General features: G+C 63.2%; 52 protein-coding genes and 1 pseudogene (2 of these 53 running past the window's edge). 41 read left to right on the plus strand and 12 right to left on the minus strand.

The genetic code is table 11. The features are described 5' to 3' along the window. On the plus strand, positions 1-4,079 hold the 3' portion of the coding sequence (locus tag ASE26_RS18935) for an ATP-binding protein (protein WP_055923596.1). The gene continues 46 nt to the left of window position 1, outside the view; 4,079 of the gene's 4,125 nt are visible here — the last part of the coding sequence; its start codon lies off the left edge, out of view; it ends in the stop codon at positions 4,077-4,079. Further along, entirely contained in the window at positions 4,061-4,984 is a 924-nt protein-coding gene (locus ASE26_RS18940; RefSeq protein ID WP_055923593.1) for a diguanylate cyclase domain-containing protein, read from the plus strand. Before ASE26_RS18935 ends, ASE26_RS18940 begins: the two co-directional genes overlap by 19 nt. Here the strand turns inward: ASE26_RS18940 and ASE26_RS18945 are convergent. Further along, complete coding sequence (locus ASE26_RS18945) at positions 4,965-5,954, minus strand: diguanylate cyclase (RefSeq protein ID WP_082507079.1); 990 nt, start codon at positions 5,952-5,954, stop codon at positions 4,965-4,967. The genes ASE26_RS18940 and ASE26_RS18945 overlap by 20 nt on opposite strands. 143 nt (positions 5,955-6,097) lie before the next feature. Here ASE26_RS18945 and queE point away from each other — a divergent pair, with 143 nt between their 5' ends. From queE to ASE26_RS19005, 12 genes are all read left to right on the plus strand, one after another. Further along, the gene (gene queE / locus ASE26_RS18950) at positions 6,098-6,730 is read left to right on the plus strand and encodes a 7-carboxy-7-deazaguanine synthase (RefSeq protein WP_055923587.1); all 633 of its coding nucleotides are present in this window, start codon (positions 6,098-6,100) and stop codon (positions 6,728-6,730) included. A gap of 14 nt (positions 6,731-6,744) precedes the next feature. Next, positions 6,745-7,188 (plus strand): 6-carboxytetrahydropterin synthase QueD, encoded by a 444-nt coding sequence (gene queD / locus ASE26_RS18955; RefSeq protein ID WP_055923584.1) that lies wholly within the window; start codon positions 6,745-6,747, stop codon positions 7,186-7,188. Positions 7,189-7,195: 7 nt separating this feature from the next. After that, positions 7,196-7,648: a tRNA adenosine(34) deaminase TadA gene (gene tadA / locus ASE26_RS18960; protein WP_055923581.1), complete on the plus strand. Its 453-nt coding sequence runs from the start codon at positions 7,196-7,198 to the stop codon at positions 7,646-7,648. Between the two features lie 40 nt (positions 7,649-7,688). After that, the gene (locus tag ASE26_RS18965) at positions 7,689-8,585 is read left to right on the plus strand and encodes an alpha/beta fold hydrolase (protein ID WP_057246734.1); all 897 of its coding nucleotides are present in this window, start codon (positions 7,689-7,691) and stop codon (positions 8,583-8,585) included. Next, positions 8,582-9,481, plus strand: coding sequence for a muramoyltetrapeptide carboxypeptidase (gene ldcA, locus ASE26_RS18970; RefSeq protein ID WP_057246735.1), 900 nt, complete (start codon positions 8,582-8,584; stop codon positions 9,479-9,481). The genes ASE26_RS18965 and ldcA overlap by 4 nt, the downstream gene beginning before the upstream one ends. Continuing rightward, positions 9,481-10,764, plus strand: coding sequence for an FAD-binding oxidoreductase (locus ASE26_RS18975; RefSeq protein WP_055923572.1), 1,284 nt, complete (start codon positions 9,481-9,483; stop codon positions 10,762-10,764). The genes ldcA and ASE26_RS18975 overlap by 1 nt, the downstream gene beginning before the upstream one ends. A 459-nt stretch (positions 10,765-11,223) precedes the next feature. Then, positions 11,224-12,825, plus strand: coding sequence for an ABC-F family ATPase (locus ASE26_RS18980; protein WP_055923569.1), 1,602 nt, complete (start codon positions 11,224-11,226; stop codon positions 12,823-12,825). Beyond that, complete coding sequence (gene nadA, locus ASE26_RS18985) at positions 12,826-13,965, plus strand: quinolinate synthase NadA (RefSeq protein WP_055923565.1); 1,140 nt, start codon at positions 12,826-12,828, stop codon at positions 13,963-13,965. It begins immediately after the preceding gene. Beyond that, the gene (nadC, locus tag ASE26_RS18990) at positions 13,962-14,828 is read left to right on the plus strand and encodes a carboxylating nicotinate-nucleotide diphosphorylase (protein ID WP_055923562.1); all 867 of its coding nucleotides are present in this window, start codon (positions 13,962-13,964) and stop codon (positions 14,826-14,828) included. The genes nadA and nadC overlap by 4 nt, the downstream gene beginning before the upstream one ends. Before the next feature lie 171 nt (positions 14,829-14,999). Continuing rightward, positions 15,000-16,067: a hypothetical protein gene (locus ASE26_RS18995; RefSeq protein WP_057246736.1), complete on the plus strand. Its 1,068-nt coding sequence runs from the start codon at positions 15,000-15,002 to the stop codon at positions 16,065-16,067. Next, positions 16,068-17,204: a hypothetical protein gene (locus ASE26_RS19000; RefSeq protein WP_057246737.1), complete on the plus strand. Its 1,137-nt coding sequence runs from the start codon at positions 16,068-16,070 to the stop codon at positions 17,202-17,204. It abuts the gene before it with no gap. 175 nt (positions 17,205-17,379) lie between these two features. Next, a complete protein-coding gene (locus ASE26_RS19005) occupies positions 17,380-17,886 on the plus strand; it encodes a hypothetical protein (protein ID WP_055923559.1) in 507 nt (168 codons plus the stop codon). 49 nt (positions 17,887-17,935) lie between these two features. Here ASE26_RS19005 and ASE26_RS19010 read toward each other — a convergent pair whose 3' ends face one another. Continuing rightward, on the minus strand, positions 17,936-19,639 hold the full coding sequence (locus ASE26_RS19010; protein ID WP_055923556.1) for an MFS transporter: 1,704 nt from the start codon (positions 19,637-19,639) through the stop codon (positions 17,936-17,938). Positions 19,640-19,824: 185 nt separating this feature from the next. On the opposite strand from ASE26_RS19010, the gene ASE26_RS19015 reads away from it, so the two are divergent. The 8 genes from ASE26_RS19015 to ASE26_RS19050 are packed head-to-tail and all read left to right on the plus strand — an operon-like array spanning position 19,825 to position 26,539. After that, the gene (locus tag ASE26_RS19015) at positions 19,825-21,003 is read left to right on the plus strand and encodes an acetyl-CoA C-acyltransferase (protein WP_055923553.1); all 1,179 of its coding nucleotides are present in this window, start codon (positions 19,825-19,827) and stop codon (positions 21,001-21,003) included. Then, positions 21,003-22,826 carry an acyl-CoA dehydrogenase gene (locus ASE26_RS19020; RefSeq protein ID WP_055923550.1) on the plus strand — a complete coding sequence of 608 codons (1,824 nt, stop codon included), beginning with the start codon at positions 21,003-21,005 and terminating at the stop codon, positions 22,824-22,826. Before ASE26_RS19015 ends, ASE26_RS19020 begins: the two co-directional genes overlap by 1 nt. 10 nt (positions 22,827-22,836) lie before the next feature. Continuing rightward, the gene (locus tag ASE26_RS19025; protein WP_055923546.1) at positions 22,837-23,139 is read left to right on the plus strand and encodes a Dabb family protein; all 303 of its coding nucleotides are present in this window, start codon (positions 22,837-22,839) and stop codon (positions 23,137-23,139) included. A 10-nt stretch (positions 23,140-23,149) separates the two neighbouring features. Further along, positions 23,150-23,935: an SDR family oxidoreductase gene (locus tag ASE26_RS19030; protein ID WP_055923543.1), complete on the plus strand. Its 786-nt coding sequence runs from the start codon at positions 23,150-23,152 to the stop codon at positions 23,933-23,935. 9 nt (positions 23,936-23,944) lie between these two features. Further along, positions 23,945-24,943, plus strand: a complete 999-nt coding sequence (locus ASE26_RS19035; protein ID WP_055923539.1) for an NADP-dependent oxidoreductase — start codon at positions 23,945-23,947, stop codon at positions 24,941-24,943. Next, on the plus strand, positions 24,940-25,836 hold the full coding sequence (locus tag ASE26_RS19040) for an SDR family oxidoreductase (protein WP_057246738.1): 897 nt from the start codon (positions 24,940-24,942) through the stop codon (positions 25,834-25,836). Before ASE26_RS19035 ends, ASE26_RS19040 begins: the two co-directional genes overlap by 4 nt. 13 nt (positions 25,837-25,849) lie before the next feature. Further along, entirely contained in the window at positions 25,850-26,272 is a 423-nt protein-coding gene (locus ASE26_RS19045; RefSeq protein WP_055925144.1) for a GNAT family N-acetyltransferase, read from the plus strand. A 9-nt stretch (positions 26,273-26,281) separates the two neighbouring features. After that, positions 26,282-26,539 carry a hypothetical protein gene (locus tag ASE26_RS19050; protein WP_055923533.1) on the plus strand — a complete coding sequence of 86 codons (258 nt, stop codon included), beginning with the start codon at positions 26,282-26,284 and terminating at the stop codon, positions 26,537-26,539. Here the strand turns inward: ASE26_RS19050 and ASE26_RS19055 are convergent. Genes ASE26_RS19055 through ASE26_RS19065 form a run of 3 tightly spaced genes read right to left on the minus strand, consistent with a single transcriptional unit; the run spans position 26,536 to position 28,645 of the window. Next, on the minus strand, positions 26,536-27,354 hold the full coding sequence (locus ASE26_RS19055; RefSeq protein WP_055923531.1) for an NRDE family protein: 819 nt from the start codon (positions 27,352-27,354) through the stop codon (positions 26,536-26,538). The two genes, ASE26_RS19050 and ASE26_RS19055, sit on opposite strands and share 4 nt — an antisense overlap. Continuing rightward, positions 27,345-27,635, minus strand: a complete 291-nt coding sequence (locus tag ASE26_RS19060) for a DUF4936 family protein (protein WP_055923529.1) — start codon at positions 27,633-27,635, stop codon at positions 27,345-27,347. The genes ASE26_RS19055 and ASE26_RS19060 overlap by 10 nt, the downstream gene beginning before the upstream one ends. 2 nt (positions 27,636-27,637) lie before the next feature. Beyond that, positions 27,638-28,645, minus strand: coding sequence for a folate-binding protein YgfZ (locus ASE26_RS19065; RefSeq protein ID WP_055923525.1), 1,008 nt, complete (start codon positions 28,643-28,645; stop codon positions 27,638-27,640). Positions 28,646-28,788: 143 nt separating this feature from the next. Here ASE26_RS19065 and mltG point away from each other — a divergent pair, with 143 nt between their 5' ends. From mltG to ASE26_RS19090, 5 genes are read left to right on the plus strand one after another with little or no spacing between them, the layout of a single operon-like run. After that, entirely contained in the window at positions 28,789-29,778 is a 990-nt protein-coding gene (gene mltG, locus ASE26_RS19070; protein ID WP_055925141.1) for an endolytic transglycosylase MltG, read from the plus strand. Then, positions 29,779-30,393, plus strand: coding sequence for a dTMP kinase (gene tmk / locus ASE26_RS19075; protein ID WP_055923521.1), 615 nt, complete (start codon positions 29,779-29,781; stop codon positions 30,391-30,393). After that, positions 30,390-31,409: a DNA polymerase III subunit delta' gene (locus ASE26_RS19080; RefSeq protein ID WP_057246739.1), complete on the plus strand. Its 1,020-nt coding sequence runs from the start codon at positions 30,390-30,392 to the stop codon at positions 31,407-31,409. The genes tmk and ASE26_RS19080 overlap by 4 nt, the downstream gene beginning before the upstream one ends. Positions 31,410-31,421: 12 nt before the next feature. Beyond that, positions 31,422-31,799, plus strand: coding sequence for a PilZ domain-containing protein (locus tag ASE26_RS19085; RefSeq protein WP_055923515.1), 378 nt, complete (start codon positions 31,422-31,424; stop codon positions 31,797-31,799). Between the two features lie 3 nt (positions 31,800-31,802). After that, positions 31,803-32,324: a GNAT family N-acetyltransferase gene (locus tag ASE26_RS19090; protein ID WP_057246740.1), complete on the plus strand. Its 522-nt coding sequence runs from the start codon at positions 31,803-31,805 to the stop codon at positions 32,322-32,324. Positions 32,325-32,351: 27 nt separating this feature from the next. Here the strand turns inward: ASE26_RS19090 and ASE26_RS19095 are convergent, their stop codons facing one another. After that, complete coding sequence (locus ASE26_RS19095) at positions 32,352-33,056, minus strand: hypothetical protein (protein WP_055923510.1); 705 nt, start codon at positions 33,054-33,056, stop codon at positions 32,352-32,354. 111 nt (positions 33,057-33,167) lie between these two features. On the opposite strand from ASE26_RS19095, the gene ASE26_RS19100 reads away from it, so the two are divergent. The 8 genes from ASE26_RS19100 to fusA all read left to right on the plus strand — a co-directional run bounded on the left by ASE26_RS19100 (position 33,168) and on the right by fusA (position 40,559). After that, entirely contained in the window at positions 33,168-33,947 is a 780-nt protein-coding gene (locus ASE26_RS19100) for a TatD family hydrolase (protein WP_055923508.1), read from the plus strand. Then, positions 33,947-34,633, plus strand: a complete 687-nt coding sequence (locus ASE26_RS19105; RefSeq protein ID WP_055923505.1) for an ankyrin repeat domain-containing protein — start codon at positions 33,947-33,949, stop codon at positions 34,631-34,633. The genes ASE26_RS19100 and ASE26_RS19105 overlap by 1 nt, the downstream gene beginning before the upstream one ends. Before the next feature lie 94 nt (positions 34,634-34,727). Next, positions 34,728-35,639 (plus strand): methyltransferase domain-containing protein, encoded by a 912-nt coding sequence (locus ASE26_RS19110; RefSeq protein WP_055925138.1) that lies wholly within the window; start codon positions 34,728-34,730, stop codon positions 35,637-35,639. 108 nt (positions 35,640-35,747) lie between these two features. Continuing rightward, entirely contained in the window at positions 35,748-35,945 is a 198-nt protein-coding gene (locus ASE26_RS19115; protein ID WP_055923502.1) for a hypothetical protein, read from the plus strand. 244 nt (positions 35,946-36,189) lie between these two features. After that, positions 36,190-36,807, plus strand: a complete 618-nt coding sequence (locus ASE26_RS19120; RefSeq protein ID WP_057246741.1) for a 2-dehydro-3-deoxy-6-phosphogalactonate aldolase — start codon at positions 36,190-36,192, stop codon at positions 36,805-36,807. Then, positions 36,804-37,730, plus strand: a complete 927-nt coding sequence (locus ASE26_RS19125) for an aldose epimerase family protein (protein WP_057246742.1) — start codon at positions 36,804-36,806, stop codon at positions 37,728-37,730. The genes ASE26_RS19120 and ASE26_RS19125 overlap by 4 nt, the downstream gene beginning before the upstream one ends. 39 nt (positions 37,731-37,769) lie before the next feature. Further along, on the plus strand, positions 37,770-38,360 hold the full coding sequence (locus tag ASE26_RS19130) for a flavin reductase family protein (protein WP_055923493.1): 591 nt from the start codon (positions 37,770-37,772) through the stop codon (positions 38,358-38,360). Positions 38,361-38,444: 84 nt separating this feature from the next. After that, complete coding sequence (gene fusA / locus ASE26_RS19135; protein ID WP_055923490.1) at positions 38,445-40,559, plus strand: elongation factor G; 2,115 nt, start codon at positions 38,445-38,447, stop codon at positions 40,557-40,559. A 20-nt stretch (positions 40,560-40,579) separates the two neighbouring features. On the opposite strand, the gene ASE26_RS19140 is transcribed toward fusA, so the two are convergent. The 3 genes from ASE26_RS19140 to ASE26_RS19150 all read right to left on the minus strand — a co-directional run bounded on the left by ASE26_RS19140 (position 40,580) and on the right by ASE26_RS19150 (position 47,167). Continuing rightward, entirely contained in the window at positions 40,580-42,829 is a 2,250-nt protein-coding gene (locus ASE26_RS19140) for an EAL domain-containing protein (RefSeq protein ID WP_156409965.1), read from the minus strand. Positions 42,830-42,834: 5 nt separating this feature from the next. Then, positions 42,835-43,314: a hypothetical protein gene (locus tag ASE26_RS19145; protein WP_055923484.1), complete on the minus strand. Its 480-nt coding sequence runs from the start codon at positions 43,312-43,314 to the stop codon at positions 42,835-42,837. Positions 43,315-43,375: 61 nt separating this feature from the next. Further along, entirely contained in the window at positions 43,376-47,167 is a 3,792-nt protein-coding gene (locus ASE26_RS19150; protein WP_055923481.1) for a CHASE domain-containing protein, read from the minus strand. A gap of 118 nt (positions 47,168-47,285) precedes the next feature. On the opposite strand from ASE26_RS19150, the gene ASE26_RS19155 reads away from it, so the two are divergent. Then, positions 47,286-47,753: a hypothetical protein gene (locus ASE26_RS19155; protein ID WP_057246744.1), complete on the plus strand. Its 468-nt coding sequence runs from the start codon at positions 47,286-47,288 to the stop codon at positions 47,751-47,753. On the opposite strand, the gene ASE26_RS19160 is transcribed toward ASE26_RS19155, so the two are convergent. After that, on the minus strand, positions 47,750-49,717 hold the full coding sequence (locus ASE26_RS19160; RefSeq protein WP_057246745.1) for a U32 family peptidase: 1,968 nt from the start codon (positions 49,715-49,717) through the stop codon (positions 47,750-47,752). The genes ASE26_RS19155 and ASE26_RS19160 overlap by 4 nt on opposite strands. Before the next feature lie 33 nt (positions 49,718-49,750). Continuing rightward, complete coding sequence (locus ASE26_RS19165) at positions 49,751-50,659, minus strand: LysR family transcriptional regulator (protein ID WP_055923472.1); 909 nt, start codon at positions 50,657-50,659, stop codon at positions 49,751-49,753. A 182-nt stretch (positions 50,660-50,841) separates the two neighbouring features. Between ASE26_RS19165 and dkgB the strand changes: the two are divergent. Then, a pseudogene (gene dkgB, locus ASE26_RS30095) lies at positions 50,842-51,064 on the plus strand (2,5-didehydrogluconate reductase DkgB); the annotation flags it as partial. Positions 51,065-51,152: 88 nt separating this feature from the next. After that, positions 51,153-51,428 carry a hypothetical protein gene (locus ASE26_RS19170; protein ID WP_156397794.1) on the plus strand — a complete coding sequence of 92 codons (276 nt, stop codon included), beginning with the start codon at positions 51,153-51,155 and terminating at the stop codon, positions 51,426-51,428. Here the strand turns inward: ASE26_RS19170 and ASE26_RS19175 are convergent, their stop codons facing one another. Continuing rightward, positions 51,429-54,602 carry a di-heme oxidoredictase family protein gene (locus ASE26_RS19175; protein WP_055923466.1) on the minus strand — a complete coding sequence of 1,058 codons (3,174 nt, stop codon included), beginning with the start codon at positions 54,600-54,602 and terminating at the stop codon, positions 51,429-51,431. It abuts the gene before it with no gap. A 29-nt stretch (positions 54,603-54,631) separates the two neighbouring features. Between ASE26_RS19175 and ASE26_RS30745 the strand changes: the two genes are divergently transcribed. The 3 genes in view from ASE26_RS30745 to ASE26_RS19185 are tightly spaced (at most 12 nt apart) and all read left to right on the plus strand, a layout consistent with a single transcriptional unit that may run on beyond the window. Then, positions 54,632-54,916 carry a hypothetical protein gene (locus ASE26_RS30745; RefSeq protein WP_156409966.1) on the plus strand — a complete coding sequence of 95 codons (285 nt, stop codon included), beginning with the start codon at positions 54,632-54,634 and terminating at the stop codon, positions 54,914-54,916. Further along, entirely contained in the window at positions 54,913-56,682 is a 1,770-nt protein-coding gene (locus ASE26_RS19180; protein WP_057246746.1) for an AI-2E family transporter, read from the plus strand. The genes ASE26_RS30745 and ASE26_RS19180 overlap by 4 nt, the downstream gene beginning before the upstream one ends. A gap of 12 nt (positions 56,683-56,694) precedes the next feature. Then, positions 56,695-57,391, plus strand: the 5' end (the start) of a protein-coding gene (locus tag ASE26_RS19185; protein WP_082591411.1) for a sensor histidine kinase. Its footprint extends 2,264 nt past the window's final position; 697 of the gene's 2,961 nt are visible here — the first part of the coding sequence; the start codon lies at positions 56,695-56,697; the stop codon falls past the right edge of the window.

Raw genomic sequence — 57,391 nt, forward strand, 5'->3', positions numbered from 1 at the left:
TTGGCCCGGCGGGCCTGGGGACGGTGCTGGCCGGACTGATGGCAATCTCGGTCCTGCTGCTGGCCTTACTGGCGGCGGCCCTGCTGGGCTGGCGCACTGCCGGCGAACTCAAACACAGCATCGGCCAGGGCCTGGCGCAGCGTGCCGGCGACAGCGCCGACCAGCTCGACGCCGCCATGTTCGAGCGCTATCGCGAAATACAGCTGCTGGCGCGGCGCGCCGGTGCGCTGGCAGAGCAGCACACGCCGGCGCAGCGGCGCCACCTGCTGGAAGACCTGCAGCGCACCTATCCCCTGTATGCCTGGATCGGCCTGGCCGATGCGGCAGGCAAAGTCAGCGCCGCCACCGGCGGCGTGCTGGAAGGCGCCGACGTTTCGAAACAGCCTTGGTGGGCCGAGGCGCCCAGCGGAGTGTATGTGCACGATGTGCATGCCGATCCGCTGCTGGGACGCCTGCTGCCGTCCAACGGTGGCCGCCCCCTGCGCGTGCTGGACCTGGCCTTCCCTTACTACGACGGCGCCAGCCGCCCGGCGGGCGTGCTGGGGGTGCAATTGCACTGGAACTGGGCGCGCGAACTGCTGGCGGAAAACACCATGGTGGTGGCGCGCGAGGGCAAGGTGCTGGCGGGCCCGGACGGCTTGCTCGAGCAGACCCTGCCAAGCAGCGCGCTGGCGCAGGCGCGCTTGCAGCATTCCGGCTATGTGGAAGAACGCTGGGCCGATGGGCGCAGCTACCTGGTCGGCTATGGGCGCACGCGCGGCTACGACGGCTATCCGGGGCTCGGCTGGACGGTGCTGGTGCGCCAGGATACGGCCAGCGCACTGGCGCCGGTGCGCCGCCTGCAGGCCGCCCTGGCACTGGGCGGGATGGTACTGGCGCTGCTGTTTGCACTGCTGGGCTGGCGCACCGCGCGCGCCTTGTTGCGGCCGCTGCAGCAGGCCACGGCGGCGCTGCACGCGGTGGAGCAGGGCACGGCGCGCGAAGTGGCGCCGCTGGCGGGCAGCTTCGGCGAAATGGAAAGCCTGCGCCTGGCGTGCAACGGCGCGCTGCTGCGCCAGCGCGATCTGCTGCAGCAACTCGAGCGCGACAAGGGCGCACTGCAACTGCAGCTGGAGGAGCGCAGTGCAGAACTGGCGCTGGCGCAGGGCGACGGGCGGGCCCTGGCAGCGCGCATGCATGCCATGCTCGATGGGACGCAGGAAGCGTTTATCGGGCTGAGCGAAGCCGGCATCGTCAGCGACTGGAACGGGCGTGCCAGCGAAATCTTTGGCTGGCAGCGCGCGCAAGCGTTGGGCAAGCCGGTCGACCAGCTGTTGCAGGCCAGCGCCGGCCTGCTGGCCGGCCTGGGCGACGGCAGCGTCGGCCAGCCGGTGGCCCTGACGGGCTGGCGCCGCGACGGTACGCGCTTCGACGCCGAACTGACGCTGCGGCGCCATGCGCTCGATGGCGCGCAAGCGTATGCGGTGTTTGTGACCGACGCCACGCAAAGCCGGCGCAGCGAAGAGGCGGCGGCAGAACAGCTGTCGGCGCTGGCCAGTGCCCAGCTGGAGCTGGCGGACAAGGAGCGCTTCCTGCGCACGGTGGCCGACCATAATCCGGCCGCCATCGGCTACGTCGACCAGGACGAGGTGTTCCGCTTCGCCAACCGCAGCTACCAGACCCTGCTCGGGATCGATCCGGCCGCCATGATCGGGCGCAGCATGAAGGAAGTACTGGGCGAGCAGCTGTACCGGCAGATCGAGCCGCAGGCGGCGGCGGCGCTGCGCGGCGAGCGGGTGCACTTCGAGACCGATACCGAGCGCGCCGGCTGGCAGCGCCACTTCATGACCGACTACATCCCCGACACCGATGTGCAGGGCGAGGTGTGCGGCTTCCATATCGTGGCGCTGGACATCACGGCGCGCAAGAAGGCCGAACTGCAGCAGCAGGAAGCCAGCCGCGCCAAGAGCGCCTTCCTGGCCAATATGAGCCACGAGATCCGCACCCCGATGAACGCGGTGCTGGGCATCGGGCAACTGCTCGAGCGCACGCCTCTCAGCGCCGAACAGCAGGAATACGTGCGCCTGATCCGCGCCTCCGGCAGTGCGCTGTTGGCCCTGGTCAACGACATCCTCGACCTGTCCAAGATCGAAGCGGGCAAGCTGGCCGTGGTGGCCGCGCCGTTCCAGGTCGACGAGCTGGCCGAAGCGGTGGCGGCGGCGATGCAGTCGGCCAGCGTGGGCAAGCGCCTCGACCTGCTGCTGACGCTGGATGCGGACCTGCCGCCCAGCCTGGTGGGCGACTTGCAGCGCCTGCGCCAGGTGGCGCTCAACCTGGTGGGCAATGCCATCAAGTTCACTGCCGAAGGCGAGGTGCGGGTGCATATCGGCAGCAGTGCGCCGGGCAGTTCGATGGAAATCCTGCAGCTGGTGGTGAGCGACAGCGGCATTGGCATGAGCGGCGAGCAGCTGGGGCGCCTGTTCAATCCTTTCGAACAGGCCGACAGTTCGACTGCACGGCGCTTCGGCGGCACCGGGCTGGGACTGTCGATTTCGCAGCAGCTGGTGCAGCTGATGGGCGGCACCATCACGGTCAGCAGCGAAGCGGGTCGCGGCAGCGAGTTCGTGGTGTCCGTGCCGCTGCAAGTGGCGCGCCGCCAGCGCCTGGAAGGTTGCGCAGACGGCGCGCTGGCCGGCCTGCGCGTGCTGCTGGTGGATGACCATGTGCCGACGCTGCATTACCTGGAGGCGCAATTGCGGGGCTGGGGCTGCGTGGTGGAGGCGCATGCGGCGGCGCCGGCCGCCGATGCCGCCAACTGGGACGTGGCGCTGGTCGACTCGGTACTGCTGGACGCGCAGGGCACGGCGCCGTTTGACGGCCTCTGCCTGGTAGCGCTGAACCGCAGCCTGGACCGTCATTCGCTGGCGGGCGAAGCGGCAGCGCTGGCCAAACCGGTCATGCCCGGCGCCCTGCGCCTGCTGCTGCAGGGCTTGCGCCAGCGCGGCGCCGTGCCGCAACTGGCGCCGGAGGCGGCGCAGGCAGCCTATGCCAGCGTGCTGCGCGGCGCGCGCATCCTGCTGGTGGAAGACAACCTGACCAACCAGGTGGTGGCGCGCGGCGTGCTGGAGCCGACCGGCGCGCTGGTGACGGTGGCCGAGCATGGCCAGCAGGCGGTGGACATGCTGCGCGCCGAGCCGGCGGCGTTCGACCTGGTGTTGATGGATGTGCAGATGCCGGTGATGGACGGTTTCGAGGCGACCCGCATCCTGCGCGCGCAAATGGGCTTGCGCCTGCCGATCCTGGCGATGAGCGCGGGTGTGCTGGATACCGAGCAGGCCAGGTGCCAGGAATGCGGCATGGACGGCTTCATTCCCAAGCCGGTCGAGTACACGCAGATGCTGGCCACGATTGCGGCCCACCTGGGCGGCGCCGCGGCGCGGGCGCCGTCGCCACCGCCGCCGGCCCTGCTGCAGCAGGCGGCAGCAGCGCCGGCGGCGCACAGCGACGCCGAGCAGCAACCCGGCGTGTTCGCCATCCGCAAGCTGCTGGCGGTGATCGGGCACGGCCCGCAGCGGCAGAACATTGTTTCACTGGTGGAGCGCGTGGTACGCCAGTCGCAAGGGGAACTGGACGCGGCCCGGGCGCACTGGCAGGATGGCGATGCGGTGGCCGCTGCGGCGGGCCTGCATGCGCTGCGCGGCGGTGTGGGCAGCCTGGGCGCGCGCAACTTCGCCGACGCCACACTGGCGGCCGAGGCGGCCCTGCGCAACGGCGATGGGGCCGAGGCCGGGCGCCAGTTCGAACTGGCGCAGATGGCGCTGTCGGCGACGCTGCAGGCCGGCGCGCGCTGGCTGCAGCTTGAACAGCCGGCGCGCGCGGCCGGCGTGCAGCAGGATTTGCACGCGGCCATGCATACCCTGGCCGAAATGCTGCGCCGGCAGGACCTGGATGCACTGGAGCAGTTCCGCCAGCTGCGGCCGCAACTGGCCAGCGAGCGCGGCGACGACGCTGCGGCGCAATTGGAAACGGCGATCGAGGCGCTGGACTTCGGTACCGCGCTTGATGTGTTGAGTGAGGAAGCATGGAAAGCACCATCCTGATCATCGACGACAACCCCGACACCATCCGCCTGATGAGCGCCATGCTGCGCGAGCAGGCGCGGGTGCTGTTTGCCACCAACGGCATGGCGGGGCTGGAAATCGCACGGGCCCAGCGCCCGCAACTGATCCTGCTCGACCTGCAGATGAAGAGCATGGACGGTTTTGCCGTATGCGACCGCATCATGGCCGATCCCGACCTGCGGCATTGCCCGGTGATTTTCGTGACCGCCAGCAGCGGCGTGGAAAACGAGATCGCCTGCCTTGATGCCGGCGCGGTGGACTTCATCACCAAGCCGCTCAGCGGGCCGGTGGTGCAGGCGCGCGTGCGCACCCATTTGCGCTTGCAGGCGGCGCTGGCCAGCCTCGATACGCTGGCGCACAAAGATGGCCTGACCGGCCTGCACAACCGGCGCTATTTCGACGAACAGTTCACGGTCGAAGTGGCGCGGCACCGGCGCCAGGGCGCGGCACTGGGCGTGGCGCTGGTCGACGTCGACCATTTCAAGCTGTACAACGACCACTATGGCCACCAGGTGGGCGATGAGTGCCTGCGCACGGTGGCGCAGGCACTGGCCCAGTGCACGCGCCGGCCGGGCGAACTGGTGGCGCGCTACGGCGGCGAAGAGTTCGTGGTGCTGCTGCCCAACAGCTGCGAGGAAGAGGTGCAGCGCTACGGCACATGGATCTGCGAGCACGTGGCGGGACTGCATCTGCCGCACGCCGCTTCGCTGGTGGCGCCGCATGTGAGCATCAGCGTCGGCCTGTGCTCGCTGCCCCCCGACACCGACGACACGCCGGCCAGCTTGCTGGAGGCGGCCGACAAGGCGCTGTATGAAGCCAAGCGCTCCGGCCGCAACCGCGCCATGCTGGGCGGAGCGCAGCGCGCTAAGTGCCGGGCAGGCTGATCCGGTTGCGGCCCATATGCTTGGCGCGGTACAGCGCCGCGTCGGCCGTGGCCACCAGCTGCGCCGGCTGCTGCTCGTGCGAGGCGATCGCGGTCGCGGCACCGATGCTGACCGTGACGTAGCGCTGGGACGCGCCGCTGTTGGGCAGGCGCAGCGCTTCGATGCGGCAGCGGATCCGCTCGGCGACGATGGCGGCGCCTTTCAGCGACTGGTTGGGCAGGATCACGGCGAACTCCTCGCCGCCATAGCGCGCCACCAGGTCGTTGGCGCGCATTTCGCTCGCTACTGCGCTGGCGATGCGCTTCAGGCAATCGTCGCCGCCGACATGGCCGAAGGCGTCGTTGTACTGCTTGAAGTTGTCGACGTCGACCATCAGCAGCGACAGGGGTTGCGCCTGGCGCAGGGCGCGCTGCCACTCGGCCAGCAAGGTATGGTCGAAGCAGCGCCGGTTGGCCAGCCCGGTCAAGCCGTCGCGCGTAGCCAGCTGCTCCAGCGCGATCTGGGTCTGCTTTTCCTCGGTCAGGTCGCGCAAGGTCTCGACCACGGCCACCAGCTGCCCGTCGCTGTCGTAGATCGGGCTGGCATCGGCGGCCAGGTAGCGGCGGCCGGCGCTGCGCGGCATTTCGCACCAGTTTTCCGCACACAGGTTGTCCCTGGTCCCGGCCGGGCCGCGCGACTGGCCGTCGTACAGGTCGAGGATCTCGCCGGTACGGCCGGCGATCACCAGGTCGGCCAGGGTCGGGCGCTGGTTGGCGTAGAAGGCGCACCAGTGCGCGCTGCTGCCAAGCAGCTCGTGCGCCGGGACGCCGGTCAGGCGCTCGCAGGCGCGGTTCCAGATGATGACCCGGCCCTGGGGGTCAAGGACAAAAGTGGGAATGACCAGCAGTTCCATCAGCTTCAATGCGAAACCCTGCGGCTGGTCCGGGCAGGGGGCTTCCATCAGGTGGGAGCTCTGGAGGAGACTATTCATTTGGCGGCGGCCCTGTTTGTTGTTCACTGCGTCGGGAACTTGATTGTGCCGCCGCCGCAAGAGGCAAATGTTGACGAAGCGCAAAGGCATTTCGTTTCGTGAAACGCGCTATAATGTAGGGTTGCCGACCACCGGATTCACCCGTGACTTATAGCATCAAGGAAATTTTCTACACCCTGCAGGGCGAAGGCGCCCACGCCGGGCGGCCCGCCGTGTTTTGCCGTTTTTCCGGCTGCAACCTGTGGACCGGCCGCGAACAAGACCGCGCCAGCGCCGTCTGCCAGTTTTGCGACACCGACTTCGTGGGCACCGATGGCGAAAACGGTGGCAAATTCGCCGCGCCGGCGGCCTTGGCGCAGAAAATCGACAGCCTGTGGCCGGCCGGCCATGGCCATAAATATGTGGTGTTCACCGGCGGCGAACCGCTGCTGCAGCTCGATGCGCAGCTGATCGACGCGATGCATGCGGCGGGCTTTACCATCGCCATCGAAACCAACGGCACCATGGAAGTGCCGGCGGGCGTGGACTGGATCTGCGTCAGCCCGAAAATGGGCGCGCAGCTGGTGGTCAGCAAAGGCAATGAAATCAAGGTTGTGATCCCGCAGAAGGACCAGGACCTGGCCGCCTATGAAGGCCTGGATTTCGAGAATTTCTTCGTGCAGCCGATGGATGGCCCGCTGGCGGCCTTCAATACCACGCTGGCGATCGAGACCTGCAAGCGCAATCCTAAATGGAAACTGAGCCTGCAAACCCATAAACTGTTGAACATACCTTAAGTATTGCTGACTCGATGTTAACTATTACCCGCAAACTGGAATTCGATGCTGGCCATCGCATTCCGGACCACAAGAGCCAATGCCGCAACCTGCACGGCCACCGCTACACCTTGGAAATCACCCTGACCGGCAAGGTGATCGACTCGGAAGGCAATTCCGACAATGGCATGATCATGGACTTTTCGGACGTCAAGACCATCGCCAAAGAGCATCTGGTGGATGTCTGGGACCACGCCTTCCTGGTGTACGAAAAGGACGCCGCGGTGAAGGATTTCCTGTCCTCGCTGCCGAGCCACAAGACCGTGGTGATCGACCGTATCCCGACGGTGGAAAACCTCGCGGCGGTGGCCTGGGATATCCTGAAGGCCGCCTTCAAGGACCGTTACGGCACCGGCCTGCACCTGCACAAGCTGGTGCTGCACGAAACCCCTAACTGCTGGGCTGAAATTGTCGAATGAGTTGTACATGCGCGAGGCGCTGCTTGAAGCGCGTCGCGCCTGGGCGGAAGGCGAGGTGCCGGTCGGCGCCGTCGTCGTCAAGGACGGCGTGGTGATTGGCCGCGGCTACAACCAGCCGATCGGCCGCCACGACCCGACCGCCCACGCTGAAATCATGGCGATGCGGGCCGCTGCCGAAGCACTGGGCAACTACCGCCTGCCGGGCTGCGAACTGTATGTGACGCTCGAGCCATGCGTAATGTGTTCCGGCGCCATGATGCACGCCCGCCTGTCGCGCATTATTTACGGCGCCACCGATCCCAAGACCGGCGCCTGTGGTTCGGTGGTCAATGTTTTCGAGAGCGGACAGCTGAACCACCACGCCGAGGTGGAAGGCGGCCTGCTGGCCGAGGACTGCGGCCAGGTCTTGAAGGATTTCTTCGCCGAACGGCGCGCTTTGCGCAAAAACAACGTCGCCTGAGCGCGCGCCACGCGCCGCTTTGGCGGTGCTATGCTGAGCTATGTCCAGCGTTGATATAAACGGTATTACGATTACCTACGAGTCCAGCGGCGACCCGGCCGGCCCGGCTGTGCTGCTGAACATGGGGCTGGCCCTGCAACTGATTTCCTGGCCGGGCGAACTGGTCGACGGGCTGGTGCAGCGCGGCTTCCATGTGATCCGTTACGACAACCGCGATGCCGGCTTGTCTTCCCATTTCGACCATCTTGGCGCGCCCAACCTGTGGCTGGCCTACCTGCGCCACCTGTTCGGCTGGCCCCAGAGCGCGGCGTATACCTTGAACGATATGGCTGGCGATGCGCTCGGGCTGCTTGACGCATTGGGCGTGGCGGCAGCGCATATTGTCGGTGTGTCGATGGGCGGCATGGTGTCGCAGATCATGGCGGCGCGCTATCCGACGCGCACGCTGAGCCTGACCTCCATCATGTCGAGCAGCGGCCGCCGCGGCCTGCCGGGGCCGACGCCGGCGGCGCGGCGCATCCTGCTGCGCCGCACGGCAAGTGCGCACCACCGGGCGCGCGTGGTGGAGCAGATGGTCGATACCTTCCGCACCATTGGCAGTCCGGCGTTCCCAATGCCGGACGATTTGCTGCGGCAGATGGCCGGTGAGGCAGTGGCGCGCAGCGTGAGTGGTGACGGGGTGGCGCGGCAACTGGTGGCGATTGCCGCTTCGGGCGACCGCAGCGCGCTGCTGCGCAAGATCCGCTGCCCGGCACTGGTGATCCATGGCGATGCCGATCCCCTGGTGCCATGCGCCTGCGGCATCGACACGGCGCGCCAGATCCCGGGGGCGCGGCTGGAGCTGATTGAAGGCATGGGCCATGATATGCCGCCGGCCTTGGTGGGACGCCTGCTTGCCTTGCTGGAACAACATCTCCGGGGTAATATGGCCGGGTGAAAAATATCGGAATTGCCATTGCCGGAACCAGCGGCTACCCCATCGATGACGCCGCGCTGGCACGCGGCATTTCCCGCCTCCAGTCGCAAGGCTATATCGTCCACAATTACTACGACGCGGAGCGCAAATTCGAGCGCTTCGCTGCCTCGGATGGCGAGCGCCTGGCACAGCTGAACGCCGCCGCAGCCGACCCCGAATGCCAGATCGTGATTGCCTTGCGCGGCCAATATGGCATCAGCCGCATCCTGCCGCACATTGATTTTCGCAGCATGGCCGACAGCGGGAAGCTGTTTGTCGGTTTCAGTGATATCACGGCTTTCCATATGGGCCTGTACCAGGCGACAGGCCGCATCAGTTTCGCCGGGCCGATGAGCGCGGACTTGGTTCGCGAGGAGCCGGTTGCGTACACCTTGAAACAGTTTTGGGATTGCCTGAAGGGGCCGACCCATTCCGTGCGCGGCACGGGGGCAGGCAATCCGCAGCTGGACGTGCAAGGCACGTTGTGGGGCGGCAACCTGGCAATGATCAACCACCTGATTGGCACGCCATACTGGCCGCAGATCGATGGCGGCATCCTGTTCCTTGAAGATATCGGCGAACATCCATACCGTGTCGAGCGCATGCTGCTGCAGCTGCATTTTGCCGGCGTACTGGAGCGCCAGCGCGCCATCGTGCTGGGCGATTTTTCCGGTTACCGGTTGTCGCCGCACGATAACGGTTACGACTTCGACACGATGCTGGCGTATATCCGCAGCCTGCTGCCGGTGCCGGTGCTGACCGGCCTGCCGTTCGGCCACGGAGAATCGCGCTGCACCTTGCCATTCGGGGCGCGGGCGCATCTGGTTTCCGACGGCGAAGGCTTTGACCTGACAGCAAGCGGCTATCCAACGCTGTGATGAACGGCGCGGAGAGCTACTACCGCGCTACCGCGCCCGGCGATGCCTGCGCGCCTCTGGCGGGCCGCCAACAGGCGCGCATCTGCATCGTCGGCGCCGGTTTTGCGGGATTGGCGACGGCGATGTCGCTGATGGAGCATGGCGAGCGCGACGTGGTCCTGCTGGAAGCCGAACAGGTCGGCCACGGCGCATCCGGCCGCAATGGTGGCTTCGTGTTCGGCGGCTATTCGCTCGATGAACAGGCTTTGCTGGCGACCGTTGGCGCGCAGCAGGGCAGGCGGCTCTACCAGCTCACGCTTGGCGCTGTCGACCAGATCCGCCGTCGTATCGCGCAGTACGGCATTGATTGCGACGCTACGCATGGCGGCATTTACCTCGCCAACTGGTTTGACGATCCGCGCGTGCTGGATGAGCGCCAGCACTTCATGCGCGACCACCTGGGCGTCGAGTGGCAACGGATTTCGCCGGCCGATTTCGCCCAGCGGGCGCGCAGCGAGCGTTATTTCGGTGCCCTGTACGAGCAAAACGCCTTCCACTTTCATCCGCTGAAGTACGCGCAGGGCCTGGCGCGCACGCTGCAGGCTGGCGGCATCCGTGTGCATGAAAACAGCCGTGTGGTCTCGATCGAGGCGCTGCCGCGGGCCGCCGGAGGCAAGGGTTGGCGTGTCGCGACGGCGGCTGGCGAAGTGCTGTGCGAGGAAGTTGTCGTCTGCTGCGGCGGCTACCTCGAGCGCCTGTATCCTGCGCTGGCCGGCGCGATCCTGCCAATTGCGACGTATGTCATGGTGACCGAGCCGCTCGGCGGCCGGATGCCGCAGGCATTGGCCACTGATGCGGCCATTTACGACACACGTTTCGCCTTCGATTACTACCGTCCACTGGCGGACAGCCGCTTGCTGTGGGGCGGCCGCATCTCGGTTCGATCGCGTAGTCCGGAGGAGGTGGCGCGCCTGTTGTATGACGATATGCTGAAAGTCTATCCCCAGCTCGCGGGCACCAGGGTCGATTACGCCTGGAGCGGCTTGATGAGCTATGGCCGCCACAAGATGCCGCAACTCGGCAAGCTGCCAAATGGGGTCTGGTATGGCATGGGGTTCGGTGGCCACGGGGTGGGGCCGACATCGTTGGCCGGCGATGTCCTGTCGGCTGCCCTCATGGGCGAACTCAGTAAGGTCGAGCAGTTCGCAGCCTGGGGCCTGCCGACCACCGGCGGCCCGGCCGGGCTGCTGGCTGCACAAATGACGTATTGGTACTACGAATTGCGCGACTGGATGCGGCAATAGAGGGGTGTTCGCGAAATACAGGAAAATTCTTATTCGCTCTTAATCACTCTTATTGCCTCTTGATTGAACTTATTCGCTCTTAAATTGGTCGAAGCTGGCACTGCGCTACGCCGGACGAAGTGTTTCGCCAGTACAGTTCGTGAATGCCGTGGGCGGCTCGTTCAGGAATGCATGGACGACCATCTGGGTCCGCTTTCCAAATGACAATGAATGGCAGCCGGCGATGTTCCTGCGCAAGAAAGTAAGGAAATTTAAGAGCGAATAAGAGTAAATAAGAGAAAACAAGAGTGGTCAAGAGCGTTTAAGAGTTTTCCGCGAAATCGGAAAGAGGCACTATCCCGTAGCGTCTCGTGATGTTTTTGATGATTATTTTGCATCACCACCGAGGGCCGCTCCTATGCGTCCCTATGGTGGGCGGGGTATAATGCCCGATTCGCTTTTACCCACATTTATTCCAGCATGCTTTCTACCGCTAACATCACCATGCAGTTCGGCGCCAAGCCGCTGTTCGAGAACATTTCCGTCAAGTTTGGCGACGGTAACCGCTACGGCCTGATCGGAGCGAACGGCTGCGGCAAGTCGACCTTCATGAAAATCCTCGGTGGCGACCTCGAACCGTCTGCCGGCAATGTGAGCCTGGACGCCAACGAGCGCCTCGGCAAGCTGCGCCAGGACCAGTTCGCGTACGAAGAAAAGCGCGTGCTGGACGTGGTCATGATGGGCCACACCGAGATGTGGGAAGCGATGTCCAAGCGCGACGCCATCTACGCCAACCCGGAAGCGACCGACGACGACTACATGGAAGCGGCCGAACTGGAAGGCAAGGTCGCCGAATACGACGGCTACACCGCCGAAGCGCGCGCCGGCGAACTGCTGATGGGCGCCGGTATCGACATCAGCCTGCACCAGGGCCCGATGAGCGCCGTGGCGCCGGGCTGGAAGCTGCGCGTGCTGCTGGCGCAGGCCCTGTTCTCCAACCCGCACATCCTGCTGCTGGACGAACCGACCAATAACCTGGACATCGATACCATCCGCTGGCTGGAAGACACGCTGAACCAGCGCGATTCGACGATGATCATCATCTCCCACGATCGCCACTTCCTGAACCAGGTATGCACCCACGTGGCCGACATGGACTACGGCACGCTGAAGATCTATCCGGGCAATTACGACGAATACATGCTGGCCTCGACCCAGGCCCGCAACCAGCAATTGGCCAACAATGCCAAGGCCAAGGACAAGGTCGCCGAACTGCAGGACTTCGTGCGCCGCTTCTCGGCCAACAAATCCAAGGCGCGCCAGGCCACCTCGCGCGCCAAGATGATCGACAAGATCAAGATCGAGGACATCAAGCCATCCTCGCGCGCCTATCCCTTCGTGCGCTTCGACGGCGAGAAAAAGCTGCACCGCCTGGCGGTGGAGACCCAGGGCATCTCGAAAACCTATGACCGCACCCTGTTCAAGAACGTCGACCTGGCAGTGGAAGCGGGCGAGCGCATTGCCATCATCGGCGCCAACGGCGCCGGCAAGACCACCATGCTGCGCTGCATCGGCGGCGCAGAGATCACCGGCCTGAATGCTGATACCGGCCTGGTGAAATGGGCGGAAAACGCCAACGTCGGCTACATGCCGCAGGATCCGACCGAGGAATTCGCCAGCGACATCAACCTGACCGACTGGATGGGTCAGTGGACCAAGGAAGGCGACGACGACCAGGCTGTGCGCTCATCGCTGGGCCGCCTGCTGTTCGGCGGCGACGAAGTCAAGAAATCGGTCAAGGTCCTGTCGGGTGGTGAAAAAGGCCGTATGATGTATGGCAAGCTGATGCTGGGCCGCCACAATGTCCTGCTCCTGGACGAGCCGACCAACCACATGGACATGGAATCGATCGAGTCGCTCAACATCGCCCTGGAAAAGTACGCCGGCACCCTGATCTTCGTGTCGCACGACCGCGAGTTCGTTTCCTCGCTGGCCACCCGCATCATCGAGATCAAGGAAAAAGAAGTCGTGGACTTCCGCGGCGGCTATGAAGACTACCTGAAGAGCCAAGGCATCGAGTAAATGAACGCAACCGTTGTACCGATCAAGACTGTCGAATTCGAGAAGCCAGTCGAAGGCGGCAGCTGCGTGGCCCATGCGTGGGCCCGCACCCCGGCACCTGTGCCGGCCAACGAGAAAATCCTGCTGAAGGAACGCATCAAGACCCTGCTGCGCGAGCGTAACGCCGTGCTGGTGGCCCATTACTACGTGGACGCCGACCTGCAGGACCTGGCCGAGGAAACCGGCGGCTGCGTCTCCGATTCGCTGGAAATGGCGCGCTTCGGGCGCGACCATCCGGCCAAGACCCTGGTGGTGGCCGGCGTCAAGTTCATGGGCGAGACGTCCAAGATACTGAGCCCGGAAAAGACCGTGCTGATGCCGGACCTGGACGCCACCTGCTCGCTGGACCTGGGCTGCCCGCCGGAAGACTTCATCGCTTTCTGCGACCAGCACCCGGACCGCACCGTGGTGGTGTATGCCAACACCAGCGCCGCCGTGAAAGCGCGCGCCGACTGGATGGTCACCTCGTCGATCGGCCTGGATATCGTCAAGCACCTGCACGAGCAGGGCAAGAAAATCCTGTGGGCACCGGACAAGCACCTGGGCGGCTACATCCAGAAACAGACCGGCGCCGACATGCTGCTGTGGCAGGGTTCCTGCCTGGTGCACGACGAATTCAAGGGCGTCGAGCTGGACCTCCTGAAGGCCGAGCACCCGAACGCCAAAGTGCTGGTGCACCCTGAGTCGCCGGCCGGCGTGGTCGAGCAGGCCGACGTGGTGGGCTCCACTTCGCAGCTGATCGCTGCCGCAGTCAGCCTGCCAGCTACCGAATTTATCGTCGCCACCGACAACGGCATCCTGCACAAAATGCGCATGGCCGCACCGGGCAAGAGCTTCATCGAAGCGCCAACTGCCGGCAATAGCGCCACCTGCAAGAGCTGCGCGCACTGCCCGTGGATGGCGATGAACGGCCTGCGCAACCTGGCAGACGTGCTGGAAAACATGGACAACGAAATCCACGTTGACCCTGAAATCGGCAGGCTGGCGCAGCGCTCGATCAACCGCATGCTCGATTTCGCGGCTGCCAAGAAAGCCAAAATCGCCCCAGGCGCAGACCTGGCGAAAGAAGCGCAACTGTTCCAAGGTATCGGTCCTGCATGAGCACTCTGAAAAATAAATTCGCACCGTTCGACGATGCATTGGCGGGCGCGTATGAACGCAACCTGCTGGCAGCCCTGATGGAAGATATCGGCACCGGCGACCTGACCGGCAAGCTGGTGCCGGAAGAGGGCCGTGCCACCGCGCGCGTAATCGTGCGCGAAGAGGCCGTGCTGTGCGGCGCGCCATGGTTTGAGGGCGTGATGGAAGCGCTGGATCCCGCAATCGGGATCGAATGGCATTATGCGGAAGGCGACCTGATGGCCGCTGATTCCCCGGTCTGCACCATTGTCGGCCCGGCGCGCGCAATCCTGACGGCCGAACGCTCGGCGCTGAACTTCATGCAGCTGATGTCGGGCGTGGCCACCGCGACCCGTCGCTATGTCGACGTGATCGCCGGCACCACGGCAGCCATCCTCGACACGCGCAAGACGGTTCCAGGCATGCGCCTGGCACAGAAGTATGCGGTACGCGTGGGCGGCGGCCAGAACCAGCGCCTGGCGCTGTATGACGGTATCCTGATCAAGGAAAACCATATCGCGGCCGCAGGCGGCATTACCGCCGCCCTGGCAGCGGCCAAGCGCCTCGACGCGAAAGTCAGCATCCAGGTCGAAGTGGAAACCCTGGAGCAGCTGGAAGAAGCCTTGAGCGCCGGCGCAGTCTCCATCCTGCTCGACAACTTCGACCTCGACATGATGCGGGCCGCCGTGCAGCTGAACGGCGGCCGCGCGCTGCTGGAAGCCTCCGGCGGCGTCAACTTCGACACCGTGCGCGCCATTGCCGAAACCGGCGTGCACCGCATCTCCATCGGCGCCCTGACCAAAGACATCAAGGCCACCGACTTCTCCCTCCGTATCATCGGCTAATTTTAATTGCATTGTGGAAGCCATCCTGTGGGATGGCTTTTTTTGTTGTTTTTATCAGTTCTCTGAGCTGATGTGATGATTAGAGATATTTGTTGCGCTTTATCAAGCGCACAATCGCCATTCTTTGAGATTTCGCAAAGCCACCGCAGATAAATCTGTTACGGAGGGCATATGTCGAAGCACCAGATATTCCTGGTCCATGGGATGGGCAATTTTGAACGAGGCTGGTCAGACGGGGTAAAGCAGCTTTTGCTACAGAAATTTGGTGCATATAAGGCGTTGGCGAACGACAACTACGCCGGGAGTTTTGAGTTCAAGGAAATCGTTTACGGGGATGTCTTTGAGTCCTGGCGCCAGCAATGGAAAGACGATGCCGCCAAGGCAGCCAAGGCAATGACTGATGTTGGCCTTTCGGGCGGACTTAGCGGCAAACTAGTAAGCTTGGCGAACAGCACATCAGGCAACAGCTTTTTTCAGACGCATGTGCTGGACGTCATCATGTACCGCTACCTGATGCCGCTGACTGAGTCGGTTAGGCGCTCTATCCAATCACAAGTCCTGGGCCACCTGAACAGCTTTCCGGCCTATCATTTGCCGCGTTATTCGGTGATCGCTCATTCCCTTGGGGCGGCGGTAATGTATGAGAGCTTCCACGCGATGATGACCGATCCGCAGGGACTCCCACTTACCTTCCGTCCTCAAAACTACTTCGCTGTAGCGAACGTGGTCAGACCACTGTGGAACCGAGGCGGGACTTGCTATCCGAGCGAGATGGGCCCGGCATTGAGTGATGACGAAGGGTTGTGCTACCGCTTCGGGAACTATTCGCACGCACTCGATCCGTTTACTGCCTTTATGCCATTTGATCCACCTGAAGAAGGCTGGTTCAGTCCGCGGGCTCCTAAGGCGGCTGTTTACCACAATGTGCGCCTGCCAGTTGAGGATCTACACGATTTCAATGTCCACTCGTTTGAGCATTACGTTGATCATCCAGACGTGCACGTGCCGATGCTGCGTGCGCTGACGGGATTCGAAGACTTGGTGACGCAAGCTGAGCATCAGAAGGCTTTGACGGATTGGCGCAAAAAAAGTCTTAAGGGCAAAGCGCGCGACACTGCAATTGATGCCTTACGCCAACTGCTGGTCAGGAATGAGGCTCACTATGGCAAGCACGTCGATGCTTTGCTGGCGTTCCGTGACATTGTTCTGGCCCAAGGCAAGGCCGATGGGGAGTCTTGAATGAACAAGCTGATTCGCTTGATATTCTTCGCATTGCTGGCCAGTGTCGATGCGCGTGCCGGCGATTGTCCGTTTACGCCCAAAGCAGATTCATCCGGCGCGACTCAATGGAATGAAGCTTTGCGCCGGCTCAGTATGCAGAACTGTGCCGGAGATCCGAATGAAGACCTGGCTGAACTGGTACGTGCCTACGAGGGATTTACCAAAGATGCCAAGGGCGAAGGTGATGCTCCGCAAGCTGTGGCGAAGGGAGTTACAGCCTCGCTAGATCTGCTGGCGGGATTTGCCAGCGGCAAGGCCGGCGGCAGCGCAAACACCGAGCAGTGGCGCGCCATGCGCGATGAGATCAGAGCCAGTCAAGCGAAAGCAATCGCTGTCTACGTCGCGTCCCCATCCATGATTATGGCGCCGGGCGATACAATTGTTTCCAACAGGTGGAACGATTTTCCCGCAAGCGCTCTACAACTGAACGGAGTGAAGATAACGCCGCTTGCCCCACTAGAATGTCCAGCGGCAACCTGTCCAGGATTCGGTGACCGGGTCGACATGCTGCGCGTTATACGCATCATGAGCAACCTCGGGGCCTATGCCAATTCTGACTGGTTAAAAAAGAATGTTGCCATCGCTGAGAGGGAGCGCCGGCGCTGGGAATCGTATCGTGCCGACGGCCACCACCAGTATATTTGGGAGGTCGTCGTGAACGGGTACGCAATGAAGGGTTCCCATTGTACCCGCAAAGAAAATGCGAGCAAAGAGCGTATTTACCTCGGCTTTTGCGAAGTGCCGACCGCCCAGTGGATTGTGCTGCACCCCGATGCAGCACTGCGCTGGTCGCATAGTGCTGAGCAGTCGTCCGATTTGAAGCCCGCCTTCATCATTGAGGCGCTCGGCCGCTACTGGTGGCGTTGGGGAGGCGAGAGCGGCGCCACGATGCTGGACCGCAGGGGAGTTGCGCTCGCTACATCATATTCGGACTACCGGGGAGAAAAACGATGGAGCTATGGCCCGATGCTACATTACGATAGCTATAGCCTGGCCATCACCAAGGCAGCCGGCGGGCGCTGGGGCTTGGTATTGAACATAGGATTGGCTGGGAAGATCTTCGACGTGAAGGGCCGGTTAGAGGACTTGCCTTAAGGGAGTAATGGGCAGAGGCTTTGTATGCGGAATTTGGTGCAGGCGCACGCGTATTTGTTGCGCGTATGTCGCAGTGACAAAGAGTGAGTTTCTAAGTAGGTTTGTGGCGTAAAGTTTTCGCTGGAGCCGCCGCTCCGGCGTCTCCAATACCCCCAACTGTTCTGGAGGAGACGCCATGTCAGAACTATTGCACATCAGTACCACGCTGGCCAAGATCATCGCCCGCATCAATCCCAAAGTGTGGGAAGTGATCGGCGGCGGGCCGCTCGGCAAGAAGTATCACTATGCTTCCCAGTATGCCGAGCCGGACCCGGTGCCGTGGCTGGAAGCTTCGCAGCTTGCCGCTGTCAGCCTGGCCCAGCGGCAGGTCGATGCGGCAGCCGCACTATTGACCCAGGGCGGCGACACCAAAGGCTTCCTGAAAGCCACGCTGGATGACTGGTGCGGCACCGTGCCACGTCCGCCGCTGAACTGGCCCGGCCACGGCCCACGCCCACCACGTCCACCACGCCAGGATGAACTGGAAGACTACACGCTGCCCATGGCGGGTGGCCTGGCATTTGTCGCACTGAGCGAAACGATCGGCAATGAAGGATTTGCCAAGCAGATCGCTGAACTGGGCGGCAACATCATTGACCGCACCGCCACCTATGCACTGGAGCATGCCGAAAAGCGGCGTTGAAAGAAAAAAGCCGCCCGGGCAGGGCGGCTTCTGGCACAGGCAGGGCCGTTCAGTCTTGCGCGTAGATGTTGTTGTCCTTGGTCTCACGGATGCATACCGCGCCGATCACCAGGGTCGCCAGCGCAATCACGATCGGATACCACAGGCCGTAGTAAATGTCGCCCTTGAACGCCACCAGCGCGAAGGCGGTGGTTGGCAGCAGGCCGCCGAACCAGCCGTTACCGATATGGTAGGGCAGCGACATCGAGGTGTAGCGGATACGGGTCGGGAACATTTCCACCAGCATCGCTGCAATCGGACCGTAGACCATGGTCACGTAAATCACCAGCACCCACAGGATCAGCACCATCATCGGCTTGTTGATCTGCGCCGGGTCGGCCTTGGCTGGATAGCCGGCTGCTTTCACGGTATCGCCAACTTCCTTCTTCAGGGCCTTTTCCTTGTCTTTCGACGCGGCGTCGAAGTTCAGGCCATCGGCCGTCATGCTCGCGTTGAACGATTGCACTTCCTTGTCGCCCACCTTGATCGTGGCCACACTGCCGGCAGGCGCGTCCTGGCGGGTGTAAGCCACCGACGCCTTGGACAGCATCGACGTCGCGATATCGCAGGACGAAGGGAATTTCTTTTCGCCGGTCGCATTGAACTGGAAATGGCACGAAGCAGGATCAGCCACCACCACCACCGGCGAATTCTTGATCGCAGCTTCCAGTTGCGGGTTGCCGTAGTGGGTCAGGGCGCCGAACAGCGGGAAGTAGGTGGCCGCCGCAATCAGGCAGCCGCCCAGGATGATCCACTTGCGGCCGATCTTGTCGGACAGGCTGCCGAAGAAGATGAAGAACGGCGTTGCCAGGACCAGTGCAATCGCGATCAGGATGTTCGCAGTGGCGATGTCCATCTTCAGCGTCTGGATCATGAAGAACAGTGCGTAGAACTGGCCGGTGTACCACACCACTGCCTGGCCCATGGTCAGGCCGATCAGCGCGAAGATCACGATCTTCAGGTTCTTCCATTGGCCGAATGCTTCGCTCAGGGGCGCTTTCGAGGTCTTGCCTTCAGCCTTCATCTTGGCGAAGGCAGGCGACTCGTTCATCGACAGGCGGATCCATACCGAGATGCCCAGCAGTGCTACAGACACCAGGAATGGAATGCGCCAGCCCCAGGATTCAAACTCTTCCAGCGGCATCGACTGGCGCACGCCCAGGATCACCAGCAGCGACAGGAAGAAGCCGAGCGTGGCGGTGGTCTGGATCCAGGCCGTGAACAGGCCGCGCTTGCCATGCGGCGCGTGTTCAGCCACATAGGTTGCTGCGCCGCCGTACTCGCCGCCCAGCGCCAGGCCTTGCAGCAGGCGCAGTGCCACCAGGATAATCGGCGCTGCAATGCCGATCGTGGCATAGCCGGGCAGCAAACCCACGATGAAGGTGGACAAGCCCATGATCAGGATGGTGACCAGGAAGGTGTACTTGCGGCCGATCATATCGCCCAGGCGGCCGAACACGATGGCGCCGAACGGGCGCACAATGAAGCCGGCGGCAAAGGCCAGCAGCGCGAAAATGAAGGAGGTGGTCGGGTCGCCGACGAAGAACTGCTTGGCGATGATCGATGCCAGCGAACCGTAAAGATAAAAGTCGTACCATTCAAACACGGTACCGAGCGAAGAGGCGAAGATGACCTTCTTCTCTTCCTTGGTCATCGGTGCGGCTTTGCCGCTGCCGACGCTCCGCCCGTCGGCGGTGCCAGAACTAATTGCCATTTTGCTTGTCTCCAGTTGTGTTGTGTGTATTTCAAATGCTTCAACGGCAGGATGGAGTCTGGACCTGGTTCCTTACGTCATGCTTGCTTGAAACTTACACAAAACTTACAAGGCAAACAATTTAGCGAACGACCGTGCTAAAGCTATGCTATGCTGGTTCGAAACAATTCACCCAGGAGACCTTCATGACCGACGCCGTCATCGTTTCAACCGCCCGCACCGGCCTCGCCAAATCGTGGAAAGGGGCCTTCAACATGACCCATGGCGCCGCGCTTGGCGGCCACGTGCTGCAAGCTGCGATTGCCCGCGCCGGCATCGAGGCGGGCGAACTGGAAGACGTGATCATGGGCTGCGCCAACCCTGAAGGCGCCACCGGCGGCAACATCGCGCGCCAGATCGCGCTGCGCGGCGGCGCTCCGGTCACGGTGCCCGGCATGACCATCAACCGTTTCTGTTCGTCCGGCTTGCAGACCATCGCCACCGCCGCCCAGCGCGTGCTGGCCGGCGAGGGCGATATCTTCGCCGCCGGCGGCGTCGAGTCGATCTCCTGCGTACAGCAGGAGATGAACATGCACATGTACAAGGACGTGTGGCTGAACGAGCACAAGCCCGCGATCTACCTGCCGATGCTGCAGACCGCTGAAATCGTGGCAGCGCGCTACGGCATTACGAAGGAACGCCAGGACGAATATGGCGTGCAGAGCCAGCAGCGTGCCGCAGCGGCGCAGGCGGCAGGGCGTTTTGACGCCGAGATCGTGCCGATGACCGTGACCATGGGAGTGGCCGACAAGTCGAGCGGCATGCTCGGCACGCGCGAAGTCACCATCGCGGCCGATGAAGGGATTCGCGCCGACACGACCATCGAAGCGGTGCGCGGCATCCGTACCGCCGTGCCGGGCGGCGTGATCACGGCCGGTAACGCGAGCCAGTTCTCCGATGGTGCCTCTTGCGCCATCGTCATGAGCGACCGCAGCGCCGCCGCCAAAGGCCTGCAGCCGCTTGGCATCTTCCGCGGCTTTGCGGTGGCGGGCTGTGAACCGGACGAAATGGGCATCGGCCCCGTGTTCGCCGTGCCGAAGCTGCTCAAGCGCGCCGGCCTCAAGGTCGACGATATCGGCCTATGGGAATTGAATGAAGCCTTTGCCGTGCAGGTGCTGTACTGTGCCGAAAAGCTGGGGATCCCGCTGGACCGTCTGAACGTGGACGGCGGCGCCATCGCCGTCGGCCATCCTTACGGCGTGTCCGGTGCGCGTATGGTCGGCCATGCGCTGAGCGAAGGCAAACGCCGCGGCGTGAAGTACGTGGTGGTCACCATGTGCATCGGTGGCGGCCAGGGTGCGGCAGGCCTGTTCGAGGTGGTGTGATGACGTCCCGGCTGCTGAATCGCCGCGATGTTGAATTCATGCTGTATGACTGGCTCGACGCAGAAGCACTGGCCAAGCGTCCGCGCTTTGCCGACCATAGCCGCGAGACCTTTACCGCTGCACTCGACACCGCCGAACAGATTGCAGGCGAGCTGTTCGCGCCGCACAACAAGCTGAGCGACCAGCAGGAACCGCAGTTCGACGGCGAGCGCGTCAGGGTGATTCCGGAAGTGAAACGGGCGCTGGATGCCTTTTCCGCAGCCGGCCTGATGGCTGCCGGCCAGGATTACGCGCTGGGCGGCATGCAATTGCCGCTGACGGTGGAGAAGGCGATTACGGCATACTTCACGGCGGCCAATATGGCCACGTCCAGCTATGCCTTCCTGACCATCGGCAATGCCAACACGCTGCTCAAATGCGCCTCCAGCGCGCAGGTCGAACACTTCGTGCGGCCCATGCTGGAGGGACGCTGGTTCGGCACCATGTGCCTGAGCGAGCCGCAGGCCGGCTCCAGCCTTTCCGACATCACGACGCGCGCCGAGCCCGATCCCGGCGCCGCCGGCCAGTATCGGCTGGCCGGCAACAAGATGTGGATTTCGGGCGGCGAACACGAGCTGGCGGAGAACATCATCCACCTGGTGCTGGCCAAGATCCCGGGCCCGGACGGCAAGCTGCCGCCGGGCGTGAAAGGCATCTCGCTGTTCATCGTGCCCAAGATCCTCGACAATGGCGAGCGCAACGACATCGCACTGGCGGGCTTGAACCATAAGATGGGCAACCGCGGAACCACCAACTGCCTGCTGAATTTTGGCGAAGGGCGCCAGCAGCCGGGCGGGCGCAGCGGCGCCATCGGCTATCTGGTCGGCCGCGAGGGCCAGGGCCTGTTCAATATGTTCCATATGATGAACGAAGCCCGTATCGGCGTCGGCCTGGCCGCGGCAGTACTGGGCTACACGGGCTACCTGCACGCGCTGGATTATGCCCGCGAGCGCCCGCAAGGACGCCATCCTGCCGCCAAGGACCCCTCCTCGCCGCAGCTCCCGATCATCGCCCACACCGATGTGCGGCGCATGCTGCTGGCGCAAAAGGCCTACGTGGAGGGTGCGCTGGGCCTGTGCCTGTACAGCGCCCGGCTGGTCGACGACGAGCACACCGGGGAAACGCCGGAGGTCCGCCAGCGCGGCGGGCGCCTGCTGGAATTCCTGACGCCGATCACCAAGTCCTGGCCTTCGCAATGGGGGCTGGAAGCGAACAACCTGGCAATCCAGGTTCATGGCGGCTACGGCTATACGCGCGAGTACAACGTCGAACAGTTCTACCGCGACAATCGCCTGAACCAGATCCACGAAGGCACGCATGGCATCCACGGCCTGGACCTGCTGGGCCGCAAAGCCAGCATCCATGACGGCGCCTTGCTCAAGACCATGTCCGGGGAAATCCGCGCCACTGTGCACAGCGCCCGCAGCCAAGGCCGCGGCGCCGATGCCGGGCAGCTGGCCGCCTACGCCGGCGCGTTGGACGCCGCCTGGCGCCGGGTTGAACAAGTCACGCAGGCCCTGTATGCTGCCCCCGACCTTAACCAGACCCTGGCCAACGCCACGGTCTACCTGGAGGCGGTCGGGCATGTGGTGGTGGCCTGGATCTGGCTGCAGCAAGCCATGGCGGCCGTCGCCACTCTGCCGGAAGACGACAGCTTCCGCTGCGGCAAACTGCAGGCCTGCCGCTATTTTTACCAATGGGAGCTGCCCAAGGTCCAGCCGCAACTGGATTTGCTGGCCGCACTCGACACCACCACGCTCGACATGCAGGACGCGTGGTTCTGAGGATGAACGAATGATCAAGCACATCGTCATGTGGAAACTGAAAGAGCACGCAGAAGGCGCCGACCGCGCCGCCAATGCGGCGAAAATGAAGGAGCAGTTGCTAGCCTGCGCCGGCATCGTCCCCGGCATCGTGAAACTGGAAGTGGGCATCGCTGAGCCAGGCCTGGAAGCAAGCTACGACGTGGTGCTGTACTCCGAATTCGAAAGCAAAGAAGCGCTCGACGCTTACCAGTCGCACCCGCAACACCAGGCACTTAAACCATTCTTCAGTGCTGTGCGCGACGCGCGCCAGTGCATGGATTATTCAATATAAGGACTCGAACATGCGAACTACCCAGCAACTCTTCGACCTCAAAGGCAAAACCGCTTTGGTGACCGGCGGCTCGCGCGGCCTGGGCCTGCAAATGGCGCTGGCGCTCGGTGAGCTGGGCGCCCGGGTGGTGCTCACCTCGCGCAAGCAGGCCGAGCTGGACGATGCCGTTGCCGTATTGACGGAGCACGGGGTCGAAGCCTTCGCTATCGCCGCCGACCTGGGTAAGGAAGCATCGATCGACCCGCTGGTGGATGCGGCACTGGACGCGCTGGGCGGCCATATCGACATCCTGGTCAACAACGCAGGCGCCACCTGGGGCGCACCGGCTGAAGATTATCCGCTGGAAGCCTGGGACAAGGTGATGAACCTGAACGTGCGCAGCATCTTCCTGCTTTCGCAGGCAGTCGGCAAGCGCTCCATGATTCCGCGCCGCTCGGGCAGGATTATCAATATCGCATCGATCGCCGGGCTGGCCGGCAATGGCCCCGGCACCATGAAGACCGTCGCTTACAATACGTCCAAGGCGGCTTTGATCAACTTCACCCGCACCCTGGCAGGCGAATGGGGCGAGTTCGGCATCAACGTCAATGCGCTGGCGCCGGGCTTCTTCCCGTCCAAGCTCAGCGCAGGCGTCATCAAGGCCATGGGTGAAGACAAGCTGGCAGCGGCAGCACCGCTGCAGCGCCTGGGCGGCGACGAGGACCTGAAAGGCGCGGTGGCGCTGTTCGCCTCCGACGCCGGCCGGCACATTACCGGCCAGGTCCTGGCAGTGGATGGCGGGGTCTCGGCAGTCTAAGGAGTTTGAATGACTAAGTATCATCGTATCGTGCTGGCCTCGCGCCCGCGCGGCGCCGTCGTGCCGGAGAACTTCCGGCTTGAAGAAGTGGCAGTACCGGCGCTGGCCGAGGGCCAGCTCCTGGTGCGCAACCATTACCTGTCGCTGGACCCGTACATGCGCGGCCGCATGAGCGAAGCGAAAAGCTACGCCGCGCCGCAGGCGCTGGAGCAGACCATGATCGGCGGCACCGTCGGCGAAGTGGTCGAATCGCGCAACGCCCATTTCGCGGCCGGCGATTTCGTGGCCGGCATGTTCGGTTGGGCCGAGATGGGAGTGTCCGACGGCAGCGAGCTGCGCAAGGTCGACACCAGCGTGATCCCCGCTTCGGCCCACCTGGGCGTGGTCGGCATGCCGGGCATGACCGCCTGGTATGGCATGCATGAAATCCTGCGTCCAAAGCTGGGGGAAACGGTGGTGGTTTCCGCCGCCAGCGGCGCGGTCGGCAGCGCCGTCGGGCAGCTCGCCAAACTGGCGGGCTGCCGCGCGGTCGGCATTGCCGGCGGCAAGGCCAAGTGCGACTACGTGGTCAACGAACTTGGTTTCGACGCCTGCGTCGACTACAAGGCCGGCAACCTGAAGGCCGACCTGGCCGCCGCCACGCCGGGCGGCATTGACGCCATCTTCGAAAATGTCGGCGGCGAAGTGTTCGACACCGCGCTGGGCCGCACCAATGCCTTTGCCCGCGTCGCACTGTGCGGCCTGCTGGCCGGCTATACCGGCGCTGAAATCCCGATCCGCAACGCCAAGAAGCTGCTATTGAGCCGCATCACGCTGCGCGGCTTTATCGTCACCGAGCATATGGATATGTGGCCCCAGGGCCTGTCCGAAATGGGCAGGCTGGTCGCAGCCGGCAAGCTCAGATACCGTGAAACTGTTTCCCAGGGCCTGGCTTCGGCGCCGGAAGCCCTTATCGGCCTGCTGCAGGGCCACAACTTCGGCAAACAACTTGTGAAACTCACTCCATGAAAAACTTCCAAGGCAAGGTCGCAGTAATCACCGGGGGCGCGAGTGGCTTTGGCCGCGAATTTGCGCTCAAAGCCCATTCGCTCGGCATGAAGCTGGTGCTGGCCGATGTGCAGCAGGACGCGCTCGACACCACCGCAGCGCAATTGCGCGGGCAGGGCGCGCAGCTTGCGGCTGTGCGCTGCGACGTGCGCAAATCGGACGAAGTGCAGGCCTTGGCCGATGCGGCGATGCGTGAATTCGGCGCGGTGCATCTTGTCTTCAACAACGCAGGCGTCGGCTTCGGCGGCCTGTTGTGGGAAGCAAGCGAAGCGGATTGGGACTGGGTGATGGGGGTGAATGTTTCCGGCGTGATCCACGGCGTGCGCATTTTCACGCCGCTGATGCTGGAATGCGCCAGGCGCGACCCGGATTATGAAGGCCACATCGTCAACACGTCCTCCATGGCCGGCGTACTTTGCCCGCCGGTGATGGGAGTCTATAACGTATCCAAGCATGCGGTGGTGGCGCTCACCGAGACCCTGTACCACGACTTGTCGCTGGTCGATGCGCCGATTGGCGCCTCCGTCCTGTGCCCGTTTTTCGTCCCGACCGGGATCCACCAGTCGCACCGTAACCGTCCCGGCGATACACCCATGGAAGGCAAGCCAACTGCCAGCCAGATGGCGGCGCAGTCCATGGTGAGCAAGGCTGTGACCTCGGGCAAAGTATCGGCGCACGATGTGGCGGAACTGACTTTCGCGGCCATTGCCGGCGACAAGTTCTACATCTTCACCCATCCGCAAGCGCTGGACGGCGTAGCGCAGCGGGCGCGCGACATGGTGGCGCAGAACAACCCGGCCGATCCTTACCAGGCGACGCCGCAGGTTCGCGACGCCCTGCGCGCGATGTTGTGAGAGAATGCGCGGCATGACGACAACACTCCGCTTTGGCGATTGGGCTGCCATGCAGGCCGATGCAAAACCGATCCGCATGGAAGTCTTCGTGCAGGAACAGAACGTTCCTGCCGACCTCGAAATGGACGACAGGGATGTCGCCTGCCTGCATGCGGTGGCTTACGATGCTGACGGCAAGCCGCTCGGCACCGGCCGCCTGCTGCCTGACGGCCACATTGGCCGCATGGCGGTGCTGAGTAGCGCGCGCGGCGCAGGCGTCGGCGGCGCCATCCTCAAAGGCCTGATGCAAAGGGCCCGCGAGCGCGGCGACCAGAAGGTTGTCCTCAGCGCCCAGACCCATGCGGCGGAGTTCTACCTGGCCCACGGCTTCGCCATGGCGGGTGATGTCTTCCACGAAGCGGGCATTCCCCACATCGAAATGCACTACGAATTCTAGGAGTTGAAAATGAAACGTTCGATCATCGCGCTTGGAGTTTGCGCAGTGTTTGGCGCGGGCTTCCTCGCCGGTTCCATCAGCCCGATCCAGGTCGCGCAGGCCCAGGTGGGCAGCGTGGGCATGCAATGGCCGGCCGCCGCCGCGGCGCCGGCCACGGCCAACGGCCCGACCCATTTCTACGCCATCGACACCGGCACCCGCACCCTGATTTCCTGCTCCCGCCAGGGCAAGGAAAAGCCTTCCTGCGTGCGCGAGCAGCTCCCTTAACGGATCTGGAGTTCGTGCAGTTCTGCCGGGGCGTCCGCGTACAGCTTGACGACGGTGGAGCTGCGTGTGCCGTAATTCGGCGATTCGATCTTCACGGCTGACAGCAGCCGTTCCAGTTCCAGCGGGACGCCGGTTTCCGGCAGGCGCATGTCCGGCGCACGGGTGGTGTCGGACAGCATCTCGAAGTAGGCGTCTTCGGGCGCGCCGAGGCAAAGCAGGCTGGCAAATTGCGCCTTGGTCTTCAGCACTTTCGGCCAGGCCGAGTCGAGCAGGGCGTTCGACAGGCCATAAATCCCCGGCTCCAGCGGCCTGCCGTTGCGCGGGTCGTGCGCTCCCTTGTTCGAATACCAGACCAGTTCCTTGCCGTCGCACAGGACCAGGTTGAAGCCGTTATATTCCCCGGCGCCCGCTGCGATCTGCGCTACATACTCCCGCGCCGTCATGGCGCCGGCCAGGAAGCCGGCCACCAGCTGCCCGCGCGATGGCGCCAGCGGGTTGTGCTCCTGCGGATTGCGCACATTGGTGATCGCAGCAAAGCGCGAGGGCCCGCCCGCAATTGTGCCGGCGCCGGCCGCCGGGGTGTCGCCGCCGCCGCAGTCTGCCCGCGGCATTGATTGCGGCGCGCTTGCCGCCCCGTGCCGCGTGATGCCCATCCAGCTCCCGCCGGCCTTGAGGTCGCGTCCAGCGTAGATATGCGGCGCGTCCGGCCATGGCGCAGCGGGCGTGGTATCACGGTCATAGAATTCATCACGGTTGGCGGCCGCTATCAGCGGTACGCCAGGCACCACCTGCCAGGCGAAAACTATCAGGCACATGGCGGCAAATCCTCAAAGATTTCAACGTGGCGCGGCCCGGAGATCCAGCGCGCCAGCCCCGCTTCAGCCACGGCCGCATTGAGGGCAGCCAGGAACGGAAGGCCGGCCACCGCAGGATAAACCTCCATCCAGGTCTGCACGCCTTCCGGCGCCTCAGGGCGCCGCTTGAGCTGCGCCACCACGCCATGCGCCGCCGACAACGCCGCCTGCATGGCGAAAACTGCCCCCTGCAGGCCAGCCGCCTGGGCGGCCTGCACCTTGTAATACACGTAGATGTCCATGTTCAGACGTCGAGCTTATCCAGCGCGTAGGGCAGGGGCTTGAACTGCAAGGCCGGTCCGCTGGCAGAGCCAAAGCGCACGTCGCCAGTTTCCAGCGCTTCCAGCTTCATTTCCACCAGGGCATCGACCCCGCCCGCGCCATTGCGCGCGGCGTTGACCACCATGCCGCACGGTTGCTCCGGATCGGCCGGCGAAAAGACTTCAGAGCCTGGCGCTGCCGCGGCGTCGGCAATCGTAGCCAAAGCGGTACGGCGCTTCAGTTTGCCCAGGTATTGGCTGCGCGCCACGATTTCCTGGCCTGGATAGCAGCCTTTTTTGAAATTCACCCCGCCCAGCAGTTCGAAATTGACCATCTGCGGCACGAACTGCTCCTGCGTGCCCGGGCCCACCTGCGGTATGCCGGCATGGATCTCGGACAGGCGCCAGGCCTCGTTGCCGCCAACCAGCAGGCGGTCCTTCAGCATCGATGCCGCCATCGATGCGGTTTCAGCCGATGCCAGCCACAGGTAGCGCGGCGCGCCGAAAGCGTCGGCCACGCGCAGTACGGTACCCAGCGGATGATCGATCTTGCTGAACGGTTTGGCCGGCAGTACGTCGAACCAGGTCTGCAGCACCGCCTCGGCATCGCCGCCGCCAATGGCCAGCGTCACGTACTGCTCGGTCACGTCGGCTGGCTTGGTCTTGCTGCGCAGGATGAACATCTGCAAACGTTTCTGCACTGCCGGCTGGATGGCGCGCGGCAACTGCAGGAAGACCGAATCATCGCTCTTCCACATCAGGAAGGACGCCAGCATGCGCCCCTTGGGCGAGCAATAGCCGGCCAGGCGGACGTCGTCCAGGCCCAGGTGTTCGACGTCATTGGTCAACTGGTTATGCAGGAAACTGGCCGATTCTTCGCCGCTGAAGGCGATCAGGCCCTGGTCAGTCAGCGCGGCGACAAAACCGGTCGCGAGCTGGCTGGTGGTCAGGGATTCTTGTTCCTGTGTCAAAAGTTGATTCCAGTTATTCATAAAGTTCCGTATTCTGGCGATGAAAGCATTATTATTACGGCCTTCATTATAGTGATCCTGCGCAAATTGCGCCGGGGCTTGGAAAACGCTGTCGTCCAGGCTGGAACTGGTTCAAGATTGGATTATCGAACGGGCATTTGGAAATGGCGTTTATTAAGAAGTCGATCACACTGGTAATATTGGCCGCGGCCGGGGCCGTGGGCGGATTCGCCTGGTGGGCGGGCCAACCTGTCATTGGCCAGGAACCTGCCATTGAATTCACCATCAGCAAAGGCAGCGGCGCCAGTGCGGCCGGCCAGCAGATGGCCGCCGCCGGGGTGCCGATCCAGCCCCTGATGTTCAACCTGCTGGCACGCGTGACCGGCAAGAGCGGACAGCTAAAAGCTGGCACGTACGAGCTGAAGCCTGGCACGACCCCAATGCGCCTGATCGACCAGCTGGTGCGCGGTGAATTCGCCCAGGAATCGCTGACAATCATCGAAGGCTGGACCTTCCGCCAGATGCGCCAGGCGATCGCCGCGCATACCGGCCTGAAGCACGATACCGCCGAGTTGAGCGACCGCGAACTGATGGCGCGCATCAATCCTGATTTCAAGGATCCGGAAGGCCTGTTCTTCCCCGATACTTATCTGTTTGCCAAAAATTCAAGCGAGCTGGCCATTTTCCGCCAATCGCACAGCATGCTGATGAAGCGCTTGGACGAGGCCTGGGAAAAGCGCGATTCCGGCTTGCCCTACAAGACCCCGTACGAGGCGCTGACCATGGCTTCCATCGTGGAAAAGGAAACCGGCCAGAAGTCCGAACGCAATATGATTGCGGCTGTATTCGTCAATCGCCTCAAGCTGGGCATGCTGCTGCAGACCGACCCGACCGTAATTTACGGCATCGGGCCCAAGTTCGACGGCAATATCCGCAAGAAGGACCTGGAGACCGACACCCCCTACAATACGTATATGCGGGTCGGCCTGCCACCGACCCCGATTTCGCTGCCGGGCGTGGGCTCGCTGACGGCGGCGCTGGCCCCGGCCAAGTCCGGCGCGCTGTATTTTGTGGCGCGCGGCAATGGCACCAGCCAGTTCTCCGATAACCTGACCGACCACAACCGGGCGGTCAACCAGTACCAAAAACAATAAATGACACAACGCGGTAAATTCATTACTTTCGAAGGCATCGACGGTGCCGGCAAGTCGACCCATATCCAGTTCGTCGGCGAGCTGGTCAAGGCACGCGGCCTGGAACTGGTCAGTTCGCGCGAACCGGGCGGCACCCCGCTCGGGGAAAAGCTGCGCGAACTGTGGCTGCACGAAGCCATGCACGTCGAAACCGAGACCTTGCTGGTATTTGCCAGCCGCCGCGAACATGTGGCGCAAGTCATCGAGCCCGGCCTGGCACGCGGCGCCTGGGTTATTTCCGACCGGTTTACCGATGCCAGTTTCGCCTACCAGGGCGGCGGCCGCGGCCTGGAGCGCGAAAAACTGGAAATCCTGGCGCACTGGGTGCACCCGAACCTGGAACCGGACCTGACTATCCTGTTCGACGTGCCGCTGGAAGTGGCGCGCGCGCGCCTGGATGCAACGCGCGACCTCGACCGCTTTGAACGTGAGAAGGCTGATTTCTTCATGGCTACCCGCGCCGAGTACCTGCGCCGCGCCGCTGAAGCGCCGCATCGCTTCCGCGTCATCGATTCCACCCGCAGCATTGCCGACATCCAGGACGAGCTGGCCAAGATCATTGGAGCGCTTGCTTGAGCGGCAACGTCTATCCGTGGCAGCAAGGCGCCTGGCAGCAGCTGCAGCAGCTGCGCCAGAGGATGCCGCACGCCATCCTGTTCCACGGCGCCAACGGCATCGGCAAGGCGGCCTTCATCGAGCAGTTTGCCCAAGCGCTGCTGTGTGAAAACGCCCTTCCGGACGGCCATGCCTGCGGCGAATGCCCGAGCTGCGGCTGGTTCCAGCAGCACAGCCACCCGGACTACCGCCGCGTGCGGCCGGAGATTTTTGAAGATGAGGCAGGCGAGGGCGAGGAAGGCGAGGACAAGAAGGCGGCCAAGAAAGCGCCCTCCAAGGAAATCAAGATCGAGCAGATCCGCGCCCTGGCCGATTTCATGAATATTTCCACCCACCGCCAGGGCTTGCGCGTGGTGGTGCTGTATCCGGCTGAAGCGCTGAACATGCCGGCCTCGAACGCCTTGCTGAAAACGCTGGAAGAACCGCCGCCTGGCACCGTGTTCCTGCTCTCCTCCAACGGGCTGGACCGCGTGCTGCCGACCATCCTGTCGCGCTGCCGCAAGTTTGCCATGCCGATGCCGTCCTACGCTGAAGCGCTGGCCTGGCTCAGGGAGCAGGGCGTGCCGGACGCCGACAGCTGGCTGCGCGAGCAGGGCGGTTCGCCGCTGGCCGCCGTGGCTGCCTCAGAAACCGGCAATCGCGAAGAATTGGACGCATTCCTGCAGTACCTGGCCCATCCCAGCGTGGAAGGCGCCTTGAAAACTGCCGACAAATTGCAGAAAGTGCCACTTACTTCCTTGGTTTCGTGGCAACAACGCTGGCTTTACGACCTGTTTTCGTACAAACTTGCAGGTAACATCCGTTATTATCCCCGGTACCAGCGTGAGCTGGCCGGACTGGCGGACAAGGTGAACATCAGCCGCCTGATGGGAGCGCTCAAGGGCGCCAACGAACGGCGCGCGACGTCCGACCATCCGCTGTCGCCGAAACTGTTTATTGAAGATATGCTTCTTGACTACACTGCTTGCTGTAGCTGAAGAAAGGAAAAAATGAGCGCAAGCCCTAACGATCCAGGCACCGCGGCTGTCAACCGGCCGACGGTGTTGTCCCTCGCAATCAAGGAAAAGGCCGCCCTGTATGCGGCCTATATGCCTTTCCTGAAGCATGGCGGCATGTTCGTGCCGACCCAGAAGCCGTACAAGATTGGCGATGAAATTTATCTGCTGCTGACGCTGATGGACGACCCGGCCAAATACGCGATTGCCGGCAAGGTGGTCTGGATCACGCCGCCCGGTGCGGCCAACAACAAGACGCAAGGTATCGGCGTGCATTTCCCAGACGACGAGACAGGTACCCGTACCCGCCTGCGTATCGAAGAAATCCTGGGCGCTGCGCTGCGCTCGTCCCGGGCCACCCACACGCTTTAACGAATGACGAAGTTGCGCCACTCGAATTTTCGCCACCGTCTTGCCACGCTCGGCGACCTGCCAGCCATTGTCGCGATCTACAACAGCACCATTGCCTCCCGTGAGGTGACTGCCGATACCGAGCCGGTGTCGGTCGCATCGCGCCTGGCGTGGTTCAACGAGCACCAGCCGGAACGGCGGCCTTTGTGGGTGATCGAAGAGGGCGGCAGGGATGGCATTATCGGCTGGATTTCGTACTCGAACTTCTACGGCCGCCCGGCCTATTCGGGCACCGCGGAAGTCTCGATCTACATCGATGAAACCTGGCGCGCAAAGGGTGTTGGCCGCTACGCGCTGCAGGAGGCGATTGATTTTGCGCCGCAGGTGAACGTGCACACCGTGCTCGGCTTCATCTTCGGGCACAACAAAGCTTCGTTGGCGCTGTTTGAAAAATTCGGTTTCGAGACCTGGGCCAAATTGCCGCGCGTCGCCAATCTCGACGGCATTGAGCGCGACCTGGTCATCCTCGGCAAGCGTGTTGCGTGACTTAGAGTGCGGCAAGGCTCGGGCCCATTAAAAGGTCCCCGTCAGTCGGGCAATGATGCCCAGCACCAGTGCCAGGATTGAGAGCAAGGCGCTGAACGTCCAGCGGAATCCGCGCTGCATCTCCTGGCGTAGTTCCTTGATTGATTCCGCCCGTGCAGCGCGTTCCTCGCTCGAACCGCGTTCCATGCCGGACCGGTGCTCTGCATAAGTGGCGCGCTCCTCAGCGCGTGCAGCTCGCTCTGCCGCGAAGCCCGCTTCCATCGCCTTTCGATGCTCAATGAAACCTGCTTCCATGGCGGACCGGCTCTCTGCGCGAGCGGCTCGCTCTTCCGCGAAGCCTGTTTCCATGGCGGTCCGCAGCTCAGCGCGAGCGGCACGTTCCTCCGCGAAGCCTGCTTCCATGGCGGTCCGCAGCTCGGCGCGAGCGGCTCGCTCCTCCGCGAAGCCTGCCTCGATTGCGGAGCGCTGCTCAGCGCGCGCAGTACGCTCTGCCGCGAAGCCTGCTTCCATCGCTTTTCGATGCTCGGTGAAGCCTGCCTCCATGGCCTTTCGATGCTCGACGAAGCCTGCGTCCATGTGGCCACGCAACTCGGCCATAGCAGTTCGCTGTTCAATGAAGCCGCGTTCCATGGTCGCCCGCAGCTCGGCCTGTCCCTGAAGTAGTGATCTTTGCCCTTCTTTCAATGCTGCAATTTCGGATTCCGCTTTTGACATGCGTTCCTCGATGTCCATGGTGCCTCCATTGAGCTGTTTGGGCTTCTGTGGCGCGGCCAAGTTGGTTTGGTGTTGGCATTGGACTGCCGGGATCAGGAAAAGTTCCGCAGTTTTCGATAGAATGCCGGAATGTTTATCGATTCCCATTGCCATATTGACTTCCCGGAACTGTCTGCCCGGATGCCAGAAATCCTCGCCAAGATGGCGGAAAACAAGGTCAGCCACGCACTATGCGTTTCGGTCGACTTGCCCGATTTTCCGCGCGTGCTGGCGCTGGCGGAGCAGTATCCGCACATTTACGCTTCCGTCGGCGTCCACCCTGACTACGAGGACACACCTGAGCCCAGCGTTGAACAGCTCGTGGAGCTGGCCAGGCACCCGAAAATCGTCGCTATCGGCGAAACCGGCCTTGACTACTACCGCTTGCAAGGCGACCTGGAATGGCAGCGCGAACGATTCCGCACCCATATCCGTGCCTCGCGCGAGTCGCGCAAGCCCCTGATCATCCACACCCGTTCCGCCTCGGAAGACACGATCCGCATCATGCGCGAGGAAGGCGCCGGCACCGGCAATGGTGGCGTGGCCGGCGTCATGCACTGCTTTACCGAGTCGCTCGACGTTGCGCGCGCCTCGATGGAGCAGGGCTTCTATATTTCCTTCTCCGGCATCGTCACCTTCAAGAGCGCAAAGGAGCTGCAGGCCGTGGCGCTGGAAGTGCCGCTGGAACGCATGCTGATCGAGACCGATTCGCCCTACCTGGCGCCGGTACCGTACCGTGGCAGGATGAACGAGCCGGGCTATGTGGCCCACGTGGCGGAATTCATCGCCAGGCTGAAGGGCGTGCCGCTGGAAAAGGTGGCCGAACAGACCTCGGCCAACTTCTTCGAACTCTTCAAGGCAGCCGCCTGATGGGCGGCCGCCGCTCGGTATTGGTCCTCCTGGCCGGGGCCGCGCTGGCGATGCTCACCGGGCCGGCCGGCGCCAGCCCGGCAGCCGGCGAAACCGAGGCTGAAGCCGACAAAGTCTCGTTCTTCCGCGCCGTCCAGATCAACGATGACCGCACCGTCAAAGCGGTGCTCGCGCGTGGCCTGGACCCGAACCTGCATGACCCGGAGCGCGCTGAAACCGGCCTGATACTCGCCCTGCGCTACGACGCGATGCGGGTCGTCAAGGTGCTGCTCAGCCATCCGAAGCTGAATGTCGACGAGCAAGCCTCCAATGGCAATACCGCTCTGTTAATGGCGGCTTTCCAAAAGAACAAGCCTGCCGTGCTGGCATTGCTGGAAAAAGGCGCACAAATCAACCGTCCCGGCTGGACCGCCCTGCATTACGCCGCCGCCGCCGGCGACCTGGACATCATGAAGCTGCTGCTCGAGCGCCACGCCGCCATCGACGCCACGTCGCCGACCGGCACCACGCCCCTGATGCTGGCCGCCCGCGAAGGGCAGGAAGACGCTGTCCAGTTGCTGCTGGAAGAGGGCGCCAACGCCACCCTGAAAGACCGTGCCTGGGGCGAGAATGCCGCCGAATTTGCTGTTCGCGCCCAAAAACCGTGGATAGCGGAACAGATCCGCAAGCACCTCAGCCGCAAATAAGGCGGTATTTCCCTTTCATATCGTGCAAATGGCCAAGCGTGCTTGGGGCGACAATCCTATTGTCGAAAACCCACCGCGCACCCGCGCCACTGCCATGCTGAACGAACGCGAAATCGAAAGCTGCTACCTGGGCCAGTTCATCCCTGTGCATTACCATCACAATATGCTGATGGATGCCAACCGCATGCACAACTTCAAGGCGGCCATCGATTTCGTGGTCAAGCCTGGCATGAAGGTATTGGAACTCGGCGGCGGCACTGGCGTGCTGTCCTTCTTCGCCGCGCAGAAGGCAGGCAAGGTGTATTGCGTGGAGTTCAACCCGGATATGGTGCAGGAAGCGCGCAAATTCCTGGCCATCAACAAGAACGGCGAGCGGGTCGAAGTAGTGCATGCCGACGCCTTCGAGTACCTGCCGCCGGAACCGGTCGACCTCGTGATCTGCGAAATGATCCACGTCGCCATGCTGCGCGAGAAGCAGGTGGAAGTCATCGAACACTTCAAGCAGCGTTACCTGGAGCGTTTTGGCGGCCCGCTGCCCATTTTCATGCCGGAAGCGGTCCTGATGGCGGTGCAGCCGGTACAGCAGGAATACGATTTCGATGGCTTCATTGCCCCGATCGTGCAATTCCAGCAGCCGGGCCAGATCCAGAATGGGACGGTAGAGCTGTCGCAGCCCCAGGTCTATTCCCTGATCGACTTCACCCAGCCCAACGACATGCTGTATCGCTGGGAAGGCCAGTTTACCGCCGAGCGCGACGGCCAGCTCAACGCACTGCGCTTCATCACCAAGAACATCCTGGCCGTGGTGCCGGAGCGTAACAGCACCATCGACTGGCTGAACCACTACATGACCTTGCCGCTTGCGGAGCCAGTCCAGTTGCGCGCCGGGGAAACGCTGCAGGTAAGCTTTGCGTATCGCGCCGGCGGCCAGATCCAGTCCCTGCAAGCCAATATGCGCGCCGTGCTGCTGCGGGACACGGCAGCTTTGCCGGCCTTTGCAGCTTGATCCCGGTTTTTCGCGATCTGTCGGCCTAAACTGCAACTGGTCGCATGACCGTTGTCCGGGCCGGACGTCCGCTATACAGTTGCCTCAACTTCAATCGGAGGTACTGGGATGTTCGGCTTCATCTTATGGCTGTTGTTGTTGTTCCTGTGCTGGCCATTGGCCTTGCTCGCCCTGGTCCTGTATCCCATCGTCTGGCTCCTGCTGCTGCCATTCCGCCTGCTCGGCATTGGCGTTGATGCGGTGTTCGGACTGCTGCGCGCCATCGTGATGCTGCCGGCCCGGGTGCTGGGCGGTGCACCGCGATAGTTTTTCCAGCGCGTATCGTAAGCACGCCGCGCCAGCCGCGCTGCTACGATGGCCCATCGAACAACAACGGGCCCGGCACTGGCGGCGCCAGCCGCCATTTCTCTACCGGTGCTGCACCTGATCGCGTCGCAGGAGCGGGGCGCGCCATACCGCGAAGTTGCGTAAATGCTCGGCTATGGGACCGGGTTGATCGATCCGACCAAGTATATTACGCGGCGCTGGCGCGCTTCATGGAGGCGATCTGATGAGCCCAATCGACCAATTCCAGCCACCGCTGATGGCGATCCTGCGCGGGTTAACGGAAGCGGAGGCCGCCGCTGTTGCGGCAGCCCTGTTCTACAGCGGATTCCGGCTGCTGGAGGTGCCGCTGAACCGTCCGGGTGCGCTGGAGTGCATCCGGCTGCTGGACAGCATCAAACCAAGTGATGCCCTGGTCGGCGGCGGCACCATGACGTCCGTTGCCCAGGTAGACGCGGTGCACGCTGCCGGCGGCCGCATCATGGTCGCGCCCAATTTTGACCCGGCGGTCGTGGCACGCGCACGCGAGCTGGGAATGCTGACCATGCCAGGCGTAGCCACCCCGACCGAAGCGCTGGCGGCACTGGCAGCCGGTGCTGACGCGATCAAATGGTTTCCGGCTGAGACGCTGGGGCCGATCGGCCTGCGTACCGTGAAGACGGTGTTGCCGCCCTCGGCAAGGGTATGGCCGGTCGGTGGCGTGAGTGCGGGCAACTTGCATGAATGGTTGCGTGCAGGCGCCGATGGCTTCGGCATTGGCGGGCGCCTGTATGAGCCTGGCATCACCTTACCCGAACTGGAGTCCAGGGCAAGCGAACTGGTCGCCGCCTGGCGCGCCCGATGAAACCGCAGGTCGACAGCCGCCTGTTCGGAGAACTGGCCAATGGCGAACCGGTCATGGAATTTACGCTCGATAACGGGCAGGGGATGCTGCTGTCGGTCCTCGACTATGGCTGCATTATCCGCAGCTGGCGGGCGCTTGGCCGTCACGGCGCACCGGTGGATTTCGTGCTGGGCTTCGACACCTTGCTCGACTACGAGCGCGACACGGCCCGCTTCGGCGCGCTGGTCGGACGGCGTGGCTTGCACAAGCGCTGCTGGCAGGGGCGTGCCAGCAGCGATAATGAGGTGGCGCGCCTGACCCTGTGGCGCCTCAGCCGCGATGGCGATGAGGGCTATCCCGGCAACCTGCTGCTGATGGTGGCCTATGAGCTGAGTGTGGCCGGTGAGCTGCGCTGCTGCTACCAGGCGCTATGCGACCAGCCCACGCCGGTGGCCATCAGCCAGCATAACTATTTCAACCTGGCCGGCGAGGGCACGACCCTCGGGCATGAACTGTGCATCGATGCCGCCCACTACCTGCGGCTCCGGCCGGACCCGTCGCTGGCTGGAGAATTGCGGGACGTTGCTGGTGGGCCTTTCGACTTCCGTCTCAAGCGCAGTGTCGGCGAAGGTTTGGCGCAGCCCGACCCGCAACTCGACCTGGCCGGCGGCTACGACCATGATTTCGTGCTGGCGGGCGGCGCCGGCCCGAAAGTTTGCCTGGCCGACCCGGGGTCCGGCCGCCAGATGGACATATATACCGATTGCCCAGGCTTGCACCTGTATAGCGGCAACCGGCTTGACGGTACGCTCGCGGGCAAAGGACGCGACTTCATCAGCCACGCCGGCTTGTGCCTGATGCCGCTGCATTTCACGGATACAATCTGCCACCCCGGCGCGCCCTACAGTGCCGGCACCCGCTATGTGATGGACCGCTGGCGCTGAGTGGCCTGCAGGGAATCCGCTGCGGCGCTAGAATGGGCGATGACCCAGCAATTTGAATACTTCAAGCCGGTCGCCCTGGAGCACGCCAGCCGCCTGCTCAACCACGGCCCGACCGTCCTTGTCACCAGCGCCCATGCAGGACGCCGCAATATCATGGCAGCCGCCTGGTCGATGCCGGTAGAATTCACGCCGCCGCGCATCGCCATCGTGATCGACAAAAACACCTTCAGCCGCGAGCTGATCGCGGCCAGCGGCGTGTTCGCAGTCTGCATTCCCGGTGCGGCAGCAGCCGACCTGACCTATGCCGTCGGCACCGCGAGCGGCCGTGAAGGCGACAAGTTCGACCGTTTCGGCATCGTGTTTCGGGCCGGAGCGGCGACTGGTGTGCCGCTGCTTGCCTCAGGCTGCGTGGCGTGGCTCGAATGCCGCCTGATCCCCGAGCACCATACCGAAAATGCTTACGATACCTGCTTCGCTGAAGTGGTGGCAGCCGCAGCCGACGAACGTGTTTTTTCTAACGGGCATTGGTCGTTCCGCGAGGACAATGCCGACCTGCATACCCTGCATCATCTTGGTGCCGGAAATTTCGCGCGCGCGAGTGCGATGATAAAGGCGAAAGCATTCCCTTGATTTATTGCTGAGCCGCCCAATCTTCGCTCTCCTGTTACTGATAGAATCGAAGATGCCCACAAGGCATCGTTCAAGGAGATTGTGATGAGCCGCAAGACACCTATCGAGCGTTACCGCAACATCGGCATTAGCGCCCACATCGACGCTGGCAAGACCACGACGACGGAGCGCATCCTGTTTTACACCGGGGTCAACCATAAGCTGGGTGAGGTGCACAATGGCGCCGCGACCATGGACTGGATGGAACAGGAGCAGGAACGCGGCATCACCATCACCTCGGCAGCGACCACCGCCTTTTGGAAAGGCATGGGCGGCAATTTCCCCGAGCACCGCATCAATATCATCGACACGCCGGGCCACGTCGACTTCACGATTGAGGTCGAGCGCTCGATGCGCGTACTCGATGGCGCCGTCATGGTGTATGACTCGGTTGGCGGCGTACAGCCGCAATCGGAAACCGTCTGGCGCCAGGCCAACAAGTACAAGGTGCCGCGCCTTGCCTTCGTCAACAAGATGGACCGTGTCGGGGCGGATTTCTTCCGCGTGCAGCAGCAGATCAAGGATCGCCTGAAAGGTACCGCCGTGCCTATCCAGATTCCGATCGGCGCCGAGGAAAACTTCCACGGCGTGGTCGACCTGGTCAAGATGCGCGCCATCATGTGGGACGACGAAACGCTGGGCGTCAAGTTCAGCTACGAGGACATTCCCGCCAACCTGCAAGAGCTGGCGCAGCAGTGGCACGAGCATATGATCGAAGCTGCCGCCGAAGCGACGCCGGAGCTGACGGAGAAATACCTGAACGGCGAAACGCTGACGGAAGACGAGATCAAGGGCGCGCTGCGCGAGCGCACGATCCGTAACGAGATCGTGCCGATGCTGGCGGGCAGCGCCTTCAAGAACCGCGGCGTGCAGGCCATGCTGGACGCGGTGATCGAGTACTTGCCGTCGCCGGTCGACGTGCCGGCGATTGCCGGCCACGATGAGGACGACAACGAGATCGAACGCCATCCGGCGGATGACGAGCCTTTCTCTGCGCTTGCCTTCAAGATCATGACCGACCCGTTTGTAGGCCAGCTGACCTTCTTCCGCGTGTATTCGGGCATTGTGAATTCGGGCGACACGGTCTACAACCCGACCAAGGGCCAGAAGGAGCGCCTGGGCCGGATCCTGCAGATGCACGCCAACGAGCGCAAGGAGATCAAGGAAGTGTTCGCTGGCGACATCGCGGCCGCGGTGGGATTGAAGAACGTGACCACCGGCGACACGCTGAGCAATCCGGACAAGGTGATCATCCTGGAAAAGATGGTCTTCCCCGAGCCTGTGATTTCGCAGGCGGTGGAGCCGAAGACCAAGGCTGACCAGGAAAAGATGGCGATTGCCCTGAACCGCCTGGCGCAGGAGGACCCGTCGTTCCGCGTCCATACGGACGAGGAATCGGGCCAGACCATCATGTCCGGCATGGGCGAGCTGCACCTGGAAATCCTGGTGGACCGCATGCGCCGCGAGTTCAGCGTCGAAACCACAGTGGGCAAGCCGCAGGTGGCCTATCGCGAAACCGTCACCAAGGCGGTCAGCGATATCGAGGGCAAGTTCATCAAGCAGTCAGGCGGCAAGGGCCAGTATGGACATGTCGTGCTGAAGGTGGAACCGATGGAAGCAGGCAAGGGCTTTGAATTCGTCGACGCCATCAAGGGCGGCGTGGTGCCGCGCGAGTTCATTCCGGCGGTGGAGAAGGGCATCCGCGAGACGCTGAACAGCGGCGTACTGGCGGGCTACCCGGTGGTCGACGTGCGCGCCACGCTGACCTTCGGCTCCTACCACGACGTGGACTCGAACGAGAATGCGTTCCGCATGGCCGGTTCGATGGCCTTCAAGGAAGGCATGCGCAAGGCCGATGCGCAATTGCTGGAGCCGATGATGCACGTCGAGGTGGAAACGCCCGAGGAATTCATGGGCAATGTGATGGGCGACCTGACCACGCGGCGCGGCATGGTGCAGGGCATGGACGAAATCCCCGGTGGCGGCGGCAAGCAGGTCCGCGCGCTGGTGCCGCTGGCGGAGATGTTCGGCTACTCCACGTCCCTGCGTTCGCTGACGCAAGGACGGGCTACCTACACCATGGAGTTCCAGCACTACGCGGCGGTGCCGAAGCATATCCTCGACCAGGTGGCGACGGCGCGCGCATCAGCGCGGCACTGAGCCGGGTACTAAACCGGGTACTAAGCCGGTTCGAGCAAGGCCGCGAATTCATCGGCCGGGACAGGGTGGCCATACAGGTAGCCCTGTCCCTGTTCGCAGCGCAGCAGCTTGAGCAGCTTGGCTTCTTCTTCTGTCTCGATCCCTTCGGCTACAACCTTGAGGTCAAGGTTGTGCGCCAGGGACACCACCGTGCTGACCAGGCCCATATAGCCGGCATCCTGCGACATGCGGGTGACAAAGGAACGGTCGATCTTCATCACGTCCACCGGCAGGCTGACCAGGTAGGACAGCGAGGAATAGCCGGTGCCGAAATCGTCGATCGCCACCGGCACGTCCAGCGCCCGCACCTTGCTCAGGATTTCAACCACGCGGTCATGGTCGGACACCAGCGAGCTTTCCGTGATTTCAATCGACAGCGGCTTGTTGTCGGCGCCGGCCGTGTGCAGGGCGTGCTCGATATCGTTGACCAGGGAATCGCAGCGGAACTGGGCCGGCGCGACGTTGACGGCAATCTGCGGCGGCTGCAGGCCCGCATCGTACCAGGCGCGCCAATCCTGCATGGCGCGCTGCATCACCTGGCGCCCGACAGCGATCACCAGGCCGCTGCGCTCCAGTTCCGGCACGAATTCAGACGGCGGCACCAGACCGCGCACGGGATGGCGCCAGCGTACCAGCGCTTCGGCGCCGGTCAGCTTGCCGGTGCGCAGGTCGATCTTCGGCTGGTAGAAGTTGACGAACTCCTGGCGCTCCAATGCTTCGCGCAACTCCACCTCAAGGCTGATCTGGCGTGCCACGACGCGGTCGGCGGCGCGGTCGTACTGGCCGAAGCGCAGGTCAAGGTCGCGCGCTGCCGACAGCGCATCCCAGGATTTCACCAGCAGTTCATCGGCGGTGGTGCCATCGTCCGGCAGTGCCGCGGCGCCGGCGTTGATGGCGCACCAGATCTTGTGCTCCTTGACCTGGTACGCCCCTTGCAGCATCGGCACCGCCGTTTCCTGTATGAACTCGGCCGCTGTCTGGGTGCCGTGTGCCGGCAGGAACACCGCAAAGCGGCCGACACCGACGTGGGCCAACAGCATGCTTTCCGCCACCACCGAGCGCAGGCGCTGGGCAATATGGCGCATCAGGCCGACGGCGGCGGCATTGCCGTAGGCGGAGCTGATTTCGTCGAAGCGGTTGATGTTGATCTGCAGGACCGTGCCGCGCGCGTCGGAAGCGGCCAGGGCGGCAATTTCTTCCTCAAACTGCAGGCGGCTTGGCAGGCCGGACAACACATTGGTGCGCGCCAGGCGATGCATCTCCTGGGCATTGACCAGGCGCTCGATGCCGTAGCTCAGCTCGTTGCTCAGCTCGCCGGCGCGCTCGCGGTAGAAGGCGTCGAAATGCTGTTCGCGGCGCGAATAGAAGGTCGCCACACCCCAGGGCTGGTTATTGACGAACAGCGGCACCGCCATGCAGGAAGCGATTTCGTGGCCCTTGCGCGAACCCGATTGCACCCGGCCGGTAGACAGCACATGGGCCGCCAGTTCGGCTGCCAGCCAGTCCGGCGGGGCTTCGCCCACGCTCCAGTGGCGCTCCTGGCCTTCACGGCTGGCCGAAGCGAACAGGTACAGCGTGCCGTCTTCGGCGCAGCGGCTGATGGCGGCGCAGTCCAGGCTGGGCTGGTGCGCTGCGAGGCGGCAGGCGTCGAGGCAGAGCTGTTCCAGCGTGCGCGAGCGGGGAATCAGGGCGCTCAGGCGCGACAGCAGCACATAAAAATTGTCATGGCGGATCAGGGCCCGTTCTTTTTCCACCTCAGTGGTGACGTCGATCGCGGAACCGCCGGTGAAGGACTCGCCATTCACATTGATCGGGAACTTGTGCACCAGCCAGTGGCGCTTGCCTTCGTCCGTGGTCTCCATGGTCTTGGTGACGTCCGGGTTTTCCAGGGCAGTGCCATCCTGGTACTCGAAGCCGCTGCCCATGACGTAATCGCCGGCGGCGTCCTTGATCCACAGCGGCGCCGGAGCATGCTCTGCAAAACCGGCCAGGAAACCCCGGGCGCGGTCCAGGCCCTGGCGCAGGCTTTGCTGGGTACGCACGCAGGCGGCCAGGTCGGCCAGCGCGCTGTGCTGCTCGTCCGAATAATTTTCCGGCAAATAGGAGAACAAGAGCGCTTCATCCGCCAGTGCCTCGGCCGGCACCGGCTTTCCGCACACAAAACCAGCCAGTCGCTGCAATTCCTCGAGCGGGCTGGACTGCAAGTGTTCAATGGATGCGCGCTTGTTCATGTCAATCACAGCAGTTTGAACTTGAGCTGCACGGATAAGGCACCATGCAGACGTTCCTTGTATGTAGGTACGATAGCAAAGTTAACGCCGACGCGTTGGTATTCCACGCTGACAACTGGAATCGCCGCGAGGAACCATCCGCCATCGCGCATTTTCGGGTAGCCATTAAAGCCGCCGACCACCGCGCCCAGGCGCACCGGGCCGATGGCCCAGGGCTGGTAGTAGACGCCGGCGTAATTCGACATCTGGCGGTCGCTGTTGTGGAAGCGGCCGGCAGTGAGGGAAGCAACGGTGGAAAAGCGGTATTCGGCGCCGAATCCGGGATTGGTGTCGTCGAAACCTTTGTCGCGCTGGAAGTGATAGGAGTAGAAACCCGGATTTACCCAAAGTTCGGATAAGGGCTGGTTTTCAATCGCGGAAAAGGTGTCGGCAAACGCCGGCAGCGACAGGGCAGCAAAAGTAGCCCCGATCAAAAGCTTTTTCATTTATTTCCAAAAATTTAATGACTGCGGGTGAATTATAGCGTTTGTGGCAATTCGTGAGATTTCAATTGCGTACCTTGCCGTGAACAAATTGTAAAATTGTTGCAATTAAGTCATCTCCATCGACCGGTTTGGCGACGAAACCATTCATGCCGACGGCATCGCATTCGGCACGCTCGCCAAGGGTGACGCCGGCGCTCATGGCAAGTACCGGCAGGTCCAGTCCCAACTCCTTGCGAATGGCCTGGGTTGCACTGAAGCCGTCCATCACCGGCATTTGCACATCCATCAAGACCAGGTCGACCGGCTGCTGGCCGCTGCGCAGGAAATCGAGCGCCTGGGCACCGTTTTCAGCGATATGGACGCTGGCGCCGACCGCCTCAAGCATGCTGCGTGCGACCAGCTGGTTGAGCGCATTGTCCTCGGCCAGCAGGATCGATAGCCCCTCCAGTGCCTTGCTGCCGTTGCTGAAGGCGCCGTGCCCCGCGGGCGCCGGGCTGGGCTGGGAACCCGCTTTATCTGGCGCGGCGTGCAAGGCGTGGAACAGGGCCGAACGGGTCAGCGGCCGCAATAGTTCGGGGTCCCGCCCGGTGCCGCCGGCAGCGGCCTGCGCTCCGCCGCGCAGGCAGATCCGCTGCGGCACATTGGCGCTGCGGGCGGTGCCGGCCAGGCTGCTGTCATAGACCAGCAGGTCGTAGTTGGCGCGCGCCAGTGCGGCCACGATGCCGGCCGCCGAGTCGACCGTGTCGCAACGCCAGCCCCAGCGCGCCGCCAGCTGCACCACGTCGTCATGCAGGTGCGGCTTGGGATCGGCGTACAGCACGCGCCAGTGGCGGCGTGCCCCCGTCAGCGCATACGGGTCGGGCAAATCGCCTTCGCGCAGCGGCATCAGGAAGGTGAAGGTGGTGCCGCGGCCCGCTGTGCTGCTGACCTCGATCGTGCCACCCATCATTTGCGCCAGCCGCTGCGAAATCGCCAGCCCAAGCCCGGTGCCGCCGTAGCGGCGCGCCATCGAAGCGTCGGCTTGGCTGAAGGGCGTGAACAGGCGTTGTATCTGGTCCGGGCTGATGCCGATCCCGGTATCACTCACGTCCCAGCGCAGCATGCCGGGCTCGGACGGGTCGCGGCTGGCGTGCACGCTCACCGTGCCGCTGTCGGTAAACTTGAGGGCATTGCTGACCAGGTTGAGCAGCACTTGCTGGACCCGCTGAACATCGCCGTGCAGCGAGACCGGCACTTCCGCTTCCACGCACAGCGACAGGGCCAGTCCTTTGTCGGCACTGGTCATGGCCATGACCGCGCCCAGCGCGCACAGCACGTCTTCGACCAGGAAATCATCGTCGGCCAGCTCCAGCTTGTTGGCCTCGATCTTGGAAAAGTCCAGTACATCGTTGAGCAGCGCAAGCAGGGAGCGTCCGGCGCCGGACACCATGCCCAGGTACTGGCGCTGCTCCGCATTGAGTGGCGTGCGCGCCAGGATCTGGCTCACGCCAAGAACCGCGTTCAACGGCGTGCGCAGCTCATGGCTGATATTTGCGACGAAGGCGCTCTTGGCTGCGCTGGCCGATTCAGCCTGCGTCTTGGCGTCGTTCAATTCCTTTTCGGCAGCCTTTTCGGCCGTGACGTCGCGCATGATCATGGCGAAGCCGATGCAGTTGCCCGGCTCGTCGTGCACCGGGAACAGCTGCTTCAGGCCGAGGAAGGTGCTGCCGTCGCGGCGGCGGCGCAGGGAGGTCGACTCGTACTGGCCATGCTCCAGCGCCAGCGCCATGCTGCGCGTGGCATGGCTCTCGGTCGACAGGACCCGCAGCGGCTGGCCGACAATTTCCGCAGCCTGGTAGCCAAACAGCTTTTCGGCGCCATCGTTCCAGGTGGTGATGGTGCCCGCCGGATCGAGCAGCACGATGGCGTGGTTGCGGATATGCGAAGTGAGCAGCTTGAAGCGTGCTTCGGATTCTTCCAGGCTGGCGGTCTGCTGTTCGAGCTGCCTGGCCGACTGATCCTTGGCGCGCAGCGCTGCAATGCGTTCGTGCACCAGGTTGCGGCTGGCGCCGAAAAACAGCAGGCTGATCAGGGTACCCATTACCAGCACCAGGAAGGATTTGCCCTGGTCGACCGAGGCATCGAACAGGGCGGTCGGGTGCACGTTCAGGGCCCAGGATTGGCCGTTGTCGCCCACCGGTACATATTGCAGGCTGGACAGGCGGGTAAAACTCTGCCCGGTGCCGCTGCGGGCGCTGGTGTACATGAGCTGGCCCTTGGTGTCCTGGAAGTAGACGTCGAGCCGGACTTCGCGCAAGCCATTGCCGAAGATGCCCTCCATCAGGTCGCCCATGCGGAAGGGAATATAGACAAAGCCGTGCAGCTCACGGTGCCCGGCCGCATTGTTGTGATACACGGGATTGAACATGAGGAAACCTGCCTGCTTGGGCCCGGCGATTTCCTGGACCAGGGTTATCGGGCCGCTGGCGGTCAGTTTCCCGCTTTGCATGGCGGCCACCATGGCATCGCGCCGCGTCGGCTCGGACATCATGTCGTAACCAAGGGCAGCCTCGTTGCGGTGCGACCGAGGCTCCAGGTAGACGACGGCCGCATGCAGGTCGCGATCGCCTTCCGGCCAGACCCGCAATTCCTTGTTGAGTGCAGCTACCGCGCCGGCGGGAGCAAAGCGCGCGAAACCGACGCCGAGCACGCCGGGATACTGGGTGGTCACATCCAGTCCCGCAATGAACTGTGTCCATTCGTCGCGCTCGACGCTTCTGGAGGCGTCGAACAGTGCCGTGCCGGCACGCAGCAGCGATTCATATCCCTCCATGCGCAGGCGGACGGTCTCGCGCACATTGTCGGCAGCGCGCTGGAAGCGTTCACTGGTACGCGCTTCGGTGTCATAGGTGATCCAGCCCCAGGCGCCGACAGTCAGGCTCATGCAGGCCAACAGGATCAGGATTGGCGTCCAGACATAGCTCTCCGCCAGGCCCGGGTCTTCTTCCGTGGCGAGGACCCAGGCCAGGATGCTGCTGATGGCCAGGTAGGTCGAGAGCGACAGCAGCGAATGGTGCAGCACGCCGGAAACAAAGGGGCCGTGGTCCATCACCGTGGCCGGAATGGCGATGCCGGAAATGACAGCCAGCGCGATGCGCACCATGTCGCGCCAGCGGTTGACCGCGGCCAGGCCCAGGAAGAAAAGCAGGCAATACGGCAGGAACTGGGCCGCGGCGAGATGTGAATCGCTCAGGAAAACAGCCAGCGTGGCAAGCAGCAGGGTGGCCAGGAACACCAGTTGCCCCGGCAACCATTGCGGCCAGGCCGGGCGTGCGGGAATTGCCATAGCCAGCGGGGCGAGCAGCAGCAGGCCAAGGAAGTCGCCGGTCCACCAGGTGGCGGCGACCTGCCAGGTCAGCGCGGGGGGAATGATGCCGGACAGTACGAGCGAGAGCACGCCAACCACGGCCGATGCGAGGGCGGCAGCGGCGGCCACGCCGCCAAATTTATACACTTCGCGCTGGCGCTGCAGCGCGATGCCGGCAATGCCAAGGTGCCGCAGCAGCCCGTGCGCCAGCAGCGCTTCTGCCGTATTTCCAAGCGCAATCGTCAGCGAGACCGTCAGCAGCACCGGCAGCGAGGCCACGTTGTTGTTATGGAAGACCGCCAGGTTGGCCAGGAAGGCACCAGCAATGATGGCGGGCCAGAGCTGGCGCCCAAAGCGCAACAGCAATACCAGCGCAAAACCGGAAGGGGGCCAGATCGGGCTGGCATTGCTTTGCGCCAGTGCGAGCATCAAGCCGAGGCGCGCCAGCAGGTAGTACGCTCCAGCAGCGAGCAGCAGGACTGTCAGCGTACGCAGGCGATATGGCATGGCTTCGTGGGGAGGTCGGCGGTGATGTCTTTATATCACGGAAGATGTATAAGGCTGAAATGATGTTGTCACAATTACCCCTTAGCATGTCAATATGCAATTGACTCCAGAAAATCGAATGCGCGTGCGTGCCACGGTCTTCAGCAAGACCGATGCCGGCCGGGTCGAATTTGTCCAGCGCAGCGCCGGACTGAGCGCACGCCAGCGTTCGGTGCTGATCCTGATCGACGGCCAGAAGGCCTTGGGCGAGATCGAGACCTGGCTGGGCGAAGAGGAAATGCTGGAGGCGGTCGAAGCCTTGTTGCGCAAAGGCCTGGTGGGCATTGCATCCGCCCCGGCCGCGCTGCCGGCCCGTCCTGCCGCCGGGACCGCAGCGCTGGCAGCCGCGCGCGATTTCATGGTGGCGGCGGCGCGCAAGCATCTGGGCCTGATGGCGGCAGACCTGGTGCGCCGTATCGAACATGCGAAGGACGAAAGCCAGCTGGCCGGTGTCATCGGCCTGTGGCATGTGTCTTTACGCGAATCCAAGACCGGCAAGCCCTGCGCCGAGGGCTTGCTGGCGGAAGCGCGCGCCTTGCTGGCTTAGTTCGGCCGCTTGCGGTGGAATACCAGCGGACTGTACGGTACCGCCGATGGAGGAGGGGAGTTCAGGATGCCTGGTTTCATCGCGCCAACCACGTGCATCTCGCACGGCTTGCAATCGAAGCGCAGCGTGTAGGTATGGTCGCCGCTGACCAGGGTCATCGGTTCAGCCTTCACCTGGCCCTGCACACCCTGCACGCCTTTCGCCTGCTTCGGGCACAGGTTGAACGAGAAGCGCAGGCAATGCTTGGTAATCATCAGCGGCACTTCGCCCGCTTCCTCATGCGATTCGTAAGCCGCGGCAATCAGCTGCACGCCGTGCTTGTGATAAAACTCGCGCGCTTTTTCGTTGTAGACGTTGGCCAGGAAGCTCAGTTGCGTGTCCGGATAAATGGCGCGCGGCTCGGCCGGCGCTTTGCGCTGCGGCCGCTGCCAGGCTGCCAGGCGCGCCGCTTCGTGCGCCGCCACCGCATCGCGGCGCAGGGCGTTGATCGCAGATGAAGGCACGAACCAGGGCTGCGACAACTTCAATTCCACATGGTCGGCGACAAACATGGTGTTGCCCAGTTTTGCCAGGCTGGCGCGCAAGCCGCTCTCGGCTTGTTCGGCATTCTGCGCCGGCTGCAGCGCAAGCACTGCGTCGGTGCTGCTGACGATTCCGTCCTCATCGATGATCGACAGGCGCAAGCCGCCTTCGGTTTCGGCAAGCGCCAGCTGCAGCCCGACGTGGCGATCGGCGGACTTTTTGTGCAGCGCCGCTTCCCACTGGTGGTCGCGGTTGCGGTGGATCACTGTGCCCACTTTCAGGCCGGGCAGGGTAGCCATCTGCTCGTTGGGGAACACGCGCCAGCGCTGGCCGTCTTCGGTGTCGCCCATTTTTTCGGCCTTGTTGGCCTGGATGCCGACCGTGGTGCGCTTGTTCATGTAATTCAGGCCGTCGCCGTTGGCCATCGGCGCATTCGTGATGACGTCGATATGGTCGCCGCCCAAGCGCACTACGGTGCCCAGTTCGACGCCGACGTATTTGGGCGAATCGAAAGCGCCGATATCTTCCTGGCGGCCGTTGGCGAAGTAGTCGGTATGGCCGCGGTGGAACGTCTTGTCCACGTCGGGCGTGAACAGTACACGGGTGCGGCCGCTGGCGGCCCGCGCAAACTCCGGACGGCGCTCGAGCAGCTCGTCCAGCAGCAGGCGGTAGTGGGCGGTGATGTTCTTCACATAGCCCATGTCCTTGTAGCGGCCTTCGATCTTGAAGGAGCGGATGCCGGCGTCGACCAGTGCTTCCAGGTTGGCGCTCTGGTCGTTGTCCTTCATCGACAACAAGTGCTTTTCGAAGGCAACCACGCGGCCCTGGTTGTCGGACAGGGTGTACGGCAGGCGGCAGGCCTGCGAGCAGTCGCCGCGGTTGGCGCTGCGCCCAGTGTCGGCGTGCGAGATATAGCACTGGCCGGAGAAGGCCACGCACAGCGCGCCATGCACGAAGTACTCGAGCGGAGTATCGACTTCCGCGCGGATCTGCTTGATCTTGTCGAGGGTCAGCTCACGCGCCAGCACCAGCTGGGAGAAACCGACGTCGCCCAGGAACTTGGCTTTTTCAACCGTTCGGATATCGCATTGGGTCGAGGCGTGCAGCTGGATCGGCGGCAGGTCCAGTTCGAGCAGGCCCATGTCCTGGATGATCAGGGCATCGACGCCGGCTTCGTACAGTTGCCAGATCTGCTTGCGGGCCAGGTCGAGCTCGGAATCGTGCATGATGGTGTTCATGGTCACGAAGATGCGTGAGCGGTAGCGGTGGGCATATTCCACCAGCGCGGAAATATCCTCGATCGGATTGCTGGCGTTGTGGCGCGCGCCAAAGGCGGGGCCGCCGATATACACCGCATCCGCGCCGTGCAGGATGGCTTCGCGGCCAATGTCCGCGGTTTTGGCTGGCGCCAGCAGTTCGAGCTCGTGGTCAAGCAGAGACATTCTGAGATAACCCTACAGTTGCAAGGGTGGATATTATACCGGCTCGTCGAAGCCGCGATCGCCCAGTTTTTCCTTCATGTAGTCCACGAACGACGCAATCCGCGCCGAAAGCGCTGTATTGCGGTAGTAGACGGCATTGATCGGTTGCCGAACCTCCAATGTTTCCGCTACCAGGACCTGCTGCAGGCGGCCCGCTTTGCGGTCGGCGTTACTCAGGAAATCCGACAGGCATACGATGCCCGCGCCGTGCAGCGCCAGGTGCAGCAGGGTCTCGCCGCTTGAGGTGTAAATATCCGGCGTGACGTGGACCGGCTGGCTATCCGCATCCTCCAATGGCCAGTCGTTCAAGGTCTCGGGCTGGTTGAAGCCAAGGATGGTGTGGTTTGCCAGGTCTGCCACGGTAGCGGGTGCGCCGTGCTGTTCCAGGTATGCCGGGCTGGCCAGGATACGCAGCTTGCCGGTGCCGATGGGCGTGGCGTGCAAGGTCGAGTCGCGCAGGCGGCCGATGCGGAATGCGACGTCGGTACGCTTCTCCATCAGGTCGGTGATTCCCTCATTGCTGTTCAGCTCCAGTTCCACGCGCGGATAGCGCTCACGGTAGCCATTTACCAGCGGCACGATCACGTGCAGCATGAATGGGGTGGAAGCGTCGATGCGCAGGCGCCCCGCAGGTCCCTGGCGGCGCAGGGACATCTTTTCCTCCGTCTCCTCGACCTTGGCAACGATGCTCCGGGCGCAGTCGAGGAAGGCTTGTCCTTCCTCAGTCAATTCGAGCCGGCGGGTGGTACGCCGCACCAGCGTGGTTTCCAGCTTTTCCTCAAGGCGGGTCAAGGTGCGGCTGGCGGCGGACACGGTCAAGCCCAGGCGCTCTGCGGCCGCGCTGATCGATCCCGTGGCAACAATGGCAATAAATGCCTGCATTTCGTCAAGGGTGGTCTTCATATATTTGATTATTGCTCAAATATCTTTCGCGGAAAACAGGCTTTTTCCGCAAGAGTCCGGGTACTTTCCGCCAGGGCAGGCCGTTGCCGAATCCGGCGTGGCGCGCAAGGAGCGGTTCCTGACCCCCAAGGTCTGGAACGACAACTTTGCCGCCGGCCGCCTGGTCGCCAGCCTGGAACAAATACGGCAAGGTGCTGGGCGATCCTGTAATTGCGGCCATCGCTGCGCGCCATCAGGCCACTGCTGCCCAGGTCACCCTGGCCTGGGCAATGCAGCTCGGCTACTCGGTGATCCCGTTCTCCACCAAGCCAACTGAACGCGCAGGATACGGCGGAAATCGCGGCGCTCGAGCGCAACGGCCGCATGGTCAACCCCGAAGGCCTGGCCCCGGACTGGGACCTGTAGCGCTGATACTGTTACCCGGCCTGATACTTGTGTTACGTGGCAGCGCAGACGTATGGTCGGGAGAACCGGCATCCCTCAGGAGCAAACCATGGCCAATCACGCTAACCGCTGCCTTCAGGTGACATGCAACTTTACCCATCCTTCCGCGCAGGCACTGAACCGGGTCTATGCGGCCATGTCCTTCCGCTACAGGTTTCCAAACGATGACATGTCGCTGGCGATCCAGAACCATGCCAAGCGGATGTATGCGGACGCAATGAACATCCGTGGCGGATGGATAGGGCACATCGACGTCAATACTTCGATCCGAAACAACATGGCGCCGGACACCTCCCTCAACGACCACTACACGGTACGGGCCTGATCAAAGCGACTTCAGGAAGGCCAGCAGCGCTTCGCGGTCACCCTGCGGCAATGCGGCGAAGCGTTGGCGAGATGCTTCTGCCTCGCCGCCATGCCACATGATTGCCTCGGTCAGGTTGCGCGCGCGGCCGTCGTGCAGGTACCCGGCCTTGCCGCTGTTCCCCATGACCTTGTCGCTGTAGCCGATCCCCCATAACGGCGCGGTGCGCCACATGGCGCCCTTGGCCTGGCCTTCGACGAAATTGTCGGCAAGGCCGGGGCCCATATCGTGCAGCAGCAGGTCCGTGTATGGATGGATCGCCTGGTTGCGCAGCTCCGCCAGCAGGTGTCCCGGGCCGGTACGCATTTCGACGGCGTGGCACGCGGAACAGCGCATGGCCTGGAACAGGCGCGAACCGGCGCCCACTTGCTGCGCATCGACGCGGTGTTCCTCCAGCGGGGCGACGCCTTTCGGGAAGCCGCTTGGCAGGCTGCGCTGGGCGGGAACGGCGACCAGGGCAAGGTACTGCGAGATCAGTTGCAGCTCGGGTTCGCTGACGCCGCGCTGGGCTGCGGCCGCCTTGCAGCCGGCAGGATCGCTGCTGCAACTGCGGTTCGGGTAGACCGGCGACGTGACTGCCATGTCCTGCAGCAGGGCAGCCGCGGCCTGGTGGCGCAGGGTGGCTTTGGAGGCCTTCCAGCCAAAGCGGCCGAGGCGGACGGCGCCCGTTTCCGGATCGTAGACGAAGTTGGCGACGCCCTTGACGCCGTCGGCATCCGGTGCGCTGCGCACACGGGCCAGGATATCGGCCTCGGGAATTGCTTCGAGCAGGCCGGTACCGATCATCGGCTGCGCGGCACGCAGCGATGCAATCTCCGGTGCAGGTCCTTCGTAAGCGATGGCCGGCTTGCGCAGTTCAATCGTCGTGCCATCGGCCAGTTTGGCCGAACGGGTCTCGAAACCGGCTACGCGCACCCCGGTGCCCCAGTTCTGCGGGGCACCGCTGGCAGAGACCGCATTCATCTGCACCGCAGCTCCATACAGCGGATGCGGCATTTGCTGTCCGTCCGCGCCAGTCACAGCGACCCGCACCGACATGCTATCGAGCTTCTGGTTGACTGCCAGCGGCGCTGGGCTGCGGCCATTGTTCACGTGGCAGCCGATGCAGGCGGACTGGTTGAAGCGCGGGCCCTGCAGGCCGACGGCCGGCGTGTAGCGGTCGTTGCCGGCCTCATTATGCTCGCCGCTGGTGAAGCTGGTGTGGATCAGGCGGCGGCCTTCGACGAAGCGCTGCATATTCTGCATGCCCACATTATTCTGCGGCTGCTGGAACATGAACAAGCCATTGTCCGAATAGTTGTAGGACACCGAGCCAAGGCCGCCTGACAACGTGTCCGCCGGTAGCGGCACGGAGTTCAGGCGCGGCTGCACACCGTACCAGGGCCGCAGCCCTGCGCCGACCACGTAGGTCCATTCGGCCGAGTAGTAGCGGATGCCGCCGCTATCGCCTTTGCCAAGCATGGACTCGGTGGTAGAGAACATGGAAGGCGAGACTTCGATCACATCCCCCGCCACCAGCGGCCGCGCCGGGATGTTGCCGCCGTTCGGGAAGCCGTTCGCATCCAGCGCATTCATGCCGGGATATTGTTTGATGAGCAGGGTGCAGGCGCCATTGATGCCGCCCGGTGCGGCGAGCCGGCCGGCGGCAGGATAGGGCGAAGGCGTGCAGACCTTGACATTGTTATCGACCAGTTCGCCGGGCGCCATCCAGCCGTAGCCGGTGACGCCCGGCCGGTCGATCGCGCGGAAGAAGGCGATGCCGCCGGAGAGGAAATCGACCGTCGTGTACTGGTTCACCACCAGCGTGGGCTTGCTCACGCCGGGAACCCGGCTGTTATCGACGATCTCCACGCCCCAGGTGCGGTTCTTGAAGTATTGCGGCACGAAGGTCAGGTAATTGCCGGGCCCCTTGTCGAGCGGCAGCCCGCTGGCGGGATCCACCGTTTCATTCGGGCCGTAGCCGATTTCATTCCAGTCTTCGCCACGCTCGCGGCCGTGGCGCGCGAAACCGCGGGCACCAAAGCGCGTAACGAGGGTGCCGTCGGCCAGCGTGAACTGCAGCGTCTCCAGCGGCGATGCGGCGGCCGGCAAAGGTGCGAATCCGTCGCCGTCGGCGGGGAAGCGCAGCGCCGAGGTCGCGCCAGGCTGCAACGTGTTATCGCTGCCTGGCGACTTGAACTCGACTTCGAACAGGGAATAGCCATACTGGGTGGCGCGGGCAATGCCCTGCATGCGGATATAGCGGGCATTGGCGCCGAGGTTGAAGAATTCTTCCGTGCCGCCCCGGCCGTTTGAAACCAGCCGCAGTTGCGACCAGTTGTTGCCGTCATCCGAAACCAGCAGGGAATACTGTTTGGCATAGGCGTTTTCCCAGGCCAGCTTCATATAGCCGACGGCAGTGCGGGCACCGAAATCGAACTGGATCCATGCGCCGTCCTCTTTCGCGCTTGCCCAGCGGGTGTTGGCCTGGCCATCGATGGCGGCGGCAGCTGCAAGGCCGGCATTCTCCACCGCAGACGAAGTTGCGGCAACCGGCTTCACCACCAGGCCCGGCGCGGAGGGATCGCCAGGCTGCGGCTCCGGTTGCGGCGTCGGGTTGGGGGAGGCCGGCGTGCCGGAGAACGCCTGCATCTCGAGGATCGAATAGCCGTATTGCGATGAACGTTTGATGCCTTTCATGCGCAGGTAGCGGCCCTGGCCCGCAAGGCCGGACCAGTCTTCTGTGCCGCCCTGGCTGTCCTGTACTGATTTGATGGTGCTCCAGCTTGCGTTGTCGTCCGATACCTGCAGCAGGTATTCGGAGGCGTGCGCATTTTCCCAGGCGATCGTGACCCGGTTGACCGCCACCGGTTTGCCGAAATCGAGCGTCAGGTACTGGTCGTCGGTGAAGCCGCTGCTCCAGCGTGTGCCGTCGTTGTGGTCGATGGCCGCCGCAGCCGACAGGTCGCCGCGCTCGATCGACGAAGCCGTCGCACTGGCCGGCGTCAAAGCGGTCTCGCTCGATTGCGCGCTGCTCTGCGCCTTCAATACTGTTCCCGGCGCGCCGCTGTCGTTTCCATTACCGCCGCCGCAAGCCGCCAGCACTGCTGCGAGGGCAAACGGCAAGCCCTGGGTGATCCTGTGTTTGGTCAACATGAAACCTCCTTGAGTGGAATCCTTTCCAATTGCTGGTAGGCAATATTGTCCATCTGAACAACAAAGTCAAGCGTGCGCTGCAACTTCTGCCAAACAAGCGGCATCGCAGTCAGTTTTTGTTGAAGCCGCTGAAAAGAGCTATCGCGTCCGCGCGGCGCGTGGTGTCAGGCGGCAGCAGGAAATGCGCCGCCAAGGGCAGTTTTATCACCGTAAGGAGGAAGAAGATCAAGTATGATGGCTGCCGGCGCAAATCCAGCCAGCAGACCCCTTCAAGATTTGCATTGTCCCTGATGCCTGTAGCGGAAACCGTATGAAAGTGAATTTTGCCGTCACGGCGGCTTGTGTCCTTGGCCTTCTCTACTTCGGCCGGGAGGTATTGCAACCGGTCGTAACGGCGCTGGTGTTGAGCCTTGCGCTGGCACCGCTGATTCGTTCGATGGGCAGCCTGGGCCTGTCGCGCGTCAATGCCACTTTTGCGGGACTGGCACTGGTGATCGTGACGTTTGCCGGCACCTTCGCGATGCTGGGCGCAAACGTGATGGCGCTGACGTCCGACCTGCCTGAATACACCGCCGAAATCCGTTCCAAGTCCAAATCGCTGGAGGAACTGGCCCAGCATCCGCTGGCTCGCCTTACTCCGCAACTGCTGGAAGAATCACCCTCGGCAGCACTTGAAACGGGCCCGCGGCCGGTACCGGTGGAAATCCGCGAGCACGCCAGCACCAGCGATTCGATCGCCAAGGCGATTGGCGTGGTCTCAGGCCCATTGGGCGAAGCTTTCCTCGTGCTGGTACTGATGATCTTCATCCTGCTGGACCGTGAAAATTTGCGGGACCGCGTACTGCGGCTGGTCGGCCAGCGCGAAGTGAGCCGCACGATCAAGGGCCTGGAAGACGCGGCGGAGGGTGTTTCCAGGTTCTTCTTCACGCAATTGCTGCTGAACCTGACTTTTGGCGTGGTGATCTCGATTGCGCTTTGGCTGATCGGCATCCCGCACGCCATGCTATGGGGCGCACTCTGCGCCGCGCTTCGTTTTGTGCCCTATATTGGCGCACTGATCGCTGGGGCTGCCATTGCACTTTTTGCCGCTGCGGTCGAACCTGGGTGGTCGCTTGCCATTTACGCCATTGTGCTGTTCATCGTGCTCGAAGTATTCGTTGCGAATGTCATCGAGCCGCGCGTGTATGGACACAGCGTCGGCATGTCGCCGCTGGCGGTGATTGTCTCGGCATTGTTCTGGGGCGCGATCTGGGGGCCGTTAGGACTGCTTCTCTCCACGCCGCTGACGCTGTGCATCGTGGTTGGCGGCCGCTATATCAAGAGCCTGGAGCCGATCAGCATCATGTTCGCGGAGTCGCCAAATACCAATGAGGCGCAGCGCTTCTACCACCGGGTGCTGAGCGGCGATGCGAACGCGATTATCGAGGATGCGCGCGCTTTCCTGCGCAAATCGACCTTGGCGCGTTATTGCGACATGGTGCTGTTGCCTGGCCTCGCAATGGCTGGGACGGACCTACAGACCGGCCAGGAAAGCCGTTTGCGGGCGACAGTGGCAATGGTCGCCGATGCCCTGGACGCCGGCCACGCGCCGAGCCGTGCGCGCCGGCGCAACATCTCCATGCTCGTTGAAAATGTTGGCGCCCATCTGCGGCACCAGCGCGAAGAAAGGCTGGGTCGCTGGCAGGGTTCGCTGGACGTGCCTGCACGTTCGGTCATCGTCTGCACCTCCATGCCGGGCGTGCGCGAGGAGTTCCTGAGCGAATTGCTGGTTCTGGTTTTCCGCGATGCGAAACTGGACGCACGCAGTTTCGTTCTCAATCCGGGCGGACCTGAAGACGATCCCGGGGCCGACAACCTCGTTTCCACGGTATTCGTCACGTATCCAATACAAAGCGCCCCTGCGGCCTGGATTGCAGCCGTCACCGAGCTGCGCGCCGCGTTGCCCGACGTTCAACTGGTCACGATCCGCCCTCGCGACGATGTCGGGAATGAACACGCGACTGTTGCCTCGCACGTCGACCTGGTACTCCAATCGTTTGAAGAGGCTCTTGCGTTCGTCGCGCCAAGCAAGATCGGCTAGAATGCGCGGCAGATGATCCAGCGCGCACTTCAATACCTGTTTTTCCTCTGCCTGGCGACCGTGCTGCGGCCAGCTTTGGCCGAAGCACCGGGCCCATTGCTCGTTGATTACACGCATACGGCCTGGAACGAACTCGATGGTGCGCCGGCAGGTGCCACGAAATTTGCGCAAGGCGCCGATGGCTGGCTATGGATTTCGTCGCCGACAGGCTTGTATCGCTTCGATGGCGTGAGTTTTGAACGCACCGAACGCGTCTTCGGGCACCAGCTTGAGTCCAGCAATGTGATGGCTCTGGCCGCCGCGCCGGATGGAGCGCTCTGGGTCGGATACCGCGCCGGCGGCGTATCCGTGTTCCGCAAAAATGGGGCGCACACGTATACCGAGAACGATGGCTTGCAGCCGGTTGGGGCTTTGCACATAGAGGTGGCGCCGGATGGTGCTACCTGGGTTGCGATGCGCGACGGCGTAGCGGTGCTGCCTGCGGGCGGCAAGCGCTTCCACCATCTCGGTCCGGAAGCCGGCCTGCCAACGCTGGGCGTCTTCCAGATCCTGTTTTCCCGCGATGGCACGACCTGGGTCGGGACGAACACGGGCGCCTTCTTCCGGCCACAAGGCGAGGCGCGCTTCAAGCAGGCATGGCCGCGCAAGACACTGGTTTCACTGGCTGAAGCGCCCGATGGGACCATCTGGGGCAATGATTTCGAGCGTG

This window comes from Duganella sp. Root198D2 (assembly GCF_001428585.1).
Lineage (GTDB): Bacteria > Pseudomonadota > Gammaproteobacteria > Burkholderiales > Burkholderiaceae_D > Rugamonas.

Coding starts and splice junctions, on each gene's coding strand:
- ASE26_RS19130 (WP_055923493.1), top strand. CDS start 37,770: ATGACCCAGCAATTTGAATACTTCAAGCCGGTCGCCCTGGAGCACGCC.
- ASE26_RS18965 (WP_057246734.1), top strand. CDS start 7,689: ATGTCCAGCGTTGATATAAACGGTATTACGATTACCTACGAGTCCAGC.
- ASE26_RS19090 (WP_057246740.1), top strand. CDS start 31,803: ATGACGAAGTTGCGCCACTCGAATTTTCGCCACCGTCTTGCCACGCTC.
- ASE26_RS19120 (WP_057246741.1), top strand. CDS start 36,190: ATGAGCCCAATCGACCAATTCCAGCCACCGCTGATGGCGATCCTGCGC.
- ASE26_RS19060 (WP_055923529.1), bottom strand. CDS start 27,635: ATGGACATCTACGTGTATTACAAGGTGCAGGCCGCCCAGGCGGCTGGC.
- ASE26_RS19040 (WP_057246738.1), top strand. CDS start 24,940: ATGAAAAACTTCCAAGGCAAGGTCGCAGTAATCACCGGGGGCGCGAGT.
- ASE26_RS19085 (WP_055923515.1), top strand. CDS start 31,422: ATGAGCGCAAGCCCTAACGATCCAGGCACCGCGGCTGTCAACCGGCCG.
- ASE26_RS19035 (WP_055923539.1), top strand. CDS start 23,945: ATGACTAAGTATCATCGTATCGTGCTGGCCTCGCGCCCGCGCGGCGCC.
- ASE26_RS19155 (WP_057246744.1), top strand. CDS start 47,286: ATGCGCGTGCGTGCCACGGTCTTCAGCAAGACCGATGCCGGCCGGGTC.
- tmk (WP_055923521.1), top strand. CDS start 29,779: ATGACACAACGCGGTAAATTCATTACTTTCGAAGGCATCGACGGTGCC.
- ASE26_RS19025 (WP_055923546.1), top strand. CDS start 22,837: ATGATCAAGCACATCGTCATGTGGAAACTGAAAGAGCACGCAGAAGGC.
- ASE26_RS19125 (WP_057246742.1), top strand. CDS start 36,804: ATGAAACCGCAGGTCGACAGCCGCCTGTTCGGAGAACTGGCCAATGGC.
- ASE26_RS19150 (WP_055923481.1), bottom strand. CDS start 47,167: ATGCCATATCGCCTGCGTACGCTGACAGTCCTGCTGCTCGCTGCTGGA.
- ASE26_RS19010 (WP_055923556.1), bottom strand. CDS start 19,639: ATGGCAATTAGTTCTGGCACCGCCGACGGGCGGAGCGTCGGCAGCGGC.
- tadA (WP_055923581.1), top strand. CDS start 7,196: ATGCGCGAGGCGCTGCTTGAAGCGCGTCGCGCCTGGGCGGAAGGCGAG.
- ASE26_RS18940 (WP_055923593.1), top strand. CDS start 4,061: ATGGAAAGCACCATCCTGATCATCGACGACAACCCCGACACCATCCGC.
- ASE26_RS19115 (WP_055923502.1), top strand. CDS start 35,748: ATGTTCGGCTTCATCTTATGGCTGTTGTTGTTGTTCCTGTGCTGGCCA.
- ASE26_RS19175 (WP_055923466.1), bottom strand. CDS start 54,602: ATGTTGACCAAACACAGGATCACCCAGGGCTTGCCGTTTGCCCTCGCA.
- ASE26_RS19140 (WP_156409965.1), bottom strand. CDS start 42,829: ATGAACAAGCGCGCATCCATTGAACACTTGCAGTCCAGCCCGCTCGAG.
- mltG (WP_055925141.1), top strand. CDS start 28,789: ATGGCGTTTATTAAGAAGTCGATCACACTGGTAATATTGGCCGCGGCC.
- ASE26_RS19145 (WP_055923484.1), bottom strand. CDS start 43,314: ATGAAAAAGCTTTTGATCGGGGCTACTTTTGCTGCCCTGTCGCTGCCG.
- ASE26_RS19105 (WP_055923505.1), top strand. CDS start 33,947: ATGGGCGGCCGCCGCTCGGTATTGGTCCTCCTGGCCGGGGCCGCGCTG.
- ASE26_RS19065 (WP_055923525.1), bottom strand. CDS start 28,645: ATGAATAACTGGAATCAACTTTTGACACAGGAACAAGAATCCCTGACC.
- ASE26_RS19165 (WP_055923472.1), bottom strand. CDS start 50,659: ATGAAGACCACCCTTGACGAAATGCAGGCATTTATTGCCATTGTTGCC.
- nadA (WP_055923565.1), top strand. CDS start 12,826: ATGAACGCAACCGTTGTACCGATCAAGACTGTCGAATTCGAGAAGCCA.
- ASE26_RS18980 (WP_055923569.1), top strand. CDS start 11,224: ATGCTTTCTACCGCTAACATCACCATGCAGTTCGGCGCCAAGCCGCTG.
- ASE26_RS19160 (WP_057246745.1), bottom strand. CDS start 49,717: ATGTCTCTGCTTGACCACGAGCTCGAACTGCTGGCGCCAGCCAAAACC.
- ASE26_RS19110 (WP_055925138.1), top strand. CDS start 34,728: ATGCTGAACGAACGCGAAATCGAAAGCTGCTACCTGGGCCAGTTCATC.
- fusA (WP_055923490.1), top strand. CDS start 38,445: ATGAGCCGCAAGACACCTATCGAGCGTTACCGCAACATCGGCATTAGC.
- queD (WP_055923584.1), top strand. CDS start 6,745: ATGTTAACTATTACCCGCAAACTGGAATTCGATGCTGGCCATCGCATT.
- ASE26_RS19170 (WP_156397794.1), top strand. CDS start 51,153: ATGGCCAATCACGCTAACCGCTGCCTTCAGGTGACATGCAACTTTACC.
- ASE26_RS19005 (WP_055923559.1), top strand. CDS start 17,380: ATGTCAGAACTATTGCACATCAGTACCACGCTGGCCAAGATCATCGCC.
- ASE26_RS19055 (WP_055923531.1), bottom strand. CDS start 27,354: ATGTGCCTGATAGTTTTCGCCTGGCAGGTGGTGCCTGGCGTACCGCTG.
- ASE26_RS19015 (WP_055923553.1), top strand. CDS start 19,825: ATGACCGACGCCGTCATCGTTTCAACCGCCCGCACCGGCCTCGCCAAA.
- ASE26_RS18945 (WP_082507079.1), bottom strand. CDS start 5,954: ATGAATAGTCTCCTCCAGAGCTCCCACCTGATGGAAGCCCCCTGCCCG.
- ASE26_RS19045 (WP_055925144.1), top strand. CDS start 25,850: ATGACGACAACACTCCGCTTTGGCGATTGGGCTGCCATGCAGGCCGAT.
- ASE26_RS19095 (WP_055923510.1), bottom strand. CDS start 33,056: ATGGACATCGAGGAACGCATGTCAAAAGCGGAATCCGAAATTGCAGCA.
- ASE26_RS19000 (WP_057246737.1), top strand. CDS start 16,068: ATGAACAAGCTGATTCGCTTGATATTCTTCGCATTGCTGGCCAGTGTC.
- ASE26_RS19020 (WP_055923550.1), top strand. CDS start 21,003: ATGACGTCCCGGCTGCTGAATCGCCGCGATGTTGAATTCATGCTGTAT.
- ASE26_RS18975 (WP_055923572.1), top strand. CDS start 9,481: ATGAACGGCGCGGAGAGCTACTACCGCGCTACCGCGCCCGGCGATGCC.
- ASE26_RS19100 (WP_055923508.1), top strand. CDS start 33,168: ATGTTTATCGATTCCCATTGCCATATTGACTTCCCGGAACTGTCTGCC.
- ASE26_RS19180 (WP_057246746.1), top strand. CDS start 54,913: ATGAAAGTGAATTTTGCCGTCACGGCGGCTTGTGTCCTTGGCCTTCTC.
- nadC (WP_055923562.1), top strand. CDS start 13,962: ATGAGCACTCTGAAAAATAAATTCGCACCGTTCGACGATGCATTGGCG.
- ASE26_RS19050 (WP_055923533.1), top strand. CDS start 26,282: ATGAAACGTTCGATCATCGCGCTTGGAGTTTGCGCAGTGTTTGGCGCG.
- ASE26_RS18995 (WP_057246736.1), top strand. CDS start 15,000: ATGTCGAAGCACCAGATATTCCTGGTCCATGGGATGGGCAATTTTGAA.
- ASE26_RS19030 (WP_055923543.1), top strand. CDS start 23,150: ATGCGAACTACCCAGCAACTCTTCGACCTCAAAGGCAAAACCGCTTTG.